General features: G+C 41.9%; 65 protein-coding genes (1 of these 65 running past the window's edge). 38 read left to right on the top strand and 27 right to left on the bottom strand.

Features of this window, described 5'->3' with window-relative positions; translation table 11 throughout:
- From F0342_RS19305 to F0342_RS19295, 3 genes are all read right to left on the bottom strand, one after another.
- Nucleotides 1-479, bottom strand: the 5' portion of a protein-coding gene (locus F0342_RS19305; RefSeq protein ID WP_149157481.1) for a FecCD family ABC transporter permease. The gene continues 526 nt to the left of window position 1, outside the view; only the first 479 of its 1005 coding nucleotides appear in the window; it begins with the start codon at nt 477-479; the stop codon falls past the left edge of the window.
- Nucleotides 480-548: 69 nt separating this feature from the next.
- On the bottom strand, nt 549-1478 hold the full coding sequence (locus tag F0342_RS19300; protein WP_149157480.1) for an iron-hydroxamate ABC transporter substrate-binding protein: 930 nt from the start codon (nt 1476-1478) through the stop codon (nt 549-551).
- Complete coding sequence (locus F0342_RS19295) at nt 1429-2274, bottom strand: ABC transporter ATP-binding protein (RefSeq protein WP_149157479.1); 846 nt, start codon at nt 2272-2274, stop codon at nt 1429-1431. The genes F0342_RS19300 and F0342_RS19295 overlap by 50 nt, the downstream gene beginning before the upstream one ends.
- Nucleotides 2275-2458: 184 nt before the next feature.
- Here F0342_RS19295 and F0342_RS19290 point away from each other — a divergent pair, with 184 nt between their 5' ends.
- Complete coding sequence (locus F0342_RS19290) at nt 2459-3508, top strand: NAD(P)/FAD-dependent oxidoreductase (RefSeq protein ID WP_149157478.1); 1050 nt, start codon at nt 2459-2461, stop codon at nt 3506-3508.
- 33 nt (nt 3509-3541) lie between these two features.
- Here the strand turns inward: F0342_RS19290 and F0342_RS19285 are convergent, their stop codons facing one another.
- Both F0342_RS19285 and F0342_RS19280 read right to left on the bottom strand, forming a co-directional pair.
- Complete coding sequence (locus F0342_RS19285) at nt 3542-4246, bottom strand: DUF421 domain-containing protein (protein WP_149157477.1); 705 nt, start codon at nt 4244-4246, stop codon at nt 3542-3544.
- 99 nt (nt 4247-4345) lie between these two features.
- Nucleotides 4346-5071, bottom strand: a complete 726-nt coding sequence (locus tag F0342_RS19280; RefSeq protein ID WP_149157476.1) for a TerC family protein — start codon at nt 5069-5071, stop codon at nt 4346-4348.
- Between the two features lie 368 nt (nt 5072-5439).
- Here F0342_RS19280 and F0342_RS19275 point away from each other — a divergent pair, with 368 nt between their 5' ends.
- Genes F0342_RS19275 through F0342_RS19265 form a run of 3 tightly spaced genes read left to right on the top strand, consistent with a single transcriptional unit; the run spans nt 5440 to nt 8489 of the window.
- Nucleotides 5440-6447, top strand: a complete 1008-nt coding sequence (locus tag F0342_RS19275; protein WP_149157553.1) for a tripartite tricarboxylate transporter substrate binding protein — start codon at nt 5440-5442, stop codon at nt 6445-6447.
- Nucleotides 6448-6503: 56 nt separating this feature from the next.
- Nucleotides 6504-6962 carry a tripartite tricarboxylate transporter TctB family protein gene (locus tag F0342_RS19270; protein ID WP_149157475.1) on the top strand — a complete coding sequence of 153 codons (459 nt, stop codon included), beginning with the start codon at nt 6504-6506 and terminating at the stop codon, nt 6960-6962.
- A gap of 12 nt (nt 6963-6974) precedes the next feature.
- Nucleotides 6975-8489, top strand: coding sequence for a tripartite tricarboxylate transporter permease (locus F0342_RS19265; protein ID WP_149157474.1), 1515 nt, complete (start codon nt 6975-6977; stop codon nt 8487-8489).
- Nucleotides 8490-8534: 45 nt separating this feature from the next.
- Here F0342_RS19265 and F0342_RS19260 read toward each other — a convergent pair whose 3' ends face one another.
- Nucleotides 8535-9227 carry a response regulator gene (locus F0342_RS19260; RefSeq protein ID WP_149157473.1) on the bottom strand — a complete coding sequence of 231 codons (693 nt, stop codon included), beginning with the start codon at nt 9225-9227 and terminating at the stop codon, nt 8535-8537.
- A gap of 12 nt (nt 9228-9239) precedes the next feature.
- Nucleotides 9240-10823 carry an ATP-binding protein gene (locus F0342_RS19255; RefSeq protein ID WP_149157472.1) on the bottom strand — a complete coding sequence of 528 codons (1584 nt, stop codon included), beginning with the start codon at nt 10821-10823 and terminating at the stop codon, nt 9240-9242.
- 156 nt (nt 10824-10979) lie between these two features.
- Here F0342_RS19255 and F0342_RS19250 point away from each other — a divergent pair, with 156 nt between their 5' ends.
- Together F0342_RS19250 and F0342_RS19245 are read left to right on the top strand one after the other, a co-directional pair.
- On the top strand, nt 10980-11384 hold the full coding sequence (locus tag F0342_RS19250) for a potassium channel family protein (protein WP_149157471.1): 405 nt from the start codon (nt 10980-10982) through the stop codon (nt 11382-11384).
- A gap of 128 nt (nt 11385-11512) precedes the next feature.
- Nucleotides 11513-11905, top strand: a complete 393-nt coding sequence (locus tag F0342_RS19245) for a YbaN family protein (protein WP_262481817.1) — start codon at nt 11513-11515, stop codon at nt 11903-11905.
- Nucleotides 11906-12008: 103 nt separating this feature from the next.
- Here F0342_RS19245 and F0342_RS19240 read toward each other — a convergent pair whose 3' ends face one another.
- Nucleotides 12009-12455 carry a hypothetical protein gene (locus tag F0342_RS19240; RefSeq protein ID WP_149157470.1) on the bottom strand — a complete coding sequence of 149 codons (447 nt, stop codon included), beginning with the start codon at nt 12453-12455 and terminating at the stop codon, nt 12009-12011.
- Between the two features lie 10 nt (nt 12456-12465).
- Entirely contained in the window at nt 12466-12804 is a 339-nt protein-coding gene (locus F0342_RS19235; protein ID WP_149157469.1) for an ASCH domain-containing protein, read from the bottom strand.
- A 161-nt stretch (nt 12805-12965) separates the two neighbouring features.
- Between F0342_RS19235 and F0342_RS19230 the strand changes: the two genes are divergently transcribed.
- From F0342_RS19230 to F0342_RS19220, 4 genes are all read left to right on the top strand, one after another.
- Entirely contained in the window at nt 12966-13904 is a 939-nt protein-coding gene (locus tag F0342_RS19230; RefSeq protein ID WP_188048623.1) for a DMT family transporter, read from the top strand.
- A 110-nt stretch (nt 13905-14014) separates the two neighbouring features.
- Nucleotides 14015-14551, top strand: a complete 537-nt coding sequence (locus F0342_RS19225; protein ID WP_149157468.1) for a DUF3189 family protein — start codon at nt 14015-14017, stop codon at nt 14549-14551.
- 114 nt (nt 14552-14665) lie between these two features.
- Nucleotides 14666-14809, top strand: a complete 144-nt coding sequence (locus F0342_RS25015; RefSeq protein WP_188048622.1) for a hypothetical protein — start codon at nt 14666-14668, stop codon at nt 14807-14809.
- Between the two features lie 142 nt (nt 14810-14951).
- A complete protein-coding gene (locus F0342_RS19220; RefSeq protein WP_149157467.1) occupies nt 14952-15587 on the top strand; it encodes an FMN-dependent NADH-azoreductase in 636 nt (211 codons plus the stop codon).
- A gap of 41 nt (nt 15588-15628) precedes the next feature.
- Here the strand turns inward: F0342_RS19220 and F0342_RS19215 are convergent, their stop codons facing one another.
- The 4 genes from F0342_RS19215 to F0342_RS19200 form a co-directional block, all read right to left on the bottom strand.
- Nucleotides 15629-16903 (bottom strand): MFS transporter, encoded by a 1275-nt coding sequence (locus F0342_RS19215; protein WP_149157466.1) that lies wholly within the window; start codon nt 16901-16903, stop codon nt 15629-15631.
- Nucleotides 16904-16936: 33 nt separating this feature from the next.
- A complete protein-coding gene (locus F0342_RS19210) occupies nt 16937-18232 on the bottom strand; it encodes an alkaline phosphatase family protein (RefSeq protein WP_188048621.1) in 1296 nt (431 codons plus the stop codon).
- 171 nt (nt 18233-18403) lie between these two features.
- Entirely contained in the window at nt 18404-19195 is a 792-nt protein-coding gene (locus F0342_RS19205) for a polymer-forming cytoskeletal protein (RefSeq protein WP_188048620.1), read from the bottom strand.
- A gap of 25 nt (nt 19196-19220) precedes the next feature.
- On the bottom strand, nt 19221-19856 hold the full coding sequence (locus F0342_RS19200; RefSeq protein ID WP_149157464.1) for a DUF4004 family protein: 636 nt from the start codon (nt 19854-19856) through the stop codon (nt 19221-19223).
- A gap of 219 nt (nt 19857-20075) precedes the next feature.
- Here F0342_RS19200 and F0342_RS19195 point away from each other — a divergent pair, with 219 nt between their 5' ends.
- Nucleotides 20076-22127, top strand: coding sequence for a catalase (locus F0342_RS19195; RefSeq protein WP_149157463.1), 2052 nt, complete (start codon nt 20076-20078; stop codon nt 22125-22127).
- Between the two features lie 664 nt (nt 22128-22791).
- Complete coding sequence (locus tag F0342_RS19190) at nt 22792-24930, top strand: ATP-dependent Clp protease ATP-binding subunit (protein WP_149157462.1); 2139 nt, start codon at nt 22792-22794, stop codon at nt 24928-24930.
- A 140-nt stretch (nt 24931-25070) separates the two neighbouring features.
- Here F0342_RS19190 and F0342_RS19185 read toward each other — a convergent pair whose 3' ends face one another.
- Nucleotides 25071-25583 (bottom strand): CBO0543 family protein, encoded by a 513-nt coding sequence (locus F0342_RS19185; protein ID WP_149157461.1) that lies wholly within the window; start codon nt 25581-25583, stop codon nt 25071-25073.
- A gap of 114 nt (nt 25584-25697) precedes the next feature.
- Entirely contained in the window at nt 25698-26441 is a 744-nt protein-coding gene (locus tag F0342_RS19180; protein ID WP_149157460.1) for a Cof-type HAD-IIB family hydrolase, read from the bottom strand.
- Between the two features lie 187 nt (nt 26442-26628).
- Between F0342_RS19180 and F0342_RS19175 the strand changes: the two genes are divergently transcribed.
- Nucleotides 26629-26946, top strand: a complete 318-nt coding sequence (locus tag F0342_RS19175; RefSeq protein WP_149157459.1) for an MGMT family protein — start codon at nt 26629-26631, stop codon at nt 26944-26946.
- A gap of 42 nt (nt 26947-26988) precedes the next feature.
- Here F0342_RS19175 and F0342_RS19170 read toward each other — a convergent pair whose 3' ends face one another.
- Nucleotides 26989-28611, bottom strand: coding sequence for an ABC1 kinase family protein (locus F0342_RS19170; protein ID WP_149157458.1), 1623 nt, complete (start codon nt 28609-28611; stop codon nt 26989-26991).
- Between the two features lie 594 nt (nt 28612-29205).
- Here F0342_RS19170 and F0342_RS19165 point away from each other — a divergent pair.
- The gene (locus F0342_RS19165; protein WP_149157457.1) at nt 29206-29706 is read left to right on the top strand and encodes a DoxX family protein; all 501 of its coding nucleotides are present in this window, start codon (nt 29206-29208) and stop codon (nt 29704-29706) included.
- An 85-nt stretch (nt 29707-29791) separates the two neighbouring features.
- On the opposite strand, the gene F0342_RS19160 is transcribed toward F0342_RS19165, so the two are convergent.
- The 3 genes from F0342_RS19160 to F0342_RS19150 all read right to left on the bottom strand — a co-directional run bounded on the left by F0342_RS19160 (nt 29792) and on the right by F0342_RS19150 (nt 31185).
- Nucleotides 29792-29986, bottom strand: coding sequence for a YfhD family protein (locus F0342_RS19160; RefSeq protein ID WP_426891941.1), 195 nt, complete (start codon nt 29984-29986; stop codon nt 29792-29794).
- Nucleotides 29987-30082: 96 nt separating this feature from the next.
- Entirely contained in the window at nt 30083-30208 is a 126-nt protein-coding gene (locus F0342_RS19155) for a YfhE family protein (protein ID WP_149157455.1), read from the bottom strand.
- 71 nt (nt 30209-30279) lie between these two features.
- A complete protein-coding gene (locus F0342_RS19150) occupies nt 30280-31185 on the bottom strand; it encodes a TIGR01777 family oxidoreductase (protein ID WP_149157454.1) in 906 nt (301 codons plus the stop codon).
- Nucleotides 31186-31273: 88 nt separating this feature from the next.
- Between F0342_RS19150 and recX the strand changes: the two genes are divergently transcribed.
- Nucleotides 31274-32080, top strand: a complete 807-nt coding sequence (recX, locus tag F0342_RS19145; RefSeq protein WP_149157453.1) for a recombination regulator RecX — start codon at nt 31274-31276, stop codon at nt 32078-32080.
- Between the two features lie 54 nt (nt 32081-32134).
- Entirely contained in the window at nt 32135-32548 is a 414-nt protein-coding gene (locus F0342_RS19140) for a hypothetical protein (protein WP_149157452.1), read from the top strand.
- Nucleotides 32549-32858: 310 nt separating this feature from the next.
- Here the strand turns inward: F0342_RS19140 and F0342_RS19130 are convergent, their stop codons facing one another.
- Nucleotides 32859-33533: an SDR family NAD(P)-dependent oxidoreductase gene (locus F0342_RS19130; protein WP_149157450.1), complete on the bottom strand. Its 675-nt coding sequence runs from the start codon at nt 33531-33533 to the stop codon at nt 32859-32861.
- A gap of 146 nt (nt 33534-33679) precedes the next feature.
- Between F0342_RS19130 and F0342_RS19125 the strand changes: the two genes are divergently transcribed.
- Nucleotides 33680-34006 carry a YfhH family protein gene (locus F0342_RS19125; RefSeq protein ID WP_149157449.1) on the top strand — a complete coding sequence of 109 codons (327 nt, stop codon included), beginning with the start codon at nt 33680-33682 and terminating at the stop codon, nt 34004-34006.
- Nucleotides 34007-34045: 39 nt separating this feature from the next.
- Here the strand turns inward: F0342_RS19125 and F0342_RS19120 are convergent, their stop codons facing one another.
- On the bottom strand, nt 34046-34204 hold the full coding sequence (locus tag F0342_RS19120; RefSeq protein ID WP_082051311.1) for a YpzG family protein: 159 nt from the start codon (nt 34202-34204) through the stop codon (nt 34046-34048).
- Between the two features lie 31 nt (nt 34205-34235).
- Nucleotides 34236-34400, bottom strand: coding sequence for a small, acid-soluble spore protein K (locus F0342_RS19115; protein ID WP_044339716.1), 165 nt, complete (start codon nt 34398-34400; stop codon nt 34236-34238).
- Between the two features lie 150 nt (nt 34401-34550).
- Between F0342_RS19115 and F0342_RS19110 the strand changes: the two genes are divergently transcribed.
- Nucleotides 34551-34823, top strand: coding sequence for a YfhJ family protein (locus F0342_RS19110; RefSeq protein WP_149157448.1), 273 nt, complete (start codon nt 34551-34553; stop codon nt 34821-34823).
- Between the two features lie 43 nt (nt 34824-34866).
- Here the strand turns inward: F0342_RS19110 and F0342_RS19105 are convergent, their stop codons facing one another.
- Nucleotides 34867-35853, bottom strand: a complete 987-nt coding sequence (locus F0342_RS19105; protein ID WP_149157447.1) for a metal-dependent hydrolase — start codon at nt 35851-35853, stop codon at nt 34867-34869.
- A gap of 90 nt (nt 35854-35943) precedes the next feature.
- Between F0342_RS19105 and F0342_RS19100 the strand changes: the two genes are divergently transcribed.
- Nucleotides 35944-36252 (top strand): hypothetical protein, encoded by a 309-nt coding sequence (locus tag F0342_RS19100; RefSeq protein WP_149157446.1) that lies wholly within the window; start codon nt 35944-35946, stop codon nt 36250-36252.
- Between the two features lie 49 nt (nt 36253-36301).
- Nucleotides 36302-37408, top strand: coding sequence for an A/G-specific adenine glycosylase (gene mutY / locus F0342_RS19095; RefSeq protein ID WP_149157445.1), 1107 nt, complete (start codon nt 36302-36304; stop codon nt 37406-37408).
- 43 nt (nt 37409-37451) lie between these two features.
- On the opposite strand, the gene F0342_RS19090 is transcribed toward mutY, so the two are convergent.
- On the bottom strand, nt 37452-37676 hold the full coding sequence (locus F0342_RS19090) for a hypothetical protein (RefSeq protein WP_149157444.1): 225 nt from the start codon (nt 37674-37676) through the stop codon (nt 37452-37454).
- Nucleotides 37677-37780: 104 nt separating this feature from the next.
- Between F0342_RS19090 and fabL the strand changes: the two genes are divergently transcribed.
- The 10 genes from fabL to nikC all read left to right on the top strand — a co-directional run bounded on the left by fabL (nt 37781) and on the right by nikC (nt 48089).
- Nucleotides 37781-38524, top strand: coding sequence for an enoyl-[acyl-carrier-protein] reductase FabL (gene fabL, locus F0342_RS19085; RefSeq protein WP_149157443.1), 744 nt, complete (start codon nt 37781-37783; stop codon nt 38522-38524).
- Nucleotides 38525-38600: 76 nt separating this feature from the next.
- On the top strand, nt 38601-38810 hold the full coding sequence (locus F0342_RS19080) for a gamma-type small acid-soluble spore protein (RefSeq protein WP_149157442.1): 210 nt from the start codon (nt 38601-38603) through the stop codon (nt 38808-38810).
- A gap of 259 nt (nt 38811-39069) precedes the next feature.
- Entirely contained in the window at nt 39070-39330 is a 261-nt protein-coding gene (locus F0342_RS19075; protein ID WP_149157549.1) for a YgaB family protein, read from the top strand.
- A gap of 166 nt (nt 39331-39496) precedes the next feature.
- Entirely contained in the window at nt 39497-40027 is a 531-nt protein-coding gene (gene ntdP / locus F0342_RS19070; protein ID WP_149157548.1) for a nucleoside tri-diphosphate phosphatase, read from the top strand.
- Nucleotides 40028-40190: 163 nt separating this feature from the next.
- On the top strand, nt 40191-41939 hold the full coding sequence (locus F0342_RS19065; RefSeq protein WP_149157441.1) for an ABC transporter ATP-binding protein: 1749 nt from the start codon (nt 40191-40193) through the stop codon (nt 41937-41939).
- A gap of 316 nt (nt 41940-42255) precedes the next feature.
- Nucleotides 42256-43272: an ABC transporter ATP-binding protein gene (locus F0342_RS19060; protein ID WP_149157440.1), complete on the top strand. Its 1017-nt coding sequence runs from the start codon at nt 42256-42258 to the stop codon at nt 43270-43272.
- Nucleotides 43247-44212, top strand: a complete 966-nt coding sequence (locus tag F0342_RS19055; protein ID WP_149157439.1) for an ABC transporter ATP-binding protein — start codon at nt 43247-43249, stop codon at nt 44210-44212. The genes F0342_RS19060 and F0342_RS19055 overlap by 26 nt, the downstream gene beginning before the upstream one ends.
- Nucleotides 44213-44286: 74 nt before the next feature.
- Complete coding sequence (locus tag F0342_RS19050; protein ID WP_149157547.1) at nt 44287-45876, top strand: ABC transporter substrate-binding protein; 1590 nt, start codon at nt 44287-44289, stop codon at nt 45874-45876.
- A 283-nt stretch (nt 45877-46159) separates the two neighbouring features.
- Nucleotides 46160-47164 carry an ABC transporter permease gene (locus F0342_RS19045; RefSeq protein ID WP_149157438.1) on the top strand — a complete coding sequence of 335 codons (1005 nt, stop codon included), beginning with the start codon at nt 46160-46162 and terminating at the stop codon, nt 47162-47164.
- Nucleotides 47165-47192: 28 nt separating this feature from the next.
- Nucleotides 47193-48089: a nickel transporter permease gene (gene nikC, locus F0342_RS19040; protein ID WP_044339707.1), complete on the top strand. Its 897-nt coding sequence runs from the start codon at nt 47193-47195 to the stop codon at nt 48087-48089.
- A gap of 56 nt (nt 48090-48145) precedes the next feature.
- Here nikC and F0342_RS19035 read toward each other — a convergent pair whose 3' ends face one another.
- Nucleotides 48146-49228, bottom strand: coding sequence for an FUSC family protein (locus tag F0342_RS19035; protein ID WP_149157437.1), 1083 nt, complete (start codon nt 49226-49228; stop codon nt 48146-48148).
- 252 nt (nt 49229-49480) lie between these two features.
- Nucleotides 49481-50767, bottom strand: coding sequence for a glutamate-1-semialdehyde 2,1-aminomutase (locus F0342_RS19030; protein WP_149157436.1), 1287 nt, complete (start codon nt 50765-50767; stop codon nt 49481-49483).
- A 200-nt stretch (nt 50768-50967) separates the two neighbouring features.
- Here F0342_RS19030 and F0342_RS19025 point away from each other — a divergent pair, with 200 nt between their 5' ends.
- The 8 genes from F0342_RS19025 to perR all read left to right on the top strand — a co-directional run bounded on the left by F0342_RS19025 (nt 50968) and on the right by perR (nt 56872).
- Nucleotides 50968-51978: an ABC transporter ATP-binding protein gene (locus tag F0342_RS19025; RefSeq protein WP_149157435.1), complete on the top strand. Its 1011-nt coding sequence runs from the start codon at nt 50968-50970 to the stop codon at nt 51976-51978.
- 51 nt (nt 51979-52029) lie between these two features.
- The gene (locus tag F0342_RS19020; RefSeq protein ID WP_149157434.1) at nt 52030-52821 is read left to right on the top strand and encodes an ABC transporter permease; all 792 of its coding nucleotides are present in this window, start codon (nt 52030-52032) and stop codon (nt 52819-52821) included.
- A 3-nt stretch (nt 52822-52824) separates the two neighbouring features.
- Nucleotides 52825-53610 carry an ABC transporter permease gene (locus tag F0342_RS19015; protein WP_149157433.1) on the top strand — a complete coding sequence of 262 codons (786 nt, stop codon included), beginning with the start codon at nt 52825-52827 and terminating at the stop codon, nt 53608-53610.
- A gap of 62 nt (nt 53611-53672) precedes the next feature.
- Entirely contained in the window at nt 53673-54077 is a 405-nt protein-coding gene (locus F0342_RS19010) for an ion channel (protein WP_148968122.1), read from the top strand.
- A gap of 71 nt (nt 54078-54148) precedes the next feature.
- A complete protein-coding gene (gene bcp / locus F0342_RS19005; protein WP_149157432.1) occupies nt 54149-54613 on the top strand; it encodes a thioredoxin-dependent thiol peroxidase in 465 nt (154 codons plus the stop codon).
- Nucleotides 54614-54837: 224 nt separating this feature from the next.
- Nucleotides 54838-55788, top strand: coding sequence for a D-2-hydroxyacid dehydrogenase (locus F0342_RS19000; protein ID WP_149157431.1), 951 nt, complete (start codon nt 54838-54840; stop codon nt 55786-55788).
- 1 nt (nt 55789) lies between these two features.
- Nucleotides 55790-56338 (top strand): cob(I)yrinic acid a,c-diamide adenosyltransferase, encoded by a 549-nt coding sequence (locus tag F0342_RS18995; protein WP_149157430.1) that lies wholly within the window; start codon nt 55790-55792, stop codon nt 56336-56338.
- A gap of 93 nt (nt 56339-56431) precedes the next feature.
- A complete protein-coding gene (gene perR / locus F0342_RS18990; protein ID WP_395940706.1) occupies nt 56432-56872 on the top strand; it encodes a peroxide-responsive transcriptional repressor PerR in 441 nt (146 codons plus the stop codon).
- A gap of 150 nt (nt 56873-57022) precedes the next feature.
- On the opposite strand, the gene F0342_RS18985 is transcribed toward perR, so the two are convergent.
- Nucleotides 57023-57221: transposase (locus F0342_RS18985; RefSeq protein ID WP_188048619.1), on the bottom strand; the 199-nt coding region annotated here is incomplete at its 5' end.

Below are 57221 nucleotides of genomic sequence, written 5' to 3'. Positions count from 1 at the left end.
GAAACGGCAGCACCGGCTAATACAATTCTAAAGGGAGAGAAACCGCCCCGTTTCATTGAACTGATACCGAATACCAACAATGCCCCTACAGCAGAGCCGATGAAGCAAGCAATCATAATGCCGTAGTAGCTGATGGAAGAATAAAAGGCGAGTGCAACGGCTAATGCAGCGTTTGCTCCTGCTGTCAATCCAAGTAACCCGGGGTCTGCAAGGGGATTTCGTGTCATGCCCTGCATGATGGCTCCTGAGACGGCTAAAGAAGCTCCAACAACAATGGCGGCAACTTCTCTAGGGAAGCGGATCTCCCGCAGGATGGTCACCTTATCTCCGTCACCGGCAGGCGTCATGGCGAGCCAAACGTCCTTCACCGTTGTCTCCGCAGCCCCATACAACACAGATACAAGAAAAGCAGCAGCAAATAGGAAGGTGGTTCCGATTAATTTATAAATAAATGGAATTCGCTGATTTTGAGTTTTCATAATCAATCATCTTTTCTTTATTGGAGTAGAAAGAAAGGGAATTCTTGTGATAAGAATCCCCTTTACGAATTAGTTGCCTAGAAATTTCTCTTTGAAGAAATCCAGCTGGTAATCAAGTGTTAATGGATCATTAAAGTAGAATTCCATCATGTTCACTTCATATACTTGGTTGTTCTTTACTGCAGGAATGTTTTTGTATGTTTCTGTTTCCATAAATGAGTTATCTGCTTTCGGATCTTTGCTTATAATCAGATAATCCCCGGCATACTCAGGCATAACCTCTGTTGAAAGAGCGAAATATCCAGGTTCCAACGCTTGTTCTTTTACTTTTTCAGGCATCTTCAGGTCCATTTCCTGATAAAGGATCTCGGTACCGCGACCCCAGTTGTTTCCATATACGTATAATTGCTTATTGAAGCTTTCAATAACGGAAACGGTTGTATCTTCTCCAATTTTCGCTTTGATGTCATTTCCGGCAGTTTGGGCACGCTTCTTGAAGTCATCTACCCATTCTGTCGCTTCTTTTTCTTTATTTAGTAGTTTACCAATTTCGATGTGCTGTGTTAAATAGTCTACTTTTCCATAAGTGTATGTAACAGTAGGGGCAATTTCATTTAACTTTTCGACATTTTTAATATTGGATAGACCGACGATTAAATCAGGATCAAGCTCAATGATTTTCTCCAAGCTTTCGTCGGTTACTTCTTCCACATCTTTCAATTCCTTATCCCAACGTGGATTCATTTTAGACCATGAGTCAACACCTACAACATCCACATCCAACGCCATGACGTTACCGGCAAATGAGGATAGGACGACTACACGTTGTGGATCTGCCGGTACTTCAACCGGTCCATTTTCTGATTGGTAGGTGATGGTATCAGAAGACTTCGTGTCCTTTTCTTTTGAATCCGAGCCTTCTTCTTTCGTAGAACTGTTGCCGCAGGCACTAACGAGCAGCACTAACAGCAGAGTAAACGGGATGAGCCATTTTTTCATGTTGATTTTCTCCTTTAAGTAAATTGTATGTGTAACACATTGGCTTGTTTGTTCGAGGGTCTCTACCTATCTCAGCATCGATTTGAAATACCTTTTTCAGGACATCATGGGTGATGACTTCCTCACAATTTCCGGCTTTCACGATTTCTCCTTCTTTTAGAGCAACGATATAGTCGGCAAATCGTGCAGCTTGATTTAGATCATGGAGGACCATCACAATGGTGCGTTCCTGTTCTCTATTCAGCTTTTGTAAAAGCTCTAAAACTTCCAGCTGGTGGGCCATATCTAAATATGTAGTTGGTTCATCGAGGAAGATGATATCTGTTTCCTGGGCGAGAGCCATGGCAATCCAGACGCGTTGTCGTTGACCTCCTGATAAGGCATCGACTTCCCTATACTTAAATTCCAGGGTTCCTGTCACTTCAAGAGCCCAGTTGATCACGTCATAATCTTTCTTCGATAGACGGCCCATACCCTTTTGATGAGGGAAACGACCATATGAAACCAATTCCCCAACCGTCAGTCCACTGGCACTCTCGGGGGTTTGCGGGAGAATCGCCATCTTCTTCGCTAATTCCTTTGTGTTCCCTTTAGAAATGTTTTCACCATCTAACAGGACGTTACCAGAGTGATGTGGGATGATACGGGTAATCGCTTTCAGTAAAGTCGATTTTCCACATCCATTCGAACCTATGATGGTTGTGATTTTTTTATCAGGGATGTCCACGCTTAAGTTTTTCACGATGAGGCGTTCACCGTAGCCAATGTTTAATTCGTTTGTATAGAGGCGAACCATATTAAGACCTCCGTTTATAGATTAATAAAATGATAATGATTCTCAATCTCGAACATCTTAAATACTATAATCCTTTTTTACTAATGTCAATAGAAATTTCTATTGTCAAAGCATAAAAAAAGATGTAGGATGTAATTGAGAATGATAATCAATTATATTTTGGTTACTCAAGGAGTGGACGGAAATGGATAATCACGAACTATTTGATGTGACAGTCATTGGGGGAGGTCCAGCGGGACTTTACTCAGCTTTCTATAGTGGACTTAGAGAAATGAAAACAAAAATCATCGAGTTTCAGCCATCATTAGGTGGAAAGATACATGTGTATCCTGAGAAAATGATTTGGGATGTAGGGGGACTCACTCCGATTCCCGGGGCGAAATTAATTGAGCAGCTTGTTCAACAAGGATTGACTTTCGATCCGTCTGTCGTCTTGAACGAAAAAGTTGAATCCATTACACGCAATGAAGAAGGTATCTTTATATTAGAAGGTTCATCAGGGGAAAAGCACTACTCAAAAACGGTCATCATCGCTGTGGGAAGCGGAATCATCAACCCTCAAAAGCTTGATATCGAAGGGGCAGAACGATTTGAAGTTTCTAATTTAAACTACACAGTCAAGTCATTAAAAAGGTTTAAAGATAAGACGGTCATTATATCAGGTGGAGGGAACTCAGCCATCGATTGGGCAAATGAATTAGAACCCGTAGCGAAGAAAGTGTATGTTGCCTATCGAAAAGAAGCATTGAACGGACACGAAGCTCAGTGTGCCCAGCTCATGAACAGCTCGGCCACCTGCTTACTCAACACATCGATTACCAAGCTGATTGCGGCCGCCGATCACGAAGCTATTGAAAAGGTGCAACTGACCAATCATCAGACAGGAGAGGTTTCCTATTTGCCTATTGATGAAGTAATCATAAATCATGGGTATGAAATAGATACTTCCCTGCTTAAAAATAGTTCATTGAATATCGACATGATCGATCAGTATTACATAGCTGGTACGACTACCAGTGAATCATCAATAGAAGGTCTATACGCAGCGGGTGACATCTTGAAACACGACGGAAAGGTGAACTTGATTGCAGGAGCATTCCAGGACGCTGCCAACGCAGTCAATAAAGCGAAGCAACTCATTCAACCTGAAGCAAATAAAGTCGCCATGGTCTCTTCCCATAACGAAGTATTCAAGAAGAGAAATAAAGAACTGGTTAGGCAGATGATGAAATAATGAATAAAGCTCCCTCCACATGTGGAGGGAGCTTTATTTATACAAATAGATCTTAATGTGCTCTTGTTTATCAATCGTGGCCAGTAATACATCATGCACGGTGACATTGTAAGAGATTTTGAGCTGATCATGCAGCCAGTGTTCATCCTTTTCCAGTTTCAGTAATAGTGACTGATTGATTTTCCGATCTTCAATAATAGGCATGGGAAGATCGAACCCCTTTGGAGACAGGGAAAGGTCCTTTTGAGTCACAGGCTGGTATTGTGGTTTGAGAAATACGGATATTTCTCCTCCAGTTTCCCACAGGGCCAACGCCACATTCTCAACTTCTTCCGTCTGCTGCTTTCTTAATTCAGACAAAAGGCTGTCTAAAGGTATTCGTGCTTTCTTGAGATTTTGATAAAGGATTTCCCCGTTATCGATCAATGGGATAGGGGAGGGGTCGAGTATTTTCCGTATGAAGGTTGAATGCATACTGAGGTATACCCCAATCAGATAAAGTGCCACTAATGTACCCATGGTGAGCATGGAACCTTTCAACCCCAGTCCTTCGTCAGATAATGGGTGAGCCATGATGTTCCCTATTAGGAGAGCCATAACAAAATCAAGGAATCTTAACTGTGAAATCGATCGTTGTCCCATTAATTTAGCTATGACAATTAGAAAGATGAATCCAAAAATAGCGCGTAATATCCATTCAAGGGAAGTCAATGATTCCTGACTCATAAAGAAATCCAAACGAACACGTCCTCACTTCTATCAACTGCCCTATAGTATCCCCAAAAGTTTCTTCCATAAAACAAAAAAGATGCCTACAAATGTAAGCATCTTTTGGAATTAAGCATTATATTGTTCAACGTTTTTATTGTGTGGTGAAACAGATTTCTTATTTACTAAGTATCCAATGAGTAAAACCCCAACCGTAAGACCGATTGTGATTAAATAAGTAACCGGACCATGATGGATATTAAGTATATTTAAGAACTTATCGTCTCTGACAATCATTTCACCTGCTGTAAATGCTAGAATTCCTGCACCTAGATAGGCAATCCATCGATATTTTTCAAGTATTCTAACAATCGCTTTTGATCCGAATATCATAATTGGAATCGAGATGAATACGCCCAGGGCAATCATACCGATATGTCCATGTGCTGCACCCGCAACGGCCACCACATTATCAAGGCTCATGACGGCATCTGCGATAATGATGGTCGTGATCGCTTGTCTAAGGCCTGTGTGAGATTTAATATTGGCTTCTTCTTCACCTTCAACCAGTACTTTATAGGCGATCCATAAAAGAAGGAGCCCGCCGATCAGATGAACATAAGGAATTTTTAATAAGTAAACAATAATGGCAGCAAAGAAAATGCGCAGGATGACAGCTCCTGCTGTTCCCCAGAAAATCGCTCTGTTTTGATGTTCTTTCGGTAACCCTCTCGTTGCCATAGCGATGACAATCGCGTTATCCCCGGATAGTATGATATCGATTGCAATGATTTTTAATAGTGCAATGATAGCTCCGGATGAGATGGCAAGTCCAAGTGGGAATAAGAAATCCATATTCAGTTCCTCCTTGATTCTACTAAACTATGAACGAAACACTAACTAATCTATACTACCACAATTGATAGAATATTGAACTGCTATTATTTCTAAGGTGAATATTTCCAATTAGTACTAAATAATCAATGAAGGATAAGTATACCTAAATGATAGAAAAGCTCCATCTCTCTTTTACTAGGAGATGGGGCTTTCTTTTTTGACATTTTTCTTTTAGATACGACATGAGTCAATTTCATGAACTTTATAAACAATATACCCACAAAGTTCCTTTTGCCGTTTATTTACGATTTATTTCATTAAGTTTCTGAATTTTCTATAATGAAAGCGTTATCAATAATATTCGAAGGGGGAAATAGTTGATGAAAATGAAAACAGGCATCATGGCTATTATTTTATCGAGTTTACTAGTTGTCACAACGGCGTGCGGAGGTGCGAATTCTGCAAGTAATTCTGAAAGTGATGGGGAATGGAGCCCGTCTAAACCAATTGAAGTCGTTGCTCCAGCAGGTGCCGGCGGAGGTTGGGATACGACGGCCAGGACCGTTTCAAAGGTAATGGAAGAACAGAAAATCATTGAAGAGCGCATGGCTGTAGTTAATAAACCAGGTGGCGGGGGCTCTGTCGGCTGGTCATATATTGATAGTAAAAAAGGAGATAACCACACGATGTTCGTTACGTCTCCACCGATGTTCTTTGTTCCACTTAATGGACAGTCGACATTGTCTCATAAAGACTTCACACCTATAGCCGGGGTGATCGCTGACTATGCAGCCTTTGTTGTAGACGCGGATTCACCTTTCGATACGATGAATGATCTTGTCGATGCATTAAAAAAGGATCCGACATCAGTATCCATTGTAGGGGTATCTTCACCGGGAAGCATGGATCATATGCAGTTCGTAAAAGCGGTTAAGGCAGCAGGTGTAGATGTTAAAAAGTTGAAATATGTTTCCGCTCAAGACGGATCTGGAATGAGCATGCTCCTCGGAGGAAAAGTGGATGTGTACTCGACGGGCCTTGCGGAAGCTTCTGAACAAGCCCGTGCAGGTAAAGTGAAGGTTCTGGCGATAACAGCTCCCGAACGTTTGGAAGGAGATACGGTTTCAGAGTTCCCGACGTTAAAAGAACAAGGGATTGATGATGAATTTGTTGTGTGGCGTGGATTCTTAGGTCCAAAGGATATGGATCCCGATGCCGTTTCTTATTATGAGAAAGCGTTTAAAGACATGATCGAAACGGATCAGTGGAAGGAAATGCGGGACAAGTTTGGCTGGACGGACAACTACATGTCTTCAGAAGAGTTCAGTACCTTCCTGGATGAAGAGTACAAAGAAATTGAAGCATTAATGGAGGAAATCGGCTTGAAAAAATAATGGGGTCTGGAGCAGAAACATCTGCTCCTTCCTTTTCATGATTAGGAGTGAATTACATGAGGACAAAGCCAGATCGGATCATCTCAATACTTTTACTAGTTTTTGCCGGGATCTATTTAGCTCTCAGCTTTCAGCTTCCTGCATTTCCATACGCCATTATCGATAGTGATGTCCTTCCAAAAGGGCTTGGATTTCTGCTCATTATTTTAGCGGTTGTCCTGTTTTTCCAGGCGAAGGATGATACAGAAGAAGATAAGAAAAGACGTTATGTGAAAAAAGAAGATGTCATCATTCTATTATCAGTATTAGGAGCATTGCTCGTATATATATTTTTACTGGAACCGATAGGGTTTTTATTATCTACTATTCTATTTTTGTTAGTTATCCCGTTTGTACTGGGATTCAAAAAGAAACTCACTACGGTATTAGTAGCCTTTCTATTTTCAGGTATCATGTATTATTCATTTAACTATTTACTCAACATTACTTTACCACAGGGGATTCTACCCTTTTAGGAGGTGACGGGCATGATTGAAAGTATTTTATATGGATTTCAAGTAGCTTTTACCCCGGAGAACTTATTTTTCGCATTTATCGGGGTATTGGCTGGGACGATTATCGGGATGCTGCCAGGATTGGGTCCGATCAGCGCCATTGCGATCATGATTCCCCTTAGTTATGGGATGTCTCCGGCTTCCGCATTGATCCTGATGGCAGGGGTTTATTATGGTGCCGTGTTTGGCGGCTCGACTTCTTCGATTCTATTAAATGCCCCTGGTATTTCAGGGACAGTGGCAACAGCATTTGACGGATATCCTATGGCAAAGCAGGGGAAGGCAGGCAAAGCACTCGCCATAGCCGCCATATCGTCTTTTGCGGGTGGAACGATAAGTGTGGTGGCACTTATGTTAGTCGCTCCTTATATGGCAAAGCTTGCCATTACGTTTGGCCCTACTGAGTATTTCGCTCTAATGCTTCTGGGACTGACAGCGATATCCAGTTTATCCGAAGGGTCCACCAATAAAGCACTGATCTCGGCGACGATTGGATTGATCATCGCAACTGTCGGGATAGACCAGCAAACAGGTACACAGCGTTTCACATTCGGAAACCCGGGTTTATTAGAGGGGATCGACTTTCTGATCATTGCATTAGGATTATTTGCACTATCCGAGGTTTGTCAATTAATTATCTCACGGAATGAAAATACGTTGAAAGGGAAGAAGGCTGTAGGCAGTTTAAAGCTTGAGAAGAAGGAATTAAAAGAGATGGCAGGCCCGATTGGCCGTCATTCCGTCCTTGGGTTTATTTTGGGGGTACTGCCTGGAGCAGGGGCAACGATCGCTTCATTCCTTTCCTATATTTCAGAGAAACGTTTATCCAAAGATCCATCTTCTTTTGGAAAAGGGAATATCAAGGGACTAGCCGCCCCAGAAACGTCCAATAATGCAGCGACAAGCGGGGCGTTCGTTCCCTTGTTAACATTAGGGATACCGGGTTCTGGAACCACTGCTGTACTACTGGGTGCCTTACTTGTTGTAGGAGTGCAACCGGGACCATTGATGCTTCAGGATCACCCGGACGTTTTCTGGGGAGTCATCGCAAGTATGTATATCGGGAATCTTTTTCTATTGATACTTAACTTACCGCTCATCCCGGTACTGGCAAAAATCTTATATATTCCGAAGCAGCTGTTGATCGCATTGATCATTGTGTTCTGTTTAATAGGGGTATACGCAGTCAGCTTCAACACGTTCCATCTGTACTTGCTTGTAGGATTTGGCGTGTTAGGCTATTTGTTGAAAATATTTAAATTCCCTGCGCCGCCATTTATTCTGGCGTTTATATTGGGGGGGATGATGGAACAATCATTCAGACAGGCGATGACGATCTCAAACGGATCTTACAGTGTGTTTTTTCAAAGTAATATCACCATCGGATTACTGATCGTTTCATTCCTTTCACTTGTTCTCCCTACCATTTTAGGCTTTACGAGAAGAAGGAAGGCCACGGAAAGTCAGGATCTGAAGAAAGAAGCATAATCAAGAGAAAAGCAGTGAAGCCCCCGATGCCTCACTGCTTTTCTCTTATTCTTGAAAGAAATATTTTCTCTGAGGTCTCCCAACACCTCCATAGGTAAGCTCCACTTTGATCTTTTTTTGTGAAACAAGATACTCCAGATAGCGCCTGGCTGTTGTACGGGTCACGCCGACTTCCCCAGCCATTTCCTCAGCAGTATAGCCCAGGCTATGATTGGTTTCTATCCGCTTGAGTATGGAATCCAATGTAATCGTATCAATCCCTTTGGGGGGGGGTTGGACGGTTTGAATGTTACTCGTGCTTTTCTTTCTATTAAATAAGTTGTCCACTTCATGTTGATTTTCGACTTGAGAATCATTCATCCTCTCTTTATACTGTTGATATTTTAGTAGAGTATCCTGAAATCGGTTAAAGATAATGGGCTTCAGGATATAATCGAATGCCCCGCCACGGATGGCATTGGAAATATGTTCGGTTTCCTTTGCTGCTGTGACGAGGATGACATCTGTACTGCGAAAATGCTTTCTGATCTCCCAGAGAAATTCACTGCCGGTTCCATCAGGAAAGTACACGTCAAGTAAGATTAAATCAGGATTAACAACAGGTAAGACTTTCTTGGCTTCTGCGATGGTAGTGGCGATACCGCCTACCTGAAATCTTTCCATTTGAGCGATGTACTGACTGTTGATCTCAGCTGTTTGAATATCATCTTCTATAATGAATACGTTCCACTTACGCAATACTTTCTCCCCCTAATGTTGCTTCGGAATACTTATTGTAAACAAAGCGCCCCCAAGTTCACTATTTTCCACTGTCATATACCCGTTCAGATGCTCCACACATCTTTGCACCAGGTAAAGACCGATGCCCCTGTCTTTGCCGGCTTTTGTAGAATAGCCCCTTTCAAATATTGAGTCTATATCCTGGATTCCTGCACCGCTGTCTTCTATTTCAAAAATAAAATCATCACCTAAATCAGTCATAAACAATTGAACCTGCCTGTTATGCAATGGCTGGGATAAGACTTCCTCAAAGGCATTATCAAGAATGTTCCCAATGATGGTTATCAACTTTTCCTGCTGCACATCTATAAGTGGCGTTGTAATTGAGCTATCAGGATGAATTGAGAAAGAGACCTTCAACTCTTGAGACCGATTATATTTTCCAATAATCAGGCCAGCCAGGACAGGGTCAGGAACCGCTTTCAATAGAAATTGAATTAGGTCTTCATATCCAGAGGATTCCTCCTGTATGAGGGCTAATGCCTCTTCGTAATGGTGAAGTTGAATGAGACCTGCAATCGTATTCAGTTTGTTTCTGTATTCATGTGTCTGTGAGCGTAATATGCCTGCATATTCTTGAACCTGAGAGAGTTCTTTAGTGAGCTGATCGATTTCATCTTTTCTCCTGAAGCTGGCTACCACTCCGACGATTTCTTCCTCTTCAAAAATAGGGAGCCTGTTGACGATGAGGTCATGATGGTTTAATGAAATCTCATCATCCAGCTGGCTTTCTCGCGTTTCCAGAACATCCATCATTTTCGTATCGGGAATGACTTCTAAAATATTTCTCCCCCTATTGGAGGATTGATGATCAATAGCCAGGATATTGTGGGCTTTAGCATTTATTTCCGTAATCGATCCATGTTGATCGATTGCAATGATCCCTTCCCGGACCGATTCGATGATGGCCCGCTTTTCCTTGAACTGCATGGCGATTTCAGCAGGTTCCAAACCGAAAATCGCTTTCTTGATTCCTTTCCCTATAAAAAAGGAGCCGATGATTCCGATCAATAGGATGATGGTGACGAGAATCAGTACCTTAGTACGATAGGGAATAACGATATCACGGATACTCTCTTCAAGAAATCCTACTGACACTACTCCAATGATTTCGTTTTGGGAGTTTCTTATGGGAACCTTACCTCTAACAGATGGTCCTAATGACCCCCTTGCATGGGAAACATAAGATTCCCCCCTTATTAAGGCTCTTTCATTGTCCCCACCGACCATCTTTTTCCCGAGCCGTTCAGGCATGGGATGAGAGTAGCGAACAGAGTCTCTATTGCCGACAACAATAAATGTGGCCCCTGTTTCTTTTCGAATATCTTCTACTAAGGGCTGGATGATGTCTTCGGGCTGATTTGCATTAAAGGCCTCGATGACAGCGGGCATCTTAGATACAGATTGTGCCACCGCCAGTGCTTGTTTCCCTTTCAAGTCCGTTAATGTATCGGACAACATCCTGAAATAGATGATTGATAGGGATAAAATCAATATTGAAAGAAGTGCTAATACAATAACGATAATCTTGGATTGAAGTGAGAACTTTTTCATTGCAGGTTCCTTCTTTTCGGAAAATTCTATTATTACTAGAATAAAAGAGTTGATTGGTTTGTACAAGGGGAGATGAGAATCTACTATAGTTTAGTTTTAAACATACAACACGTGGTATATGAAACATAGTACATGAAAGAGGAGGATTCAAACGTTTTGGCAAGCATCGTTACAATCGGAGCCATCATTTTCATCCTGGTAAACTTAATCTATTTCTTTAAGGATAAGCATTTCAAGTACAGTTATTTTAGTACAACACTTTTTTATAAGCTGTTTTTTGTACTTCTCAGTATCATGATCGCATTTGCTGTACTCTATTATGCCCTTTCATTAGAGAGTCCGATGCTGCGTATCAGTTCACCAAGTGGCAAGCCGGTGGAGCATACGTTTCTCAATTATCTCTATTATAGCGGGGTGACGATCCTGTCTGTCGGGTACGGAGATTACATCCCGACAGGACATATCCGATTCTTTGCACTGCTTGAGGCTGCCATCGGGTTGCTGCTTCCTACGGCCTATTTTATGAAGGTTTTGGAGTCGAAGGGAAAAGAGAATAGGTAGAATGCATAGAAGAGAGGATCTGATAATGGTGTGAGCGAATACTTCACCAATGTCAGGTTCTTTTTCTGTATCTTGCCAGCATTTATCATCATGAATAGAATAGAGAGGGAATGAAGGGTTAAAAAGGAGTGGCCGTAATAAAAAAAATTAAGAAAATGATATATATATTATTAGGTTTGTTATTTTTGGGATTGGGAATTGTCGGCATCGTTCTGCCCCTTATTCCAACGACTCCATTACTATTGTTAGCATCCTTTTTATTTGTGAGGGGATCTGAACGTTTTGAGGTCTGGTTTAAAGGTACCAGTGTATATAAGAAGCATTTAGAAGGCTTTATTCGTCATCGATCCATGACACTGCGCCAGAAGGTAACGCTGCTAATTTTTTCAGACATCATGATTCTCATACCGCTGATTTTATCGGATCGCATGATTGTGAAGGTGATCCTGAGTTTGATTATTGTATGTAAGTATTATTATTTTGTTTTTAAGATAAGGACTGTAGCAGTTCGGGAGTATTGATGATGATGGGGTCATGGCGACTAGTTAATTTATCTTCAAAAATAGCGTGTACCAGGTACAAATGACATCCATTGTACCTGGTACACGCTATGAGTCAACTCCATTACATCCACAAGCTAGGCTTCACGACCATAAACCACAGCATCGCGAGCAAGAGAATGAGATAAGTCCATACTGTTCTATTTAATTTCCTCACCAGCCATTCCCGGTCAGCGCCCTTCTCTCCAAATTTTCGAAGTGTCGGTGAGAATGCTCTGGCGAGAAAGAACAGGGAGCAAAACATAATGACAAGGGTCATGATGATCCAGGGTGTACCCCACGTCCAAGGTCCGACTATAACCAGGAGAATTCCTGTTCCGACGAGAACATGCCCTGCATGCTTGGAAAGTTGGACCGTGAAGCGGAACGTGTCCAAGTACGAGGGAAGCACGTACTCAGAAGCCGACCGTAATTTTTTCATCATCGGTAATAGAATGAAAAATGGGCCGATGGAAGCCACGACGCTGATCACATGAAGATAGATGAGCGTTCTGTATAATAAATAATCCATCCGTTGTACTCTATTCGTTCACTAATGTGAATTCGTGCACCCATACTTTCATGCTCGGGTGCCATGGCATGCCTGGGTGATAAGAGAGGATGGCTTCTTTATATTCCTCTACCGATTGAAACCCTTCTTGTTTGGCGTGGTCATCTGTCAACTCACCAAGTGATTGGGAGTAGACGCTTTCTACTATGTATTTCTTTCCTTGAAGCTCCATGATTTCTCCAATATCAGCGTATCGTCCGTTTCTGCGGGTCGCCGTTTTTTCACCCTTAATCACTTTCTCAACGTCCTCAGTTTTAGTAACTAGACGGTCGATTGTACACGTTTTTGGCGGTAGATGTTGATTTGTCATTTTACAAAACCCCTTTCGACCTTTAACTATAGCATAGTCCGGGTTTAGGAAGATGGTCTATTACTAAAATTGTTTCACGAATCGAAATTATTTTCTAGCAAGAAAAGTAACCTGGTGCTATGATGGGTGAATACTAAATATAGAAAGAAGGCCTCAGGGAAGTGAAAAAGTGGCAAACATATTCGATACTTGTGTTGATCATGTTGGTTTGGGGCTTTAACGTTCCTGCATTAAAGGTATTGGTGAGTGAATTTATGCCTGTAACTATTACTTCACTCCGCATCTTCACAGCAGGGATTACCGTATTTATCATTCTTGGTTTTATGAGGAAATTAAGAAAACCAACGGCTAAAGAGTTCTTGTTCATTATTTCAGGTGGCTTGTTGAATGTGGTCAGTCATCATTATTTTTTATCTGTTGGTTTAACAGGTACGTCGTCGACAAACGGTGGACTTATATTGGGAACCGGTCCGTTGTTGACTGCTTTAATGGCGACGATCCTCCTGCGGAACCGGCCTACAGTGATTAAAATCCTCGGGTTTCTGTCTGGTAGTGTCGGTGTCACAATCATTGTGTTGTCAGGCGGAGAGGGGTTAGCTGGACTTAAGACCGGGGATCTGTTTATCTTTATCTCTATCTTTTCACAGGCCTTAAGCTTCATTATCATCAGCCGGGCAGCCAAAACATTGGACCCTCGATTACTTACGGGGTATATGATGGTGTTTGGTTCCATTGTCTTGTTTGCGATTAGTTTGGTCACAGAGCCGGGAGCATTGAAAGAACTGAGAGGTGCCCCAAACTCCATATGGCTTCTATTCTTTGCTTCAGCCATATTAGCAACCGCAGTCGGGCATATGATCTACAATCACTCGATTGGAAAAATCGGTGCTGCCGAAACGTCGATTTTCCTTAATCTAAATACCTTCTTCTCTCTTGTTGGAGCAGCCCTATTCTTAAATGAAACCGTTACATATTATCATTTGATCGGGCTGATATTCATCGTACTTGGGGTAGTATGTGGATCCGGTACCCTTGAAGAGATCGTCATCAGAAGGAAACAAAAGCGATTCCTTGAAGGAAAACAGAGACATCAGATGTAGATGGCTCTGTTTTTTTTTATGAATTTTTTTCTTAATCGATGCTCACGTTCAGCATATATTTCGCCTGTTAAGCTCATACTGTAATAAACGATTTTCTCTAGGGTGGTCCAATGATATATATCTACAATGACTTTGGTGGAACTCATACAACATCCCTGGCAGCTGCCTATCATCTGCGTCTGTTAAAACCAACAGCCCTGACAAAGGAAGACATCCTTTCTGTTCCTTACTTCAATCAGCTAACGAAAAAAGAAGCGGGGCAAATACTCTATCGCGGAATGGATGAAGAGAATAATCCAGTGTATACGATTGGAAGGAGATCTTCTAAATATGTTGTTCCTGCACTGACGGACTTAAGTACCATCTTGATCAGGAGATATGGAAGCAATGAAAAAATCATCCTTTCCAATACCTCTCCCACGGTCCCGCCACTCATGACAGCAGGAGGTTTTTTGTCAAGAGAATTAGGGATCGATTGGATTGGCGTTCCTCTTCTCGTAAAGGGAGCACAGCAATGTCACCGGCTTATCGAGCAACTTGTCAAGGAAACGAAACAAGTGGCCAAATCCTCTCATGAACATGTGGTAGTTATAGAAAATAAAAAATATCAATATAAAATGGGAAAAAAGGATATATACTGGAAATAAATGTAGTATAATGAGTATATACTACTAGGAAAAAGGTTGGTCATGCCGGGTACGGGTCGAATCGAATAAATTCATACATAAAGGTAAAACTACAGTAAAACGGAGGTGTCGACATTGGAAGGTAAACCATTTCATTATGATGGCAGTCACCATTTCGCAACAGGGGAAGCACAAGAGAACACTTCATTTGAACTAACTGCTGAAATGAGAAAGAATATCGGGGGAAACCCTTTTGAAGCTTCCGTAGAGGAAGAGTAAGAAACGATTAAAACCTATGAACAATCGGATGTTGTCTATCGGACAGCATTCTTTTTTTTGCTAAGATGATAAACCTTGAATAATTCCATTTTTTTCTCACAAAATAATACAGCGGAAAATATGAGTAAAGGATGGATGAAGAATGGAACAAGTACTATATATTACGGCACATCCCCATGATGATACTCAATCGTACAGCATGGCGGTAGCGAAAGCATTTATGGATACCTACAAAGAAGTGAATCCTGACGATCAAGTAGTTCACATTGATTTGTACCGTGAACATATTCCCCATATTGACGCTGATGTGTTTAGTGGATGGGGGAAACTGCAAACTGGAAAAGGATTTGAGGAGCTTTCATCGGAAGAAAAGTCGAAAGTGAATCGTCTGAATGAGTTATCAGAACAATTTATTTCTGCAGATAAATATGTGTTTGTTACACCATTGTGGAATTTTTCCTTCCCGCCTGTGATGAAAGCGTATATTGACTCTGTAGCAGTTGCCGGTAAGTCCTTTAAGTATACAGAGCACGGACCAGTAGGATTACTGACAGACAAGAAAGCTATTCATATCCAGGCAAGAGGCGGGATTTACTCAGAAGGGCCTGCAGCCGGCATGGAAATGGGGCATCGTTATCTGGACATCATCATGCAATTTTTCGGTGTACCTTCCTTCGAGGGTGTATTTGTGGAGGGGCATGCGGCGATGCCTGATAAAGCCCAAGAGATCAAAGAAAATGCCATTGCAAGAGCGAAGGATGCTGCTCATACATTTTAAACAAAGGGAAGAGCCTGAACACATGTGTTCAGGCTCTCTTTTTATACAATTGTAGGCTTCTCAATCTCATTTCCTTTCGGCTCAGGGACGAAGGCAAGTATGACAAGTCCGATGATAAAGAGGACGACGAGACTGAAAACACCGCTATTGGACTCGCCTGTCACTTGGGCGGTGACCGCCACTAACAATGGTCCGAGGATCGAGGCAAATTTACCGAAGATATTATAGAATCCAAAGAATTCATTGGAATTTTTCTTCGGAATTAATTTTGCAAAGTATGCCCGGCTCAATGCCTGGATGCCGCCTTGGGAAGAAGCAACGAGCATAGCAAGGATCCAGAAATCCATTGTGGTCTCCAGGAAATAAGCATAAATGCAAACGATGATATAAACGAAAATTCCTACATACAACATCTTTTTCCCCGTGAATTTCTCTGCCAGCCTCCCGTAAAGGATAGCAAAAGGTCCAGCCACCACCTGAGTCACAAACAGGATGACCAAGAGATTAGTGGATGTGATTCCGAGATCCGTTCCGTATGCAGTGGACATCGTAATGATGGTGCCGACTCCGTCAATATAAAAGAAATAAGCAAGAAGAAACAAAAATAGTGCACGGTATTTCCTGATTTCTTTCATCGTTTTACCGAGACGCTTAAAGCTATTGGCGACGGGGTTCTTTTCACGCTCAATAAAGTAGCGCTGATGGACATTTTTTATTAAGGGGATGGCAAAGAGTCCCCACCATAAAGCGGTAATGATGAACGCGATTTTACTGGCGATGGTTACGGAGAAAGGAAGTACCCCATTTTGAGATAATATGATGATGGCGATGCTTATGATAAACGGAATCGTGCTCCCGATGTACCCGAATCCAAATCCACGGGATGACACCCTGTTCATTCGCTCTTCTGTCGTTACATCGGTTAAAAAGGCATCATAGAAAACATTGGAACCAGCTGAACCTACCGCTGCCACTGTATAAAAAATTAACAAAAGCAGCCACTGATCACTTGGAACGAAAGCAAGCAGTGCAGTAAATGTAACACCGAGGGCAAAGAAGAAGGTAAAGAATTTCTTCTTGTAGCCTTCATAATCGGCAATCGTTCCCAGGATCGGACCGATCATAGCGAGGATAAAGGTGGCAATCGCAATGGTGTAGCCTAAATAAGCAGTGGAATTAGCGGCACTGACCCCTGCATTAGTAGCGGCAGCCTTATAAAATAGCGGAAAGACCGCTGTCGAAATGATAATGGAATACGCTGAGTTTGCCCAATCATAAAAGATCCAGCTATTTTCTTCTTTTGAGAAACGCTTCATTGTTTTTCCCCCTAAGGAAACAAAGTCTCTTCTTTATATATCCAACAAATCTTCGATCACTTTTCCATCTGTTGCACCCAGGCTAAGGCCGAGCAGGCGTGCTAGTGTTGGGCCTTCATCTACTAAATGCATAAAAGGAATTTCAACATTTGACCGGATCCCTTTTCCGGAAGCCATGAAGATGGTGGAGTAGTCTTCTTTATCAGGAGAATACCCGTGAGATCCATACGTATAACGTTTTTCCTCTACATCCTCCGGGGTGATGGTATGAATGAAGGATCCTGCTAAAGAATCTTTAAAGTAAAAACCGTGTCGTGCTTCGAGCATAAACGAACAATGTTCATCGGCTCCTTTTCTCCCTGCTTCTTCACCAGTGAGAATGGCTTCAATTCCGTTAGAAGGGTCACCTTGGAGCTCGAAAACAAGGGATTGCACAACCTCCATCGATTTCTGATCCTTTGTGTACACGTAAGCCGATCCATCACAGCCTTTGCAATATGCTTTCCAATCGGTTACCTTTCCCCTGGCATTCATTGTGATTAACCCATTTTCCTTGAAAAGGACGTTCAATTGAATAGCCTTCGATTCATCCAATGCACTATGATCTCCAAGAGCAACAATGGTTGACTGATCATACATGCCGTTTTTCTTTAATGCCCGAATGATTTTCCCTAAACGGGCATCATGACGACGAATGGCAGCATGTGCTTCTTTTGAATAAACCCCATGATAATGACGCTGTGTATCAAGGTCGGTAAAGTGGACAAGCAATAGGTCTGGTTTCTTTTTGATCGTTGCAACCGTCGATTCAAGAACGAAATCATCAAGCTCCGGTTGATTCAGGCCATTACGGATGTGACCAAAGAGACGGTTCATGTGTAATTGATAGAGAGGGCTGCCATTGAACAGGGATACAAGAATTTGGTTATGCCACGAGCGATTGGCGAAAATCTCCGGCATGTTATAATCAATGTCCCCTTTGGCTGTAACAGGCCAGAGAAGAGAGGCAGTGGTCATTTGAGCTTTCTTTGCTTCGTCATATAAGGTAGTACCCTTAATAGCGCTTCGATGCCAATGCCAATCAGGAGAAATCCGACCTGGCTGAAGGAGAGTATTGTTTACAACACCATGCCGGTTAGGGAACTTACCAGTGACGATTGTTGCATGACAGGGATATGTCACAGAAGGGTAGATGGTCTCGACATTTTTGCAAAAGGATCCATGGGCAAGCAGCTCTTGAAAGTGGGGAAGATCCTTAATAATGGGGTAATCCAAAGCAGATAAACAATCGAAAGACATGACAATAAGGTAATCCGTAAGACGAGTCATAATGGCCTCCAGCTTTCGCATAGGATTGTACTATATACCTATTAATATAGCAGAACATTCAGAATAAAAATATGAAATTTCGATTATGCATGTTAATGAATCGTAAAGACGGAAGTTTACATAAAAAACAGAGATGGTAAAACCCATCCCTGTGCATAGTAATGCTATCATTTAAATCTTCACCTTTTCCCCGATTCGACTATCTTTCTTCACATCCAGGTTACCTGAATATTCAACCGTATCAATGTCACAATTCTCACCGATCACAACATTTTTACCACGAACGAGTTTCGCCTTCGTGTTCTCAAGATACACCTCGTCACCTTCGATCAGTTCTGAAAATAAGCAATCTTCCTTTTGGAGAAAGAAGTTGACCACTTGTTTGATCAGTCCGTTCGAGTTGTGGTGTTTTACTTCAATCGTCTCGCCACCGATTTCTTTAATGGAGGATTCATGATTGATTTCAATTCGAATCTGGTCAGCGTTCAACAGCCCCTCGATATGGACCGAGCCGGAAGATGAAAAGGCTTCGACTTCACAATCCTTTTCAACCCTTAAAGAACCGCTTGCTTTAATCGATCCCCCTTGAATTTTTCCTCCAACCCTACATGATCCGCTTACCTTGAATGTCTTAAAGATAAGGTCTTTCGACACAATGCTTGATCCACTTGTGTTCATTTCTGCCGCCATCACTGAGCCATCATATTTGGAGCTTCCACTTGTTGTAATCGTTTCTGCTTTCGTATCACCTTTAATGGTGGAAGAACCGCTCGTTTTAATGTATCCCGCTTTTACGTCACCTGAAATCGTACCTGAACCTGAAATTTTTAGCTCGTGGCAGTCGATATCGCCAACGATTTTTCCGCTTCCACTAATCTTTACTGAATCAAATTTTCCTCCGCCGGACGTTCCGGATCCACTAATCTTCAAGTCATGCAGTTCATTCTTTTCAATTGTATTCATTCTTTTCTCCTCCATTTCAGGGACGTTAAACCCCTTTTGAATTCGTTAACGTGATTTTCAATTCTTCCATCAACTGTTGTAAATCAAATTTCAATACGGTATGTGCTAAATGGTCAACAAGCAATTCGGAATGAAGAGGAAGGAGTACCCATATATATTCCTCCCCTTTACGAAGACCTACAAGTTCAAGGGAAGAATCTTTCAATGGAGTGAACTTCTCATGAAGAAAAAGGAATAAGGTTTGCAGTTCTTCTCTTGGGATTTGTATCCTTTTCGCCTTCTCAATGATCAACATATTTAATATATCAGGAAACTCAAATACCTTTCTTGCCGGTAGAAATGCTGTGCAGAAGGATAAGGTATGATCCGATAGAATGCTGTGCAAAGGTAATTCATCTGCACGGACTTCAATCTTAGTGGGATTTGGTGAAAAGAAATCGGATAGTTCATCCAGTGAATAATCATCCTTCATATCTTTGATTGTATCGATGCGTGACAGCATTTTTTCCCTGGGAAAGAATGTTTCTTGACCCGTGAAGGTTGATTTCTTAATAAACCAACTCTCTGGAATAATGTTCTTTCGTTTCCAACGGTAAAGCTGGCCATACGAAATCCCGGTCAGTTCTAATACTTCCTTCTTAGAAATAAGATCTGTTTCCAATGAGGGGATCACCTCTTTTCTGTAACAAAACATTGTTACGCAACTTAATGATTAGTCTAACAGAACATTGTTACGTTCGTAAAGTAGAATTCGTAATATTTACAAAAAAGGCCTCCTCGAAACTATCCAATAAATGTTTAATTACGAGGATCAAGGGTACTAGAGAAACAGAAATGTTTTACATAGTAAACATTAATAATCGTTGAGAGGGATGAAAGAATGGGAGACGATCGTCGTACGAAAGTAAATGAGAATGGTAAGGATGAACAGCTTGAACAGTATAGAGTGGAGGATGAAGGGAAGCATCTTACAACCAATCAAGGATTGAAGGTGTCAGAAGATGAGTTCTCGTTGAAAGCTGGAGAACGCGGACCTACCTTAATGGAGGATTTCCACTTCCGCGAGAAGATGACTCACTTTGATCACGAGCGCATACCAGAACGAATTGTCCATGCACGAGGTTTTGCTGCACATGGAGAGTTTGAACTCTATGACTCCTTGAAAGAATACACCAAGGCTAAATTTCTTCAGGATACTTCAACTAGAACCCCTGTTTTTGTGCGTTTTTCAACTGTAGCGGGCTCCAAGGGTTCTGCCGAAACAGTACGTGATGCACGTGGATTTGCTACCAAATTTTATACAGAAGAAGGCAATTATGATCTTGTAGGAAACAACATTCCTGTGTTCTTCATTCAAGATGCGATAAAATTCCCGGATCTTGTTCATGCACTTAAACCGGAACCTCATAATGAAATGCCTCAGGCAGCTTCTGCCCACGATACGTTCTGGGATTTTGTAGCGAATAACCAGGAGTCCGCTCATATGATCATGTGGGCGATGTCCGATCGAGCGATACCACGCAGTCTTCGTATGATGGAAGGATTCGGTGTTCATACATTCCGACTGGTAAACGCGGAGGGGAAGGCGCATTTTGTGAAATTCCACTGGAAGCCAGTATTGGGAACTCACTCTCTCGTTTGGGATGAGGCTCAGAAGATCAACGGGAAAGACCCGGACTTCCACCGCCGTGATTTGTATGAGTCCATCGAAAATGGCGATTATCCAGAGTACGAGCTGGGAGTTCAGCTCATTAAGGAAGAAGATGAGTTTAATTTTGACTTTGATGTTCTTGATCCTACCAAGCTATGGCCTGAAGAAGAAGTTCCTGTGAAAATCGTTGGGAAAATGACCCTTAATCGGAATGTGGACAATGTGTTTGCAGAAACGGAGCAAGCGGCTTTCCATCCTGGTTCCGTTGTTCCCGGGATTGATTTCTCAAATGATCCGTTATTACAAGGACGCTTATTCTCCTATACTGATACACAATTGATCCGCCTAGGTGGACCTAACTTCCATGAGCTTCCTATTAACCGACCGGTGTGCCCATTCCATAATAATCAGCGTGATGGATACGGCCGTCAAACGATTAACAAGGGTCAGGTGAGCTACCATAACAACTCACTTGCTAAAAATACACCTGCGCCTGCGAGTCAGGAAGAAGGAGGCTACACTCACTATCAGGAGAAAATGGAAGGGCGTAAAATCCGCACAAGAAGTGAAAGCTTCAAAGATCACTTCTCACAAGCTACTCTTTTCTGGAATAGCATGAGTGAGCCTGAGAAAGAGCATATCATTCAAGCCTTCAGTTTCGAGCTTGGAAAAGTGAAGAGCAAATCGGTTCAACAGCAGGTAGTCGACATGTTTGCCAATGTAAGCCTGTATTTGGCAAAAGGTTTTGCAGAAGCGATAAGCGCGAAAGTTCCTAATGGAGGAGGTTCAAAAGTAATCAAATCCTCTCCAGCCTTAAGCCAGGAAAATACGATCAAGAAACCTGCTACCCGTAAAGTAGGGGTCATCGTAGGAAACGGCTTTAAAGGGGAAGAGGTGAAAATGGTACTATCCGCTCTTAAAGAAGAAGGCACCCAGCCGGAAATCATCAGTGACAAGCTGGGGACGAGAAAAGGGGATGACGGTACGGAGCTTGAAGTGGAACATACCTTCTTAACAGGGGAATCTGTAATATTTGATAGCCTTTACGTAGTAGGCGGAGAGAAGTTAGATAAAAAGTTCTATCAAGATTCAACCTACTTTGTCAAAGAAGCGTATTCTCACTTCAAACCTATCGGTGCAACCCATGAAGGGATACACTGGTTGAAAGAAGAAGGTGTCAGCGGCTCAGGTGTGGTAACAGGGGAAGACATGAAGTCATTTGCAAAAGAATTCACAGTAGCCATTGCAGAACACCGTCATTGGGATCGCGAATTAGTATAAGATTTAATAGGAAGACAGGGGAGTAATTCTCTCTCTTTTATTTGAGAAATGAGGCTGGGGCAAAATTGTTTTAGTCTAAGTAAAACCCGAACTAACTTGCGATAAAGGAGGCAAGAAAGTTCGGGTTTTTAATTTGTTCTTGTACATTTAGATATTAAGCGCTTTCCAGCGGTTGATCGGAGTGCAAGACGAAGACTCCTGCGGGAAGAGTAGCTTATGTGAGACCCCGCAGGCTTGCCGAGGAGGCTCACGGGCTACCCGCGGAAAGCGAAGTCTTGCACGGAAATCATTAGCGGTATTAAGAACCTACACTGAAATTGTTCGTCTTTATGTCGTGGTTATTTAATTTTGTCTCAGCCTCTTTATATATATTTGGAGTCAAATCCATTTTTCCATCGTCCAAATCAATCACTTGATTCACTTCGTTATACCTACTAAACTCTTCACTCAACAGGCAAATCAGCGGTTGAAAATGAAAAAATTCCCATAAACAAAAATCTTGAAAGTCAAAAAAGGTCAAAGTATACTATGTTTATAAGGTCAAAGAAAGTCAAAGTCAAAGTCAAAGTCAAACTTAGTTTAATTGAATACTTACGACACTGACCTTATCCATCATAATCTGAAAAATATTTATATAAAATTCAACCATAGGAGGTCATGTTTAATGAAATGCCAAGTATGTCAACACAACCAAGCAACAGTTGAAGTCTATAAGCAAGTGAATGGTCACAAGTCCAGTATGAAGATGTGTTCAGCTTGCTTTCAAAAGCAGCAAACACCTTCTGGAATACATGGAGGATTTCCGTTTGATGAGTTGTTTAAAGGGATGAGCATGGGGGGAAACCCAAATCATGGTTTCCACAATCAGCAATCATCTCCTCAAACCAAAGGCGGAAATGGAGGAAATGGAGGAAATGGCGTTCTCGATCAGTTTGGACGCAATGTGACTGGAGCAGCTAAAGCTGGATTGATTGACCCTGTGATCGGGCGGGACAAAGAAGTGGACCGCGTCATTGAAATTTTGAATCGCCGTAATAAGAATAACCCGGTACTCATCGGTGAGCCCGGCGTGGGTAAAACGGCTATCGCTGAAGGGTTGGCCCTTAAAATCGTAGCAGGTGATGTTCCATCCAAGTTATTAAATAAAGAAGTGTATGTAATGGATGTTGCTTCACTAACTGCTGGTACAGGGGTTCGCGGTTCTTTTGAAGAACGTTTAAAAGCCATCATCAATGAACTTCAGAATAGACAAAACGTCATGTTATTTATTGATGAGATTCATCAATTAGTTGGAGCCGGTTCCGCTGAAGGCTCTATGGACGCAGGAAACATTCTAAAACCTGCTTTAGCCCGGGGGGAATTGCAAGTAATTGGGGCTACCACATTGAAGGAGTACCGCCAAATTGAAAAGGACGCAGCACTTGAGCGCCGCTTTCAGCAGGTCTTGGTCAATGAGCCGACACCTGAAGAAGCTATTGAAATCCTTAGAGGATTAAAAGATAAATATGAAGACTATCATGGAGTTGAGTTTACAGACGAGGCCATTGAGGCTTGTGTGAAACTATCCCATCGATATATTCAGGATCGATTCTTACCGGATAAGGCCATTGATTTAATGGATGAAGCAGGTTCTAAAGTAAATCTACAGTCAGAGGGTAAAGACAAGACTGCCCTTCTTAAAAAATTGAACGATGTAAGAGAGAAGAAGGATCTGGCAACAAAAGAAGAGAACTATGAACAAGCCGCTATCCTTCGCGATCAAGAAGCAGAATTAGAAAGACAAGTTGGTGAAGGTGGGTCAGACTCCAAAGCACTTGTAGAAAGAGAATTGATCCAGACGATCGTTGAATCGAAAACGGGTATTCCTGTTGGGAAGCTGCAAAGTGATGATCGGAAACGAATGAAAGCACTGGAAGAAAACCTGGCGGGTAAAGTAATCGGACAGGAAGAAGCAGTGAGAAAAGTAGCGAAAGCGATCCGCCGCAGCCGTGCAGGATTGAAAGCGAAGCATCGTCCAATTGGTACTTTCCTCTTTGTAGGACCAACAGGTGTAGGTAAAACAGAATTAACGAAAACACTGGCAGAAGAGTTATTCGGATCTAAGGATTCGATGCTTCGATTAGACATGAGTGAGTACATGGAAAAACACTCAGTATCTAAACTGATCGGTTCACCTCCAGGCTATGTAGGACATGAGGAATCCGGGCAATTGACTGAAAAGGTAAGAAGGAACCCTTATTCGATCATTCTCCTGGATGAAATCGAGAAAGCCCATCCGGATGTTCAGCACATGTTCTTGCAAATTCTTGAAGATGGACGACTTACAGACAGTCAGGGAAGAACGGTCAGCTTTAAAGAGACTGTGATTATCATGACAAGTAACGCAGGTGTGACGGACAAGAAGGAAGCAGTGGTCGGTTTTAATACAGGGGGTACAGATGCGATTAAAGAAACGAATATTCTTCAATCACTCGGTGCCTACTTTAAGCCGGAGTTCCTGAACCGTTTTGACAGCATCATTGAATTTGGATCTCTTGAAAGAGAAGAGCTTCTTCAAATTCTTGATCTAATGCTGGTCGAGTTGCAAGTTGAACTTAAAGAGCAGGGGATTACTGTAACCATTGACGAAGATGCGAAGAGTAAACTCGTTGAGCTGGGATATCATCCTGATTTCGGTGCACGCCCTTTACGTCGTGTGATCCAGGAAAGAGTGGAAGATAAAATCGCTGATTTACTTCTTGATGAAGATGGCATAACGGACGTAGTCATTTCACTCGAAAACGATGAGATCATCGTCAAATAAGAAAAGAAGCATCCTTTAATGGGTGCTTCTCTTTCTATTCTTTCCTCTTTAAAAAAGCGATAAATACTGCCATAGCGAAATAAACTCCCAAAACCAAGACAATAAAAACAGGTGTAGGAAAAGAAATCATAGAAACACCTTCATTTTAAATCATGGAACGATGGATGGAATATCAATAAAAGGATAGCGATAATTGGAACAGATAATATGATGGCAAGTAAAGGCCTTTTATGGTGTAATCCTAAGATTGAAAACATGATGAAATTAAAAATGGCAGACCATCCTAAATTCCAGCCATTTTCATAAAGAAACAGTCCTTTTTTATGAAATATGTATTCCAATAATGTGAAGTAAGAAATCCAGAAGGTAAGATATAGCCATTTCTTTTTTCTATATGGAAAATAACGAAGAAAGATCATGATGACTACAGGAATGATAAGAAAAGTGAAAACGAGATCAATAAATGTATGATTAAGCCAGTCTACAGTAACAGCTTTATATTCCCAAAGTGTGTGGTTATAAAAGATCACGTTGTATGTAAGATTACAAATAATATAATATTGGACCGTTGGATAAAAATCCTTCCAGCGTTTCCAATCAACAAAGAGCTTTGCGAATATCAAATAAACAACCACTACCAGTAATAGATACATTCGGGTACAATCCTTGTTTTTATTAGTCAGTATGGACGTAGCGTAAAAAGAATAGACATTCTGGACAGATAAAGTGCCTGATTCACATTGAATCAGGCACTTTAATTAGAGTATCTATTCCATTTCTGACAGCACTTTATCAATCGCTTGGGCAACCCCATGATCTGTATTGATGCCGGTGACCCAGTCAGCGGCTTTTTTCACAGTTTCCTGTGCGTTCCCCATAGCCACTCCGAAACCGGCTTCACGAATCATGGCTATATCATTCATACTGTCCCCGACCGCCATGACTTGTTCCATGGACAGGTCCAGCCATTTGCATACTTTCACCAATGCCGCTGCCTTATTGACCCCTGCAGGATTGATTTCAATATTCGTCGGCGAAGAATTTGTGATTTCCAGTGCTTCATTTTTCAACAGTTCGTCCATCATGACTTTCCGTACGTCATCGTCCTGAATATCGAAACCAAACTTCAACCAGTTATAGGTATCGATCTCTTGATCAAAAGGCTTGTTCGTATTGAAAAGTCCTTGGGAAGTAGAAGACCAGAAGTAGACACCATGCTCTTCTTTTAATTTCCAAAGTTGTTTCACAAGAGCAAGATCAAGTGGGATGCTGTCTACTAGATTGTATTCATGATCGTAAATTTCCCCGCCATTCACGGTCACCAGATAAGATGAACGTCCAAGCTCATCTGAAATATCCCGGCATGTGGGAAGGGAGCGGCCAGTACTTAACACCACATGAATACCTTTCTCCTTCGCACGCTGAATGGCTTGTGCGTTTTCAGGAGATACTTCTCCTTCGTGATTGACCAGTGTTCCATCCATATCCAAGGCAATTAATCTTATATCCATTATACCTATCACGTCCTTCTATTAATTCATATCCAGTGTAATATAATTCGAGCAAATCTTCTAGGAAGCCGACTTGATGAAGGTATTATTTCCTAAGTACTGTACTTCATATTACAATAGAAAAGAATTTATATTTGAGAGGAAGAGAACAATAGAGTCTACATATGAAAAGGGTGAGTGAATTAGCATGAAACATTTTACAGAACGAGTGGTGAAAATCATACAGAGCATTCCTTCTGGAAAAGTGATGACGTACGGTCAAATCGCTTTATTGGCAGGTAGTCCAAGAGCTGCCAGGCAGGTCGTACGGATTCTTCATTCCATGAGTGAAAAGTATAAACTTCCCTGGCACCGGGTTTTGAATAGCAAAGGGGAAATTGGCTTCCAGGATGAAGAGCATGCGATGACCCAAAGGCTATGTTTGGAAGCTGAGGGGATTCATTTTATAGGGAAGAATCGGATTAGGTTAGAGGAGTATCAGTATTTGTCTGAACACCTACATTGATTGTAAAAAAGGTAACCTATATTTCAAGGTTACCTTTTTTTGTTAATTCAGCTGTCCATTCCTAAGTCTCTTCAGCCAACGTTTTTGTCGGGAGCTGATAAACAAATAACCAACTAGACTTAATCCAGATACCACGGAACTACCTTGCCAAATGAGGTTCACATCCAACCCCAATCCTGTGAAGGCACCAACGCCACCGAAGAGCAGAAGGATGAAAGCCTGCTTCTTTTGGTTTTCAAATACCACAAACTGGAACTCATTTTGCTGATGATGGTCCTTTTGTTCAAGCGCTTTTTCTGGTACATCCAACAACTGCCGGACTTTCTGAACAGTCTGAAAGAGAGGTTGGGCACTGACCCATTTCATAAGGATCTCCCACTTGTTTGAGTTACTATCCTTTACCCAATCCATGAAGGCGGGTTTGACCACATCGAGGATTTCTTCATCGGGACTCAATGTATGAACAAGTCCTTCTATAGTTGCAAAAGAACGGCCTAAAAAGATGAAACGGGTAGGCACTTGTATAGGTAATGATTTCACCATATCATTTATTTCTTTCTTCACGGTTAGCAGATCCATCTGTTTGAACTGCTCCATATCGAGTGTGACAAATTCCTTCAGCACGGGTTCGATCGTTTTCGGACTTGCATCAGGAAGCAAGAAACCTAATTCAGCCAGCGCTTCTGCTGCTTTTCGGAAATTCTTTAGAAGGATTCCTTCCAGAAGATCTTGAAAGTGAGTGGAATCCCTCTTGGAAATTTCCCCGATCATTCCGTAATCCAGAAGAACGAAGGTACCATCCGGCTGAAGCAGTATATTCCCTGCATGTGGGTCGGCATGGAAAATTCCCGGCTTGAGCCATTGGGGAAGGAAGAGGCGAAACAATTCCTGAGCTAGCTTCTGCCCGTCCAATCCATACGACTCAAATGCTTTTTTGTCATTCAATCGAACGCCATCCACCCACTCCATCACCAATACTTTATCTGTACAAAGTTCAGGATACATAGCAGGAATCTTCACGTTAGAATGGTCCTTGAACCGTTGTTTGAACGAAATAGCGGTGCTCATTTCTTTTGAAAAGTCGAGCTCTTGTTCGATGACTTGCTTTAATTCCTGATAAAGCATCTTGAAATCAATGAACCCCTTGGGAACTGGAGCGAATCGTCGAGCGAACCAAATAATGATGGCAAGGGAACGGAAATCCGTCTTCACCAGGGAAGGAATCTCAGGGCGCTGCACCTTTATAGCCGCTTGGGTACCATCTAACAGCGTCGCTTTGTAAACTTCTCCTATTGAAGCTGAAGCAACAGCTTCCGATTCGATTGCCTGTACCTTAGTAGTCACAGAGCTGTTCCATTCACGTTCCAGAACCTTTTCAATCTCCTTCCATGGTGAAGGAGGAACATGATCGACCAAATCCTGTATTTGATTGATAAATCCTCTCGGAAGCAAATCCTCACGTATACTAAGTAGTTGGCCAACTTTGATCAAAACACCATTTAACTCAAATAAAGTCTCTTTAAACTCTTTTCCAATGCGCTCCCAAAGCTTATCTTTCTCCCATTGGGACTTACCGCGGATACGGTACCAATAGACTCTCACCACGATGGAAAGCGCCAGTGATAATACCTTCCACATTCTCCAAAGCTTCTTCTCTGATTTCATCGTTTCATCCCCCGTAATCGGACTGTCTAGTTCTATTATGTAATACGGATAAAAAAGAAGAAAGTTTCTCTCTACCTAATCATCAAAATATTTCATTTCTAATTGGGATTTAATGGTAAAATATACGCAATTTAATATTTTGAATAATCTCATTAAAAGAATTCTAACAATACCAAAGGATGTGAATCACAAAATGAGCGGGTTTTAATACAAAAAAGACGAGCCTGATCTAGCACCCGGTGGAATTTTTATCGTAGACAGCGTAGACGAATAATATGAACAACATCAAGAAAAACTTCATTTCATAAAAACTCCATGTGATATTCCCTGAAAGGTACCGGAAATTCATTTTCACCTAATAATTTCAAGAAACAAACCATACACTTACCGTTTTTGACACCTTTGTGAACTACTTAAAAGCCTATTGTAATAAGGATGGAGAAGAGGTATATTATAAGTGCAAAGAACATGTGAATCATTTCACAAGCAAAGCAGCTATCTTATTAAAAACCATCAAAAACTTTGATCAACTGTTTTTTTTAATCACCCTTGTGAAATATTTCACAATATACATTAAAAAGGAGATGATTCATCATGAGATGGTGGGAAAATCAAAAGGTGAGCATAGTTTGGGCAGTGATTAGAATTTGGTTGGGCATTCAGTGGCTGGAAGCGGGTTGGCATAAGGTGAACGACGGTTTTGATGCAAGCGGCTTCTTGCAAGGAGCATTGGCTAAGGCGACAGGAGATCATCCAGCCGTTCAAGGGTGGTACGCAGAATTCCTAAAAGGGTTCGCAATACCGAATGTCGATTTATTCAATATCTTGATTCCTTGGGGAGAAATGCTGGTAGGTGTTGGCTTGATTGTCGGATTCATGACAATACCGGCGCTACTCGCAGGTGCCTTCATGAACTTAAATTTCTTATTAGCGGGAACAGTGAGCACGAATCCAGTTCTCTACACAGTTGCCATCATCCTTCTTTTTGCCGGTAGAGGGGCTTTCTGTTGGGGAGCTGACCGCTGGGTGATCCCATACATGAAACATATGGTTCTTCCTAAAGGCAAACAGCATAAAAAGCCTATGCTGGTGTGATAGTACGTCTAATTAAAACCACCCATGCTGTTCGCTCATGGGTGGTTTCTTAATGACCTATCTTTTTTTACCTACCGGGATCGCTCTATTGGTTTTTCTTCACTCGTACTCGCTGGTTAGCAGCATTGGCGCGAGCTTGTGCTTCCATATCAGCCTGGTCGGCAAGTTCACGTGAGAACTCTTCGTCAACACCGTCAGATTTGAGCTGAGCGGGTGTTTGAGGCAAGCTGTTTTTGTTTCCTCGTTTACTATTTCCGCGTGATCTGCCCAATATGAACATCCCCTTTTCAGTTGGTTAAAAAATAAAGGTACAGACTAAGGAGTCTGTACCTTTATTCTTCTTCAAAGTAAGTGTTTTTAGTTAGGTAATAATTGTCTATCTATGGGCTTTGGAGCTGAAGCCGCCTGCGCGATCAGCTGCTTTGAATTCTCGTGAATACTTTACTTCCTGTGCACTGGATAGAACCGATTTGGTTTTGTCTTTCTTTTTCTTATTATCCATTCGTATGTACATCCCTTCTTTTCAAGATTAGTTCTATTTTTGCCTTGAAAGGAAGGGGGCATACCTGTGATTTAATGATAAATGTCAATCAGTGCACTTTTTAATTCAGGGTATTCAAATTGAAAACCGTTTTCTGAAAGGACACTCGGAAGTACTTTTTGGCCTTCTAGCACTAAGGCGCTCATTTCACCCATTGCTACTTTTAAAGCAAGGGAAGGGACAGGAATCCAGTGTGGCCTGCCAAGTACGGCGCCGAGGGTTTTTCCAAACTCTCTCATGGTAACGGGAGAAGGTGCTGTCACATTTACCGGTCCCGAGATGGATTCTGTTTCAGCAATGAAATGCACCGCTCTTGCGATGTCTTTTATATGGACCCACGACATCCATTGGTCCCCGGAACCAACCTTTCCTCCTACAAACATTTTATAAGGAAGAGCGATTCGGGGGAGGGCTCCTTCGTCTTTCCCGAGAATAATTCCAAAACGTGCATATGCAACCCGGATGCCCAGCTGATTCGCCTTGCTCGCTTCTTTTTCCCATATTTGAACGGTTTCTCCTAAAAAGTTGTCTGCCGTTTCCGTTGAGGCTTCCGTATACGTCTTCGTTCTTGAAGAAGGATAGTAGCCGATTGCACTTGCGTTAATAAGACACGCCGGTTTCTCTTTCAGTGCCTTAATAATGTTCATTACCTCTTGAGTTGAATTGATCCGGCTATTGATGATTCGTTTCTTACGCTCATCCGTCCAGCGGCCGCTGTTGATGGACTCCCCTGCAAGATTAATGAAGGCTTGGATTCCTTCGAGGTCCTCTTCGGGTTTCGCCCCGTCGGATAGCCAGTTTACGTAGGTAACACCTGAACGATTGTCGTATTTATCTGGATTTCGAGTAAGTATCATGACTTCGTGATGGTGTTCGAGAAGTTCCTCCGTCAGAGCCTGCCCGACAAAACCCGTACCACCTGTTATAGCGATCTTCATCATCATCCCTCCAATACTTATTATTTTACCTATCTACAGAATAAAAAACATATGCTGAATGTGTTAGGATTACTATGAGGTGGAAAAAATGGGCAAGATTACGAAAATAACGAAGCAAGTAAAGAACGATGAGCGTTACAATTTATTTATAGATGGAAAATATGCCTTCAGTGTCGATGAAGCAGTACTGGCGAAGTTCCAGCTTAGAAAAGGTTTGGAAGTGGATGAGCTTGAGATTTCGGAGCTTCAATACGAAGACGATGTGAAAAAAGCATTCAATAAAGCCATTCAGTATTTAGCCTATCGCATGCGTACGGAAAAAGAAATCAGGGACCATTTACAAGAAGGTGATCCTGAAGATGGCGTCATACAGGAAGTGATTCATAAATTAAATGATATTAAATACATCAATGATTTAGAATTCGCTCAAGCATTTGTCGGGACTCACATGAATACCTCTGATAAGGGGCCGACCTGGATTCGGGGGGAATTAAGGAGAAAAGGGGTGGATGACCCTTATATCGAAGAGGCTCTTTCTCCATTTACCGAAGAGAAGCAGGTGGATAAAGCGGTATGTCTCACCGAAAAACTCCTTCAAAAATACCGGAAAGATTCAAAGATGATCGCCAAGCAAAAAATTGAGCAGAATTTGATGCGAAAAGGATATCCGGGTTCTGTCATGAAAATTGTCTGGGAGACAGTAGAATCTGATCGGGATGACGATGAAAAATGGGATGCCGTCTATCACCAAGGATTAAAGGCTCATAGAAAGCTGAGTTCAAAGTATGAGGGATACGAGTATGTCCAGAAAATGAAACAGACCTTGTATCGAAAAGGTTTCTCTATGGAGGACATCGAAAGACTTTTGGAAGAACTAAAAGAAAACGAAGAATGATTTGATGTTTTCAAGATAGATTGAACTATAGGGGTATGACAAGGGGGAATTCCTGTGGAGATTTTCACGCTTCTGTTTGCTGGTTTAACACTTCTGCTTCTCATCGGTACGACTAAAAAATTCAAGTTTTACACAGGTGGAATTATCGTGGGGGCAGCCGCACTATTTATCAGTGGTGAAATCATCATTAAAGTCCAAACCGGATTCTATACTCTGGGGAAGCAAGAATGGTATAACCAAGGGTACGCCGAAACCATGGGAAAATGGGTGATGCCATTTTTTCTCTTAGGGGTGGCAATCTTCCTCATCCTCGTGAACATCCGGATGATCCAGCAGTTTCTCAAAAGAAAAGACGGTATCCGCTGGGTGTGGATGGCATTTGTCGTGGTGATTGATGTCTTCGCTGTATTTTTTGTGCCTGTTTTATTATTTGTTGTGGCCTTTATGTTCTTCCCGTTTGCTCCATAATTGACAAAAGTGTTTTAGCCTAACTAAAACCCGAACTAATTCATTTTAAGTGGCAAATTAGTTCGGGTTTTTAATTTGTTCAAATGGACATTTAGTTGTAGCTCTTTCTAGCGGTTGATTGGAGTGCAAGACGAAGACTCCTGCGGGAAGAGGAGCTTATGTGAGACCCCGCAGGCTTGCCGAGGAGGATCACGGGCTACCCGCGGAAAGCGAAGTCTTGCACGGAAATCATTAGCGCTATTAAGTGCCTACACTGAAATGTTCGTCTTTATTTGGTGGATTTTAGTTTTGTCCCAGCCTCTATTTAGGTTTATTTTTTAGATTCAATGACGATTTCGTCTTTTTCTTTGTATTCATTCATAATAAATTCCGCAACTTCTTTAGGAGAGCGCAGCCTTGAAGGATCACTGATATGGTCACTGTTCTCCCAGAATGGGGTATCCATCCCACCCATATATGCATTCACGATGCGAAGATTCGAATCTTCGTACTCCTTCTGTAAACTTTCACCAAATCCTCTGAGGGCAAACTTGCTCGCTACATACAATGATTCGTTCTTTTTACCTCTAAGACCAGCTGTTGAAATAATGTTAATGATTGTACTGCTCCCTGGATCAAGTCGATTCAGAAGTGCCTTGGTAAGTCGAATGGGACCCAGTGCATTTGTTTCAAACATGCTTACTAATTCCTCATCGTCTGAATCCTTGAAGGAGCCGAAATAGCCTACCCCTGCGTTATGTATGAGTAATTCAACATTATAATCATTAAGATAATGTTTGCCAAATTGTTGAATGTCATGAGTTGAACGAATATCCAACGTGGCAAATGAAACCTGTCCGCCCATGCTTTCAATTTCTGATGCAGCTTCTTTTAATCGGTCTTCCGTTCGGCCAAGAAGGAAGATATGATATCCATTCTGGCTAAGCAGTTTTCCTAATTCTTTTCCAAGGCCGGATCCTCCGCCTGTGATGATGGCTGTTTTCATGATGGTGTCATCCTTTCTGGTGAATTTGGTTAGATAATTATCTTGGAGTAAGGGCCCTTCATATGCTTGTCAGGGCTGACCAAGCCGCTTCCGCTTTTCTTATTGTATCATTTTCTCTATACTACTATTAGTAGAGGTGATGAAGAATGGAACAAGAGAGAAGATATAGTGAGATGACGGAGCACGAGCTGAAGCAGGAAATTGCTTCGTTGAAAGAGAAGGCGAGAAAAGCTGAACAGCTGGGTATTGTGAATGAGTTTGCCGTATTGGAGCGGAAGGCTCTTATGGCACAGTCTTATTTAATGGATCCTGATAGCTATAAGCCTGGTGGAATCTACGCGATAGAAGGGGATCCCGGTACATATTTCAAAGTGGACTACTTAAACGGAGTATTCGCCTGGGGATATCGCTTGGGTGGCGATGGAAAAGAAGAAGCTCTTCCTATCTCCCTTTTAGCTGGAGAAAAGAAATAATGAAGAGGTCCGTCAATAGGGACGGACCTCGGAATCAGTCTAGGAACGCTTGCGTGTCTGGTTCTCTAGGATGATTAAGTCTTGAGTTTGTGTGGTTTGTCCATTAGCTTGGGAATGGGCATGCTTTGGGTTGTAGAATGCCTTGTTAAATGGACTACTGTACTTATTTCGGTAAAAGTTGTTTTTCATGTTTGCCATCGTAACTACCCCCTAAACAAATTTCACTTCATTAAAGTGAGTCGTGATCTCTTTCTCCAGAAGCTTTCATACGTTCTTGAGGATGGGTATTGATGGTGCCGTTAGCCCTTTTAGATGCAAATTCCGCTTTAGCTCTCGGTTCACCTTCGAATTTATTGTTATTCATGTTAGGGAACCCTGTCGTTTTATTTCGCATAAAGTGCCTCCTAAAAGGTGAATTTTCTGACTCATACCGTGAAGAAGCAAAGGTTCACAACTAAGCTTAACCACGTACTAATAGTATGGGTGAATCGGTGTACATTATCATAAAAGCGGGGGTTAAATATATGGAAAAGGAGGAGACAAAATGGAGTCAACATTCCACGAATTAACACAATTGTTAATTGAAAAAAATAAAAAGCTCTCGTATGAAAAAGCGAGAACCTGGATCGAACTTGTTTGGGAAGATTTTGAAGCAACATACGCAAAAGCAGGTTATGATTATAAAGGGAAAGCAGTAACGGAAAAAGTCGTTCGCCAATGGGTCAATACATACGGAGAACAAATCCACGAATTTGCTGCACAAAACCCTAAATACAAACACCTGATCGACGACAAAGATGATGATTTAGTGCATTAAAGTGATGAGGGACGGACCTTGAAAAGGTCCGTCCCTCACTGCTTTAATCGATTAAAATGTCGATGTCGACTTTTGAGCGGAGTTTTTCTTCGCTGAAGACCCATCCTGTGTAGGAGCTGACGATGTTCAGGTCTTTGTCGAGCTGTACCAGGGCGACAAAGGGATAGTGTCCATTATTTCTGTAGCGAAGATCGATGAAGCGTACTTCAAAGTGATCATCGTATTCGTCCAATTCCCAGCGGAAAACCGGGGAAAATGAAAGAAAGGCTGCGAGATTTTTATCTTTCTTAGCAGCGTGGATTACTGGATTTTCAGGAATCGGTATACGTTCAAATTTATCAAAAATCGTAATCGACCGTCTGAATGCCCGTGCGACATAATAATGTTCCTTAGTCACAATCGCAAGGCGCCATTGGAAAAATCGAATCGTAGGTGAAACGATGATTTTTTCTGCTTTAGGGATTCTTCTCTTCACCGCATTTTTCACAGCTTTTTGAACTTGAAACCTCAATACATAATAAGCAAAAATCACAATGTACATGACCAAAAAGGTCTTTCCGGGTGGTAATCCTATGCCCCAAAGGATCAATCCCCCAATATGAATCCCGAAAATAATCGGGTCAAACGTGTTAATGACCCCTAAAGCGACCCATCTCGACGAAATCGGCCTTATTGCCTGGGTCCCATAGGCGTTGAAAATGTCGACAAATACATGGAGGAATACGGCCACAAATGTCCAAATCCATAAATGAAGCAAATCTGCCCCCGGGAAAAATGGATAAAGACAAGCGACAATTAAAAGCGGCCAAAAAGCAACGGCTGGAATGCTATGGGTGATGCCTCGGTGATGACGTATATAAACGGCATTATTGCGTAATTTCAAAACGGTATCAATGTCTGGTATTTGAGAGCCGATGACTGCTGCAATCAGCACACTTTGAGAAGTGGCTGCACTTTCAGCAACAACGGGATCCAGGGTGGCTAAGCCCCCTAGAGCGAAACCCATGACGATATGAGTGCCTGTATCCAAAAAAAGTCCTCCCTTGGCTCGCATTTCTTTGTTTTCTTTATGACTTGTATTCATTTTTGAACATGATATGGTTAAAAGGAGTTTATTTCAATGAAAAACACTTTACACATTTACTTAGAATATGAAATAAGACCAAACTTCCAACCTCAATATAAGCAGATTATGAACAATATAGTAGAGACATTACCGCAATACGACGCCTGTAATATCAAATGGGAAAAGTCTGAAGCCGACTCTAATCGTTACATCGAACGGTTTATTGTGCCAACGGAATCCCATTTCCATGTTTTGAAACGTTTACGGACTTCCCGTCGTCATTTATTATTTGGATTATTAGACGAATGTATTTGTGGAGGGTTAAAAGAAATAAACCTTGTTGGCTTAAAAACCCAGCCTTAATTATTTATTCCCTATTAAACGTAACATTTAACATCCTGGAGGTACAAAATTGACTGAAGAACCATTAAAACATTTACAAACCATCAACCGTGAGGAGTTCCAGAATAATTTACTATCATGGTTTTCAAGAGAACAGCGCGATCTTCCATGGAGGAGAGATCAAGATCCATATAAAGTGTGGGTATCTGAAATCATGCTTCAGCAAACAAGAGTGGATACGGTCATACCTTATTTTAACCGATTCATCGAGAAATTTCCTACCATAGATGCTCTGGCTACAGCAGACGAAGAAGATGTGCTGAAAGCATGGGAAGGACTCGGATATTATTCGAGAGTCAGAAATCTTCAATCTGCTGTAAAAGAAGTGAGTGAAAAGTATGAAGGAATCGTCCCGGATACACCGAAAGAAATATCGTCATTAAAAGGTGTGGGACCATACACTGCTGGGGCGATTTTGAGTATTGCCTACAGCAAACCGGAGCCTGCTGTCGACGGAAATGTCATGAGGGTATTTTCAAGGATCCTCTCCATCTGGCTCGATATTGCCAAACCTGCTTCACGCAAGGTATTTGAACAAGCCGTCAAAAATTTAATTTCTGAAGAGAACCCCTCCTACTTCAATCAAGCACTGATGGAGCTTGGAGCACTGATTTGCACACCGACATCCCCATCCTGCTTATTATGTCCTGTCCGGGAGCACTGTCAAGCATTTGAAGAAGGAGTGCAAACAGAACTGCCAATTAAATCGAAAAAGAAATCTGCACGTAAAATGAATATGGCGGCAGCCGTTCTGTTTACGGAAGATGATCGAGTAGTTATCCACAAACGCCCGAGTAAAGGGCTGCTCGCTAATTTATGGGAATTCCCTAATTTTGAAGTTGGAAATTCAAGCAGTGGCCGAAAGCAATTGCTTGATTTAATGGAGGAAGAATACAAGGTAGATTGCTCATTAAAAGCAGGGGTTGTCACGAAAATCCAGCATATATTCTCTCACATAGTTTGGGATATTGAAGTATATGTTGGTTCTATCGACAGCATTACTCTCGATGCCACCGACCTGATTGCCGTTACGACCGATGAATTAGAGAAATATGCCTTTCCCGTTTCCCATCAGAAAATTTGGAAGGAAGCCCGAGTAGGAATACTACAGAAATAAAAAAGAGCAGCCGGGTTGGTTGCTCTTTGTATATATTATCATCTTAATCGTAACTAACCTTTGTGCCGTGAGTATAATCGGCTTCGCCACGATTCAATCCGCCGCGGTTTTCAATTTCTTCGACAATTTCTCGATGAATCGATTGTCCTTCTGCGTTCAAATAGGGTACTATTTGTTGTAGTGAATGATGAAAGAAAGCGAGCTCGCTTTTCTCCCATTCATTTTTAGGAATCATTGAAAGCTCTGTCATATCTCTACCTACATACATAACTCATTCCTCCATTTAACTGACATGCTCTTATTAGTGTGCATGTTCAAGGCCTGATTATGCTTTACACCAAATGGAAAAATGAAATTGAAAGGATGATCAAAATGAGTCAAAAAGTAGCATTAGTCACAGGAAGCAGCCGCGGACTTGGGCGGGAAATAGCGATTCAACTAGCAGAAAAAGGTTACGATATCGTCGTCAATTATGCACGGAGTAAAAAAGGTGCACTTGAAACGGCTGAACAGGTTGAAAAGTTGGGACGAAAAGCATTTGTCGTACGGGCAAATGTAGGAGACGTCGATAAAATCAAATCTATGTTCGAACAAATCAAAGATGAGTTCGGCCGTTTGGATGTATTGGTAAGTAACGCAGCATCCGGGGTTCTTCGTCCAGTCATGGAACTTGAAGAATCTCATTGGGATTGGACGATGAACATTAACAGTAAGGCACTACTATTCTGTGCCCAGGAAGCCGCAAAGTTAATGGATAAGGGCGGACGCATCGTAAGCATAAGCTCATTGGGATCCATCCGCTATTTAGACAATTATACAACTGTGGGAGTTTCAAAAGCTGCAGTTGAAGCATTAACGCGTTATCTTGCAGTTGAGCTTGCACCGCGTGACATAATCGTAAATGCAGTTTCCGGTGGAGCGATCGATACAGATGCACTCAAGCATTTCCCTAATCGTGAAGAGCTTCTCGAAGATGCCCGCAGTAAAACACCTGCGGGACGAATGGTGGAAATTGATGATCTTGTGAAGTCAGTGATGTTCCTCGTTTCAGACGATTCTTCCATGATCAGAGGTCAAACCATCATCGTCGATGGCGGCCGCTCACTACTCGTTTAGTGGAATGTTTTTCCTGAAAAATTCGGAATAGTGAAATCCACGCTTGGTTATCTTAATAAGCGTGGAGGTGATTATAATGGCAAAACAACCAAACAAAACTCAAGCTGGAACTAACGTTCAACACGTAAAACAACAAAACGCACAAGCTGGTGAAACTCAGCAACAACAATTCGGTACTGAGTTCGCTTCAGAAACAACTGCAGCACAACACGTGAAGCAACAAAACCAACAAGCAGAAGCTAACAAAGCGAAAGCTTCTGGTAAATATGGTCAACAACAACAATAATTGAATTATCTTGATGGAAAAAGCACCCACTAGGTTGGGTGCTTTTTCGGTTTGGGCATCATTTTGAGGGACGGACCTTTCAATTCTTCAATCAATAAGGGACTGATCTTCCATCAATCTAATCAACATAACTATTTCCTATCGAGATCCGCCCCTCCACCTCGACAAAACTGGTGGGATTGTGACAGAAGTTGTCAAAGGGTTTGGGGGTAGAAGGGAGAATGTTTAGGAGAGCTTGTTTAGAGGAGTGGTGGAAGTGATGCAGCAACGGTTTAATGAGTTGGTAACAGAGCAGTTGGAGACGATGGATAAGTTGTTATATCTTCAGTCTGAGATCGAACGTTGTCAAGAGCTTGAAGAGGAACTTCTCCAGCTTCAAGAGATGACGAAGGTTGAATCTATTAAGAGAGAGATTGCTTCAAAAAAGAAGGATCTTAAAGAGATTCAAAAAATGTTTCAAAAACAAACCGATGAAGTGATTCGCTCTTATCAAAAGGAACAAAACAGCGTTACAACATAAAAAGATATTAATGATAAATCCCATTATTGAACATGAACCGGGCGATTCTTAAAGGATTTTTTCTTTAAGGATAGCCCTTTTGTTTTAAATTTTCTGAGGAAACGTTATAATGATAGAATAGATAAGTATATATAAGGGTAATTTTGAAATGAAAGAAGGGGATACGATGGCGGTTCCCACTGAAGGAAAATCAGTACAAATACATAGCTTTAAGCATGATGGAAAAATTCACCGGATATGGAATGAGACGACGGTTCTGAAAGGAACAAGCAATCAGATAATCGGTGGAAATGATCGAACGATGGTGACGGAATCAGACGGTAGAACGTGGATGACCCGTGAACCGGCAATATGCTATTTTCATTCAGAGCTATGGTTTAATATTATTTGTATGATTCGTGAGGACGGTATTTATTATTATTGTAATTTGAGCTCACCATTTGTATATGATCATGAAGCGATCAAGTATATCGATTACGACTTGGATATTAAAGTGTTTCCTGATATGACATATACATTGCTGGATGAGGATGAGTATGAAGCTCATCGCAAGTTGTACGGTTACCCGGATGTAATCGATCACATCCTGAAGCGAAATGTCGACAAGCTTGTTCGCTGGATCCGACAAAGAAAAGGGCCTTTTGCTCCTGACTTTATTGACATTTGGTACGAGCGTTATCTGACTCACAGGGGGTAACACAGCTGGAAAACTTTATAGGCATTAAAGGGCTGACCCAGTAAGGAGCAACCCTTTTCATTTCCTGAAAGGACTTGAAGAGGAACATTGCTGCGTTCCATACAGGGTCATCCCTTTTTATTGGGGCAAAATAAATACTCACATCTTAGAAAGGAGTAATCACTTGGATAGTATCAAACGCTACCTTCAATTTGTAAAGCCTTATCGGTGGCAAATTATTGGTACATTAATTATAGGTATTATTAAATTTACCATCCCCTTATTAATCCCGATTTTAATCAAATATGTCATTGATGATATAGTAGGGGCTTCGGGCTTATCCTCGAAAGAAAAGACAAATCAATTACTGATGATCATGGGGATCATGCTTGGCCTTTTCTTACTGGTAAGACCGCCTGTAGAGTATTATCGACAATACTTTGCTCAATGGACGGGAAACAAGATCTTGTATGACTTAAGGGATCATTTGTTTTCACATATTCAGCGACTCAGCTTTAAGTATTATTCAAATACAAGAGCAGGGGAAGTCATTTCCAGGGTCATCAATGACGTTGAGCAAACGAAGAATTTCGTGATCACCGGTCTGATGAATCTATGGCTGGATGCTGCTACCATTGTCATTGCTCTGTCCATCATGTTTACGATGGATGTCTCGTTAACACTTGTTTCTCTTATTGCATTTCCTTTCTATGCTTTCTCTGTCCGTTATTTCTTTGGAAGACTTAGAGGATTGACGAGAGACCGTTCTCAGGCATTGGCAGAAGTTCAAAGCCATTTGCACGAAAGAGTTCAAGGAATGGCTGTCATCAAGAGTTTTGCAGTCGAAGATTATGAACAAAAACAGTTTCAGGATCAAAATAGCAATTTCTTAACGAAGGCCTTAAAGCAAACAAGCTGGAATGCGAAAGCGTTCGCGGTTGTGAATACCATTACGGATATTTCTCCGTTAATCATCATTGGATATGCGGGCCTGCAAGTTATTAATGGTGATCTGACCATTGGGACAATGGCTGCCTTTATTGCATATATCGATCGTCTCTATGGTCCGCTTAGACGACTGGTGAATTCTTCTACAACCTTGACTCAATCGATTGCTTCCATGGATCGTGTATTTGAGTTCATGGATGAAAAGTATGATATTGATGATGAACCAGGTGCGATTCCTTGTAAAAATGTACGCGGAGATATTCATTTTAAAAATGTTTCCTTTCGCTATGAATCTGAAGAGGAAGAGGTACTGCGTAATCTCAACCTTGATATTAAAACGGGGGAAACCGTCGCTCTGGTCGGCATGAGCGGTGGAGGAAAATCATCCTTCGTCAGTCTTATTCCCCGTTTTTATGATGTCACAGATGGTGAAATTCTTTTAGATGGAACAGACATCAGAAGATTTCAGGTGAGGTCATTGCGAGACAATATCGGAATGGTGCTTCAGGACAATATTCTCTTTAGTGAATCGGTCAAGATGAATGTTAAATTCGGTAATCCTGATGCGACGGATGAAGAAGTAATAGAAGCTGCCAAGGCGGCAAATGCACATGATTTCATCATGAAATTACCTCAAGGCTATGACACGAAAGTAGGAGAACGAGGTGTGAAACTATCTGGAGGACAGAAGCAACGTGTCGCGATTGCCAGGGTGTTCCTTAAAAATCCACCGATCCTCATCCTGGATGAAGCTACGTCAGCCCTTGATCTGGAAAGCGAACACCTTATCCAGGAATCTCTTGAAATCCTGGCAAAAGATCGAACGACCTTCATAGTCGCTCATCGATTATCAACGATCACCCATGCTGACAGAATCATTCATATGGAGCACGGAGAAGTTGTCGAAATGGGTACACATGAAGAGCTGATGTCAAAACAGGGTCATTACTATAAACTCTTTCAAGTACAGCAGCTCGATCAATAAACCAAGAAAGTCATGACTTATCACGATATATGTGATAAAAGTCATGATTTTTTTTGTTTTTCTAAAAAAAATATCAAACTTATTTCAGGTGTTAGGTGAAAGAAGTAGGACTAAATAACTTTATCTGGAAGGAATGAAAAGGATAATTGGACATATATTGAATTGAATTAGGAATGAAAGAGCATAAACAAATTATGTAGAAAAATTCTGAAAATAGATTGCAACATTTGTAACATCTTGTATAATAAGAAACATATAAAATTTAGAAAATAAGCACTATTAAGAAAAGAGAGATAGTTTCAAGAGGAGGATTTGAATGAGCGAAGCGCGTCCTTTACTAAAAGTGGAAGATTTGAGGACCTCCTTTTTTACTGATGACGGAGAAGTTCCTGCAGTCGATGGAGTTAGCTTTCATGTGAATGAAGGAGAGGTGCTCGGGATCGTTGGGGAAAGTGGATGTGGTAAAAGTGTTACATCCCTATCCATTATGGGCCTGGTACCGAAACCACCGGGGAAAATAGTAGGTGGAAAGATTCTGTATAAAGATGAAGATCTGACAAAAGCATCTGAAAAGCGAATGAGAGATATCCGGGGCAATGATATAGCGATGATCTTCCAAGAGCCAATGACATCTTTAAACCCTGTTTTTACTATAGGTGACCAATTAACCGAAGCAATACGAATACATACTAAGGTTGGAAAGAAACAAGCAAGAGATAAAGCGGTTGAAATTATGAAGATGGTCGGTTTACCGAGATCTGAAGAGCTTATCAAGGAATACCCCCATCAGCTTTCAGGCGGTATGAGACAAAGGGTCATGATCGCCATGGCAATGGTTTGTGATCCACGTGTGTTGATAGCAGACGAGCCGACCACCGCTCTTGACGTGACGATTCAGGCCCAAATTTTAAAATTGATGAAACGATTAAATAAAGAATTGAATACAGCGGTCCTCTTGATTACTCATGATTTAGGAGTTGTAGCTGAAACATGTGAACGAGTGGTCGTTATGTACTCAGGTAAAGTGGTGGAAGAGGGGAAAGTAGAAGAAATCTTTAAAAACCCTCAGCATCCTTACACGAAAGGCCTTATTCAATCCGTACCGGATATGAGAATCAAGCAGCAGCGACTACACTCGATTCAGGGGAATGTTCCGAAACCGGGGTCCATTAAGACAGGATGCCGATTTGCAGCCCGCTGTGAATATGCCTTCGATCGCTGTTTAGTTGAAACACCGGAATTATATGAAACATCACAAGGACATTGCACACGATGCTTCCTGTTCGATGAAGTGGGGGAGGGAGTTTATGATGGAACCGTTGCTAAAGGTTGAGAATCTTAAGAAACACTTTCCGATTACAGGAGGAATTCTCGGAAGACCTGTCAGTTCGGTAAAAGCAGTAGACGGGGTATCTTTTACCGTGAATAAAGGAGAAACACTGGGAATCGTAGGAGAAAGCGGTTGTGGCAAGTCGACGACTGGCAGGATGCTTATGAGACTCATCGATCCATCCGAAGGGAAAGTGACATTCGAAGAACGAGAACTTACAAGTCTATCAAACTCAGAAATGAGGAAGATTCGCAGGGAGATGCAAATGGTCTTTCAGGATCCTTTTGCTTCCTTGAATCCAAGGCATACTGTTGAACAAATTCTAGAAGAACCATTAAAGGTTCATGGAATGGGTTCAGCAAAGGAAAGAAAGAAGAGGGTTCATGAACTACTCAATATTGTCGGGTTAAGCAGCTATCATGCGAAACGTTATCCACATCAATTCAGTGGTGGACAAAGGCAGCGGATCGGTATCGCGAGGGCCTTGATGACGAAACCAAAGCTCATAATAGCTGATGAGCCTGTTTCAGCTCTTGACGTATCCATTCAGTCACAGGTGCTGAACCTGATGCAGGATTTGCAAAAAGAGTTCGGACTCACCTATATCTTCATTGCGCATGATTTAGGTGTAGTTAGACATATAAGTGACCGGGTAGGCGTGATGTACCTCGGAAAAATGGTAGAACTGAGTAATAGTGAAACACTTTATGAAAAACCGCTTCATCCATACACCCAGGCACTTCTATCAGCGGTACCAGTACCGGATCCTGATTTCAAAAGGGAAACGATTCTCTTGCAGGGGGACATTCCGAGTCCGTCCAACCCGCCAAGTGGGTGTACATTTCACACCAGATGTCCACATGCAACGGAGATCTGTAAACAGAAAGTGCCGGAATTCAAGGAACACCAACCAGGGCATTATGTAGCTTGTCATCTTTACTAGAAGACAAGTCTCATAAGTATATAAACATTATTCAGGAGGGGATTTAGTTGAGAAAAAAAAGCTGGTCAATTTTAATGCTGCTCATCCTACTCGTATCATCTGTTCTTTACGGATGTGGAGGAAATGAAAGCTCTTCAGGCGAAGGCAGCGACAGTAAAGATAGCAGCGATCCAAAAGTATTGATCTTTGGTCGCGGGGGGGACTCAGTAGCACTTGATCCTGCTGCGGTTACAGATGGAGAATCATTTAAAGTAACAAAGAATATCTTCGAAACTTTAGTTGAATTTGGTGAGCAGGATACAGAACCAAATCCAGGATTAGCTGAAGAGTGGAAGGTATCTGAAGACGGGTTAACGTATACGTTCACACTTCGTGAAGGTGTTAAATTCCAAGATGGTACAGATTTCAATGCTGACGCAGTAGTGAAGAACTTCGAGCGTTGGATGAATGGTAATGAAGAAGCATTCTACTACTATAAATCTATGTTTGGTGGATTTAAAGGTGATGAAGGTCACGTTATCAATGAAGTAAAAGCGGTTGATGAGAATACAGTTGAGTTTGTTCTTAAGCGCCCTCAGGCTCCGTTCTTAAAGAACATTGCGATGAGTCCGTTTGCGATTGTAAGTCCTACAGCACTTGATGAGCTTGGAGACAAATTGGGTGAAGCACCGACTGATGCTGGTACTGGCCCATTCAAATTCCAGGAGTGGAAGCGTAATGACAAAATCGTCCTAGTGAAAAATGAGAACTATTGGAAAGAAGGACTGCCTAAGCTGGACCAGGTTGTCTTTAAGTCAATTCCGGAAAACTCTGCCCGTCTAAATGCGCTTGTTTCTGGAGAAATTGATCTAGCTGATGGTGTTAATCCAAGTGATGCAGCTCAAGTTGAAGGTAACGACCAATTACAATTGTTCGAACGTCCTTCTATGAACGTTGGATACTTAGGGTTAACATCGACTCGTAAACCTTTTGATAATCCAAAAGTACGTCAAGCAATTAACTATGCAATCAACAAGCAGGAAATCATTGACGCATTCTTCGAAGGAAGAGCAGAAGTAGCGAAAAACCCAATGCCTCCAGTTATTGGTGGTTACAATGAGGCGCTTGAAGGATACGAATACAATCCTGAAAAAGCAAAAGAACTCCTTGCTGAAGCAGGACTCGAAGATGGATTTGAAATGGAATTATGGGCAATGCCTGTTCCACGTCCATACATGCCGGATGGACAAAAAGTAGCTGAAGCGATTCAGGCAGATCTTCAAGAAGTAGGAGTAAAAGCGAAAATCGTATCTTACGAGTGGGCGACATACTTAGAAAAAGCCCGTAACGGTGAAGCGGATGCGTTCTTACTTGGATGGACTGGTGACAACGGTGATGCAGATAACTTCCTATATGTATTACTTGATAAAGACAATATCGGAAGCAATAACTACACTTACTACAGCAATGATGAGCTTCATGAATTATTAATTGCAGCTCAATCTGAAACAGATCAAGCAAAACGTGAAGAGATGTACAAGCAGGCTCAGGAAATCATCCATGAGGATGCTCCTTGGGTACCTCTGGCTCACTCTACACCATTATTAGCTGGTAGTGCGGCTGTAAAGAATTTTAAACCGCATCCAACCGGATCTGACTTCTTAGGTGCAGTAGACATGGAATAGTTTTAATAAGATTCAACCTAGGGGAGATGACTTTGAGTCTCCCCTTTGTACATAGAAAAGCGGAGGCGGCTTGGCCAGCCCCGACAAGCATAAGGCGAGCTTGCACGAAAGGCGCTTTTTGCCTTTGGGGCAAGATTGACTTATGACCTCGAGGGGCTAGCCGCCGTAGCTGGACAAAAGAAAAGCGGAGGCGGCTTGGCCAGCCCCGACAAGCATGTAATATGAAAACGATTTATGCAAGCTTCCAAGAATACTAGAATCTCCTTTCAGAGAGGTGAACAAAATGTTTCAATACACCATACGAAGATTACTTCAATTAGTACCCGTATTATTAGGGATGACCTTTATTGTCTTCTTTATTATTCGGGCGATACCTGGAGACCCTGCCCAAGTGATCCTGGGTCAACAGGCTTCAAAAGAAGCCATTGAACAGCTAAGAACACAGTTAGGTCTTGATAATGCCTGGTATGTTCAATATTTTGAGTATCTAAAAGGCCTTTTAACAGGTGATTTAGGCAGCTCTATTCGTACAAAAACAGAAGTTTCAAGTGAAATATGGCCATACTTGGCTGCGACAGCGGAATTGGCGATTGTAGCGATCATCATTGCCGTGGTCATTGGGGTGAATGCGGGTATCATCAGTGCATGGTTCCAGAACTCATGGTTTGATTATACGGCCATGATACTGGCTTTGGTCGGGGTGTCTATGCCGATCTTCTGGCTTGGTTTGATGGAACAGTGGATCTTTGGTATTCAACTTGACTGGCTTCCAACCACAGGAAGGGAAAACATTCGTAATCCGATCGATGCTATTACGAATCTCTATATTATAGACACCATCATACAAGGACGTTTCGATCAATTAGGTGAAGTGCTGAGGCATCTGATCCTTCCGGGGATTGCGCTTGCCACGATTCCTATGGCGATCATTGCCCGAATGACCCGTTCAAGTATGCTTGAGGTCATGCGTTCGGATTACATTCGAACTGCTCGTGCAAAAGGTCTGAAAATGTTCTGGGTTGTGTACAAGCATTCTCTTAAAAATGCCATTATTCCAGTATTGACGGTAATCGGTCTGCAGATGGGGCTCCTATTAGGTGGAGCGATATTGACAGAGACGATCTTTGGATGGCCTGGTATTGGTCGTTATATTTATGAAGCGATCGGCTTCCGTGATTATCCTGTCGTACAGTCAGGCATTCTCGTAGTGGCAACGATCTTTGTCACAATCAACTTAATCGTTGATTTACTATATGCTGCTGTCGATCCGCGCATTAAATACAACTAACATCAATAGAAGAAAGAGGTGAACTCTCATGGCAGAATTAGCAGAACCGCAAAAGGAGCTTCATCCTTCCCTGCAGGAGGAAACGGTTTCTCCCTGGAAGGAAGCGTGGAAAAGCTTTCGAAAAAACAAAATCGCTTTAGTCGGATTTTTTATCGTGCTTTTCTTTGTCGTCTTAGCCATTGCTGCACCAGTCATTGCACCACAAGGCATCAATGAACAAGATTTATCGAAAAGACTGCAGGCTCCATCTTCTGAACATTGGCTCGGGACAGATGACTTTGGACGGGATATATTGTCCAGAATTATTTATGGGGCACGAATTTCATTATGGGTAGGCTTCTTTGCAGTAATCGGTTCCGCAGTAGTAGGAAGTCTGCTGGGAATCGTGGCAGGTTATTATGGAAGATGGGTGGATACGATTATCTCACGAATCTTTGATATCATGCTTGCATTTCCAAGTATCCTGTTAGCGATAGCTGTTGTAGCTGCTCTTGGGCCATCCCTGAGAAATGCTTTAATTGCCATTGCGATTATCAATATACCTAACTTTGGGCGACTCATTCGGTCACGGGTGTTGAGTGTAAAGCAGGAAGAGTATGTGATGGCTGCGAAAGCCATTGGGATGAAAGATAGCCGTATTCTATTGAGTCATATCCTTCCTAACAGTATGGCGCCGATCATTGTACAAGGAACTCTTGCCATTGCGACTGCTATAATCGAAGCCGCGGCACTTGGCTTCCTTGGTTTAGGAGCACAAGCCCCGCAACCCGAATGGGGAAAAATGCTGGCTGATGCACGTACGTTCATGCTGCAAGCTCCGTGGACAATGATCTTCCCGGGACTTGCCATCATGCTGACGGTACTGGGATTCAACTTGATGGGGGACGGACTTCGGGATGCCCTTGATCCTAAAATGAAAAACTAAATAGAACAAAAAACGGAGCAAAGGTTATCACATCCTTTGCTCCGTTTTTTATCAATTTATTCTTCTTCTTCCCCGATCATCACTTCATTTTCTTCTTTATGATACGATTGAAAGCTTGTAATAAGTTTTTCTAAGTGCTCTAAATGCTCATCGTATTCAAATATAGCCGAGAAAATATGAAGCAGATGGAAATTATGAATATTATCATCTTTACTATGCTGTTTTACTTCCTGGATCATAATATTCATCAGTTCTTTTCGATGCATGCACACATCCTGTTGAGCTTCTGACTCAGTATGCGGATGCATCTTACCCAGGAACTTCAATAGAAGCTGTTCGTGGTAAGTAAGGAGACAATCAAGCTGTCCCTTGATCACTCCACGTAATTCATCCGGCAACTGAAAAATTTCATTTTCATACCGGTTCAACCGCTTCAAGATGTCAAAGCTTCGATTCGTTGATGAAATCATCTGACGGAAAATCACAAGCTTACGACTTTTGACAATCGAATTTTTCTTGAAATAATCCCGTTCTTCTTTATAGAGAAGATACAATTGATCGACCTTTATTAGCTTTTCTTTAATGCGCTCCAAATCTTTTTTCAAGAGATGGAACTCTGTTGCGTGTCTTGAACTTAATCGAATCCACTTTAAGATTTCTTCTGTAGAATCAGATATTTTATGGTAAAGCTTCGTTTCGTATTTTGGCGGCAGGAAGATCAAGTTAATAATGAAAGATGAAAATACACCTATCATAATGGTTGAGAAACGGATAAATGCAAATTGAATAAAATCCTCATCCGTCACTTCCATAATCGCGATCAGCGTTACAAGGGCCAGGCCGATCGTGTTTTGCAGCTTTAATTTAAGAATGATGGCAATGGCTATGACAGCAGCGAGACCTACAATAAGAGGATTACTGCCGAATAAGAGAACAAAAATAACGGCAATCCCAGCACCTATCAGGTTCGCTTGAATCTGTTCGATAATCGATAGATAAGAGCGATAAATGGTGGGCTGAACGGCAAACACTGCCGCGATTCCAGCAAACACTGGAGACGGTATATTCAATAGCTGAGATACAAGTAAAGCTAATACAATCGCAATTCCCGTTTTAAGGATGCGAGCACCAAGTTTCATGGAATTAGGATCCTTTCTTGTGTAACGTATTTATAAACAATACTGTACTATACATGTACTTACAAGCAATATCAATAGGGAAATTTAAATATGTTTCTACAAAATATGTACCTTTTTGAGGAAGGGAATAAACAAAGCAGGGCAACGGAATTCTTCAACCAAATGAATAGATATGCCAGGAAGGGAAGAGTTATTCTACAAAAAAACCTAAAGACTGCCCCACGCAGGTGGGGCAGTCTTTAGGTTCTGTTATTATAATTGTGCAAATGCACGATCGACAGCTTCGATCGTCTCCTGTATATCCTGTTCAGTATGAGCAGTTGTAAGGAACCATGCCTCATATTTAGAAGGAGCAAGATTGATTCCCTGATTCAGCATCAGCTTAAAGAACCTGGCAAACATTTCCCCATCTGTTGCTTCCGCTTGCTCATAGTTCTCCACTTTTTCTGTAGTAAAGTAAAGTGTGAGAGCTCCTTTCAATCTGTTTATGGAGATCGGTGTGTTATGTTTTTCAGCTGCAGTGAGGATCCCTTTTTCAAGCACTTCACCGAGTTTATCAAGTTTCTCATACACGCCTTCTTCTTTTAATACTTCAAGGCAGGCAATTCCTGAAAGGATGGAAGCGGGATTTCCTGCCATTGTACCTGCTTGATAGGCAGGACCTAACGGGGCGACCTGTTCCATGATTTCTTTCTTTCCGCCGTAAGCTCCGATTGGAAGACCGCCGCCGATGATTTTCCCTAGTGCCGTTAAGTCAGGCTTTACCTTTAACATATCCTGAGCTCCTCCGTACATGAATCGGAATGCCGTGATGACTTCATCATAAATGACAAGGGAACTGGCATTATGAGCAATGTCATTCACTTGCTCAAGAAAGCCTTCTTTAGGTTCTACAATTCCGAAGTTCCCTACGATGGGTTCCACGAGGACTGCTGCAATTTGATCTCCCCATTTTTCCATTGCTGCTTTAAATGGTTCGATGTCGTTGAATGGAACCGTGATGACTTCCTGTGCGATACTCTTGGGAACACCGGCTGAATCAGGGGTTCCTAAAGTGGATGGTCCAGATCCAGCTGCAACAAGTACCAGATCTGAGTGACCGTGATAGCAGCCTGCGAATTTAATGACTTTGTCTTTCCCAGTGTATGCTCTTGCAACACGGATCGTTGTCATAACCGCTTCAGTCCCGGAGTTTACAAATCGAACCTTGTCCATATAAGGCATCGCTTCTTTGATCATTTTGGCAAACTTCACTTCATGACGGGTAGGGGTTCCGTAAAGGACTCCGTTTTCCGCCGCTGTTTTGATTGCTTCTGTAATATGTGGGTGAGCATGACCGGTGATGATAGGTCCGTATGCTGCCAGATAATCGATGTATTTATTTCCGTCTACATCCCAGAAATATGCCCCTTGACCCCTTTCCATTGCAACCGGGGAACCTCCACCCACTGCTTTATATGAGCGTGACGGGCTGTTCACTCCTCCTACGATATGTTCCAAAGCTTCTGTATGTAAAGTTTCTGATTCAGTATATTTCATGTTTTCCTCCTATACATGTGTATTTAGCTATCTATTACTCTTCTATTGTAGTACGGTCAATTCCACTTTAGCAAATAGGGAATCATTGGGCACACAAATTTTCAAGCAGACTGTTCTAAGGGAAACAGGTCTCTGTGGTACACTATTCTTTGTTTGTAAAAGAGGGACAGATACTTTTTTTGAAATTAGGAGGATGCAATATGAATGCAATCGAAGTACATCACCTGCGTAAGGAATTCAAGGCTTTTTCCAGTCGTTCCGGGTTAAAAGGAGCATTCAGGGATTTGTTTACGCGTAATTATAAAATCGTTCCTGCGGTGAACGATATCTCATTCAATGTGAAGCAGGGTGAGATGGTCGGATACATCGGTGAAAATGGAGCCGGAAAATCTACTACCATCAAGATGCTGACGGGGATCTTGACACCGACCGGGGGAGAGTTGAACGTCAATGGAATGAGTCCTCATCGTGATCGGGAAAAATTCGTTCAGACGATCGGGGTCGTGTTTGGACAGCGTTCCCAGCTCTGGTGGGATATTGCGGTCCAGGAATCCTTCCAGCTCTTAAAGAAAGTGTACAAAGTCCCTGATCAACAATATAAAGTACATATGGATCATGTGATTGAAACGCTGGATATCGCGCCTCTACTGGACAAGCCGGTCCGTAAATTATCACTGGGGCAGAGAATGAGATGTGAATTGGCCGCGGCTCTTGTCCATAATCCGCCTTTACTTTTCTTGGATGAACCTACAATTGGATTGGATGTTCTGGTGAAACTGAAAATCCGCCAATTTTTAAAAGAAATAAACGAGAAGTACAATACTACGATTCTTCTAACCACCCATGATTTAACCGACATCGAAGCTCTTTGTGAACGGGTCGTGATGTTGGATGAAGGGAAAATTATTTATGACGGGGCTCTGAGTCAACTCAAGGAAAATTGGGGAGATCAAAAGGAAGTCGTGTTTCAATTTCTGGACGATACGTCTCTGTCGGCTTTATCCGATCTTACAAATAATCAAAACATCTCCTGGTCTTTTGACGAGAAAAAGCAGAGCTATTCAGCATTAATTGAAGCGGATGATGAAGTCATCTCACAACTGATAACGAAAATCGTTGCGAGTTTCAAAGTGAAAGACATGAAGATTGAAGAAACGACTACTGAGGAAATCATACGGAACATCTATGAAAAGGGGGCTGTGACGAGATGAGTTTGGGTTTAGAAGCTATCGGTTCAGCTCCAGGGTCTGTGGGAGGGTACTATGGCTAAGTATATAGAAATGATTCGCATCCGCTTTCTCATGATGCTGGCGTACCGAACTAATTATTATAGTGGAATATTAATATACAGTATCAATATTGGAGCTTACTATTTCTTATGGCAGGCCATCTACGGAGGGAAAAGTGATATTGAAGGAATATCGATCATTCAAATGACGACCTATGTGGCCGTTTCATGGATGGCGAGGGCCTTTTACTTTAATAATATCGACCGTGAAATCGCTCAGGAAATCAAGGAGGGGAAAGTGGCGGTTGAATTTATCAGACCCTATAACTATCTGGGGATGAAGACGATGCAGGGACTCGGAGAGGGAGTCTTCAGACTGTTGTTTTTCTCGTTCCCGGGAATGATTATTGTCAGCCTCATCTTCCCGCTGCAATTCGGTACAGGGTTTGATACATTGGGCTTATTTGCGATTTCAATCCTGTTTAGCTTCATTATCAATACACAAATCAATTTACTGACGGGTATCACGACCTTTTTCTTATTTAATAATGATGGTCTCATCCGGGCGAAACGGGTGGTCATTGATTTGTTTTCCGGCTTATTGCTGCCGATTCATTTCTTCCCACTTTGGGCGCAAAAGGTGATGGGATACTTACCGTTCCAGAGTATAAGTTATGTTCCCAGCATGATTTTCACCAATGGCTTTACGACTTCTGAATCATTCAACGCGATTCTTATGCAGGGCGTATGGTCATTGATTCTTCTCATACCAATCAAGATACTCTGGGTTATGGCAAAAAAACAAATGATTATTCAAGGAGGGTGACCGATGTTTTATGTGAAGATGTTTTTTCAATATGTCGCCCAATATATGAAGATCAGGCTGCAATACAGGGCCGACCTGGTTGTCGAGATTCTTTCTGATTTACTGTTTCAGGCAGTTAACCTCGTATTTATCCTGGTCGTGTTTGGTCATACTCAGTTTCTGAGCGGATGGACAAGAGACGAAATTATTTTCATATATGGTTTCTTCCTGGTCCCGTTTGCACTATTCAGTTCGTTCTTCAACATTTGGGACTTTAACGACCGATATGTGGTGAAGGGTGAGTTCGACCGGATCCTGACCCGTCCCATACACAGTTTGTTTCAAATCATCTTAGAGCGAATGGAACTGGAGTCGCTTTTCGGAGTGATAACGGGTCTCTCGGTTATGTTCTACGCTGGGGGAAGACTGGACATTACCTTTGACTGGTACGAACCCGTTTTCTTTATCCTCTTTGTAATTGGGGGAGCTCTTGTGTATGCAGGAATCTTCATCGCCATTGCAAGTATCGGATTCTGGTCGGATGCGAAAACGTCGATCATGCCGATGATGTACAACATCGGTAACTATGGAAGATACCCAGTGGATATCTATAATAATGTGATCCGTTTCGTGTTAACGTGGATTCTTCCATTCGCGTTTGTTGGAGTCTATCCATCTGCCTTTTTCCTGGAAAAGACGGAATGGTATCCATATTCGTTTCTGACTCCATTTGTGGGCATCGGATTTTTCATCTTCTCGATCGTGTTATGGAATGAAGGAGTGAAACGATACAGGGGTGCTGGTAACTAGAATGAATTCGAAGTATTAAGCGTACATATAGGAAGACAAGCAGAAAAAAAGAGGGTATGTACATGCTTTATATCATTGGATTTTTCATTCTGTTCTGCATGGTGATGAGTCTACGGGCCTTATTTTATCCTTCAAGGTGGAAAGAGCATCATGTTTCACTTCATCATTTTCTCTTTCTAGGAATGAGCTATATCACGATCATGATTGGATTCGGTCTTCTGTTTACACTCTTTGAGCTTGAAGGGATTCCGATTCTCGTTGAAGGAGGGGAACCCTTAACTGGGAACTTTCTAGATCATTTTTTCACTACGATGTATTTCAGTGGTATCACCCTTTTCTCGGTAGGATACGGGGATGTAACACCTGTTGGTATCGGGAGAGGGATTGCCCTCATTGAGTCATGGCTCGGTTACACCATACCTGCCGCCTTTGTCGTGAAATCATTTTTAAACTACGAAAACAAGTAGCATATGGTTTGAGTTTTTCCCTCCTATTGGGTACGCTAAAGTTAGAAAATATTCAATGGAGGGGAACATACATGACAGTGGGTCAAAAAGCACCGGAATTTGAATTACTTGCAAGTAATGGAGAAAAGGTGAAGCTTTCAGATTACCAGGGGAAAAACGTGGTCCTTTATTTCTATCCAAAGGACATGACCCCAGGTTGTACGACAGAAGCATGTGATTTCAGGGATCAGCATGAAAACTTTGAGAATCTCGATGCCGTTATCTTAGGGGTGAGTCCAGATCCCGTTGGAAAGCATGAAAAGTTTGTAGACAAGCATGGACTTCCGTTCCTTCTCCTTGTGGATGAAGATCATAAGGTGGCAGAGGAATACGGCGTGTGGAAGCTGAAGAAGAACTTCGGGAAAGAATATATGGGCATTGAACGTTCTACCTTTATTATCGATAAAGAAGGAAATATGTCCAAGGAATGGAGAAAGGTGAAAGTGAAGGGACATGTGGAGGAAGCTCTTCAATACATTCAAGAGAACCTTTCCTAAACCTATTTTTTAGCCTATTTTAAGAAGCTTGAGGCTTTTGTCCATTCACAAGAGAGGTAAAGACATATAGTAAGAGTAGGGCAACCTCCTCAAATAAGTCAGTCTCATCCGTGTAAGGATCGACCAGGTCGATCCTCTTTTTTATGTTTTTAAGGATACTGAAAATAGGGTGATACGGTACAAATATGGTAAAATTATAGGCAATAGGGATGGGAGGCAGATATATGAAAATTATCTTCACATTTCAACCAAAGGAAGAGTTTGTCTCAGATTTAAAAAATAGCTTCCATGAGGGTGAGTTTCTTTTTTATAAAAATATCAATGAAGCGGAGAATGAACTTCCAGAAGCAGAAGTGATTGTCACCATGGGGGAAGATTTGACCGACTTTCACATTGAAAAGAGTGAGAAATGCAAATGGATCATGGTCACCTCGGCTGGCCTTGAGAAGATGCCATTTAAAGCTATTAAAAAAAGAGGCATCTTGGTGACCAATGCAAGGGGAATTCATAGAATTCCTATGGCTGAGTTTACAATCGGATTGATACTTCAGCATGCAAAACAGCTTCAAGCAGTATGGAAGCAGGAAGAGGATAGCGTGTGGAACAGAAGACTTCCAACTTCAGAACTTCATGAAGCCTCACTCCTTATTCTGGGGGCAGGAGCCATTGGAGGAGAAATCGCACGGTTGGCTAGAGCGTTTCGCATGAAAGTGACGGGTGTGAACTCTTCCGGGTCTCCAGTAGAACATTTTGACAGTATGTTCACCTTGAAGACATTTCAGAAGGAGCTGGCAAATGCCGATTACATTCTATCCGTTCTGCCTAGTACTGAGAAAACGAAGCATCTACTGCAGGTTGAGCACTTTGAACAAATGAAGGACACGGCTGTTTTCATCAATATAGGTCGTGGGGATCTCGTGGAGGAATCCGTTCTCCTTGAAGTAAGTGAAAAGAAGTTAATACAACACATGTACCTTGATGTATTTGACAAGGAACCATTGCCCAAGGATCACCCGTTCTGGCAGAATGAGGGCATAACGGTGACGCCTCACCTTTCCAGCATCACAAAAAAATACATGCCACGAGCACTTGAAATATTTAAAAAGAATTTAACTACATATCGTAATAATAGTGAAAACTATATTAACGTGATCGATGCAGAGAGGGGATATTAGGATGAAAATTTATACGAAAACTGGAGATAAGGGAACGACTTCATTGGTATATGGAACCAGAGTGTCAAAAAAAGATCAGCGGGTTGAGGCATACGGGACATGCGATGAAGCGAATTCCATGATCGGTTTAGGTCTAAGCTACCTTAAAGCTGAATACTTTGATGGGAAAGAAAAGTTTGAGGAGTTCTTTCATAAGGTACAAACCATTCTCTTTCATGTTGGGGCGGAACTGGCTACTCCCGCAGGGAAAGAAGTGAAATGGAAGCTTGAACAATCACATATTAAAGAACTGGAAGAGCAAATCGACTTTCTGGATGGTGCCCTGACGCCCCTTAGCAATTTCATCCTTCCAGGAGGTCAGCCTGCTGGAGCTGCACTTCATACAGCCAGAACAATCGTGAGAAGAGCCGAAAGAGAAGCGGTTGGAATTGATGAAGATATTAATCCGTTGGTCCTTTCTTATCTGAACAGACTTTCTGACTATCTATTCGTTGCAGGCCGCTATATAAACCAGCAGCTCGGGGAACAAGAGAAAAACCTACATGAGTAACTAGGGAGAAAGATTGACAAAAGGGACCGATGATTAGTACACTATTTATAAAGATTATAAAATAATAATTCTTATGAAAAGAGGTGCATGACGATGTCTGAAGAAGGACAATTAAAAGAAGCGATTTCGACATTGAAGGAAACGGGAGTCCGTATCACTCCTCAACGTCATGCGATATTAGAGTATCTCATTGATTCAATGGCTCATCCAACTGCTGATGACATATATAAAGCACTCGAAGGAAAGTTTCCGAACATGAGTGTCGCTACTGTTTACAATAACTTACGCGTTTTCCGTGAAGTAGGCTTAGTGAAAGAGTTGACCTACGGTGATGCTTCCAGTCGCTTCGATTATGTGACAACCGATCATTATCACGTCATCTGTGATGGTTGTGGGAAAATCGTTGACTTCCATTATCCTGGACTGGATGAAGTTGAGCAATTGGCTTCCCATGTGACGGGTTTCAAGGTGAACAACCACCGAATGGAAATCTACGGAACATGTTCTGACTGTTCTACAAAGGAAACCCACTAAGTAAGGATGGTCCCTAAGATCAGGGCCATTCTTTTTTTGATGCTAAAAAAAGACCTTCAGTAGAAGGTCTTTTCAGACCGTAGACAAACCCCACCTTTGCATTTAAGCGAAGATGGGGTTTTCTGTTATTTTAAAAGATTTTTCTTTTTTTTAGGCTGGACATGGTCCTCGCCATGTCCAGTTTGCCAATTTCTTAAGATTCATGGCAGCAAACGTAAGCATCGCCTGCATTGAAACTTTTTTAAGACCCCTTAAGGTCGTCCAACGCATGCCATGCTTTTCTTTTGCGTCCGCAAAGACTCGTTCGATCGTTTCTTTGCGTTTCGCATATAGAGTTTTATTAAGTTCT

This window comes from Bacillus sp. CH30_1T (genome assembly GCF_008364765.1).
In the GTDB taxonomy this organism is placed as follows: domain Bacteria; phylum Bacillota; class Bacilli; order Bacillales; family Bacillaceae_B; genus Rossellomorea.
The sequence above is the reverse complement of the archived record's forward strand: the minus strand, read 5'-3'. Positions and strand labels throughout refer to the sequence as shown.

Excerpts from the sequence above, each read along its gene's own strand:
- F0342_RS19300 (WP_149157480.1), bottom strand. The coding sequence starts at position 1,478 with ATGAAAAAATGGCTCATCCCGTTTACTCTGCTGTTAGTGCTGCTCGTT.
- F0342_RS19295 (WP_149157479.1), bottom strand. The coding sequence starts at position 2,274 with ATGGTTCGCCTCTATACAAACGAATTAAACATTGGCTACGGTGAACGC.
- F0342_RS19290 (WP_149157478.1), top strand. The coding sequence starts at position 2,459 with ATGGATAATCACGAACTATTTGATGTGACAGTCATTGGGGGAGGTCCA.
- F0342_RS19280 (WP_149157476.1), bottom strand. The coding sequence starts at position 5,071 with ATGGATTTCTTATTCCCACTTGGACTTGCCATCTCATCCGGAGCTATC.
- F0342_RS19275 (WP_149157553.1), top strand. The coding sequence starts at position 5,440 with ATGAAAACAGGCATCATGGCTATTATTTTATCGAGTTTACTAGTTGTC.
- F0342_RS19270 (WP_149157475.1), top strand. The coding sequence starts at position 6,504 with ATGAGGACAAAGCCAGATCGGATCATCTCAATACTTTTACTAGTTTTT.
- F0342_RS19265 (WP_149157474.1), top strand. The coding sequence starts at position 6,975 with ATGATTGAAAGTATTTTATATGGATTTCAAGTAGCTTTTACCCCGGAG.
- F0342_RS19255 (WP_149157472.1), bottom strand. The coding sequence starts at position 10,823 with ATGAAAAAGTTCTCACTTCAATCCAAGATTATCGTTATTGTATTAGCA.
- F0342_RS19240 (WP_149157470.1), bottom strand. The coding sequence starts at position 12,455 with ATGGATTATTTATTATACAGAACGCTCATCTATCTTCATGTGATCAGC.
- F0342_RS19235 (WP_149157469.1), bottom strand. The coding sequence starts at position 12,804 with ATGACAAATCAACATCTACCGCCAAAAACGTGTACAATCGACCGTCTA.
- F0342_RS19225 (WP_149157468.1), top strand. The coding sequence starts at position 14,015 with ATGATATATATCTACAATGACTTTGGTGGAACTCATACAACATCCCTG.
- F0342_RS19220 (WP_149157467.1), top strand. The coding sequence starts at position 14,952 with ATGGAACAAGTACTATATATTACGGCACATCCCCATGATGATACTCAA.
- F0342_RS19215 (WP_149157466.1), bottom strand. The coding sequence starts at position 16,903 with ATGAAGCGTTTCTCAAAAGAAGAAAATAGCTGGATCTTTTATGATTGG.
- F0342_RS19210 (WP_188048621.1), bottom strand. The coding sequence starts at position 18,232 with ATGACTCGTCTTACGGATTACCTTATTGTCATGTCTTTCGATTGTTTA.
- F0342_RS19205 (WP_188048620.1), bottom strand. The coding sequence starts at position 19,195 with ATGAATACAATTGAAAAGAATGAACTGCATGACTTGAAGATTAGTGGA.
- F0342_RS19195 (WP_149157463.1), top strand. The coding sequence starts at position 20,076 with ATGGGAGACGATCGTCGTACGAAAGTAAATGAGAATGGTAAGGATGAA.
- F0342_RS19190 (WP_149157462.1), top strand. The coding sequence starts at position 22,792 with ATGAAATGCCAAGTATGTCAACACAACCAAGCAACAGTTGAAGTCTAT.
- F0342_RS19185 (WP_149157461.1), bottom strand. The coding sequence starts at position 25,583 with ATGTATCTATTACTGGTAGTGGTTGTTTATTTGATATTCGCAAAGCTC.
- F0342_RS19180 (WP_149157460.1), bottom strand. The coding sequence starts at position 26,441 with ATGGATATAAGATTAATTGCCTTGGATATGGATGGAACACTGGTCAAT.
- F0342_RS19175 (WP_149157459.1), top strand. The coding sequence starts at position 26,629 with ATGAAACATTTTACAGAACGAGTGGTGAAAATCATACAGAGCATTCCT.
- F0342_RS19170 (WP_149157458.1), bottom strand. The coding sequence starts at position 28,611 with ATGAAATCAGAGAAGAAGCTTTGGAGAATGTGGAAGGTATTATCACTG.
- F0342_RS19165 (WP_149157457.1), top strand. The coding sequence starts at position 29,206 with ATGAGATGGTGGGAAAATCAAAAGGTGAGCATAGTTTGGGCAGTGATT.
- F0342_RS19160 (WP_426891941.1), bottom strand. The coding sequence starts at position 29,986 with ATGTTCATATTGGGCAGATCACGCGGAAATAGTAAACGAGGAAACAAA.
- F0342_RS19155 (WP_149157455.1), bottom strand. The coding sequence starts at position 30,208 with ATGGATAATAAGAAAAAGAAAGACAAAACCAAATCGGTTCTATCCAGT.
- F0342_RS19150 (WP_149157454.1), bottom strand. The coding sequence starts at position 31,185 with ATGAAGATCGCTATAACAGGTGGTACGGGTTTTGTCGGGCAGGCTCTG.
- recX (WP_149157453.1), top strand. The coding sequence starts at position 31,274 with ATGGGCAAGATTACGAAAATAACGAAGCAAGTAAAGAACGATGAGCGT.
- F0342_RS19130 (WP_149157450.1), bottom strand. The coding sequence starts at position 33,533 with ATGAAAACAGCCATCATCACAGGCGGAGGATCCGGCCTTGGAAAAGAA.
- F0342_RS19125 (WP_149157449.1), top strand. The coding sequence starts at position 33,680 with ATGGAACAAGAGAGAAGATATAGTGAGATGACGGAGCACGAGCTGAAG.
- F0342_RS19120 (WP_082051311.1), bottom strand. The coding sequence starts at position 34,204 with ATGGCAAACATGAAAAACAACTTTTACCGAAATAAGTACAGTAGTCCA.
- F0342_RS19115 (WP_044339716.1), bottom strand. The coding sequence starts at position 34,400 with ATGCGAAATAAAACGACAGGGTTCCCTAACATGAATAACAATAAATTC.
- F0342_RS19110 (WP_149157448.1), top strand. The coding sequence starts at position 34,551 with ATGGAGTCAACATTCCACGAATTAACACAATTGTTAATTGAAAAAAAT.
- F0342_RS19100 (WP_149157446.1), top strand. The coding sequence starts at position 35,944 with ATGAAAAACACTTTACACATTTACTTAGAATATGAAATAAGACCAAAC.
- F0342_RS19090 (WP_149157444.1), bottom strand. The coding sequence starts at position 37,676 with ATGTATGTAGGTAGAGATATGACAGAGCTTTCAATGATTCCTAAAAAT.
- fabL (WP_149157443.1), top strand. The coding sequence starts at position 37,781 with ATGAGTCAAAAAGTAGCATTAGTCACAGGAAGCAGCCGCGGACTTGGG.
- F0342_RS19080 (WP_149157442.1), top strand. The coding sequence starts at position 38,601 with ATGGCAAAACAACCAAACAAAACTCAAGCTGGAACTAACGTTCAACAC.
- F0342_RS19075 (WP_149157549.1), top strand. The coding sequence starts at position 39,070 with ATGCAGCAACGGTTTAATGAGTTGGTAACAGAGCAGTTGGAGACGATG.
- ntdP (WP_149157548.1), top strand. The coding sequence starts at position 39,497 with ATGGCGGTTCCCACTGAAGGAAAATCAGTACAAATACATAGCTTTAAG.
- F0342_RS19060 (WP_149157440.1), top strand. The coding sequence starts at position 42,256 with ATGAGCGAAGCGCGTCCTTTACTAAAAGTGGAAGATTTGAGGACCTCC.
- F0342_RS19055 (WP_149157439.1), top strand. The coding sequence starts at position 43,247 with ATGATGGAACCGTTGCTAAAGGTTGAGAATCTTAAGAAACACTTTCCG.
- F0342_RS19050 (WP_149157547.1), top strand. The coding sequence starts at position 44,287 with ATGCTGCTCATCCTACTCGTATCATCTGTTCTTTACGGATGTGGAGGA.
- F0342_RS19045 (WP_149157438.1), top strand. The coding sequence starts at position 46,160 with ATGTTTCAATACACCATACGAAGATTACTTCAATTAGTACCCGTATTA.
- nikC (WP_044339707.1), top strand. The coding sequence starts at position 47,193 with ATGGCAGAATTAGCAGAACCGCAAAAGGAGCTTCATCCTTCCCTGCAG.
- F0342_RS19035 (WP_149157437.1), bottom strand. The coding sequence starts at position 49,228 with ATGAAACTTGGTGCTCGCATCCTTAAAACGGGAATTGCGATTGTATTA.
- F0342_RS19030 (WP_149157436.1), bottom strand. The coding sequence starts at position 50,767 with ATGAAATATACTGAATCAGAAACTTTACATACAGAAGCTTTGGAACAT.
- F0342_RS19025 (WP_149157435.1), top strand. The coding sequence starts at position 50,968 with ATGAATGCAATCGAAGTACATCACCTGCGTAAGGAATTCAAGGCTTTT.
- F0342_RS19020 (WP_149157434.1), top strand. The coding sequence starts at position 52,030 with ATGGCTAAGTATATAGAAATGATTCGCATCCGCTTTCTCATGATGCTG.
- F0342_RS19015 (WP_149157433.1), top strand. The coding sequence starts at position 52,825 with ATGTTTTATGTGAAGATGTTTTTTCAATATGTCGCCCAATATATGAAG.
- F0342_RS19010 (WP_148968122.1), top strand. The coding sequence starts at position 53,673 with ATGCTTTATATCATTGGATTTTTCATTCTGTTCTGCATGGTGATGAGT.
- bcp (WP_149157432.1), top strand. The coding sequence starts at position 54,149 with ATGACAGTGGGTCAAAAAGCACCGGAATTTGAATTACTTGCAAGTAAT.
- F0342_RS19000 (WP_149157431.1), top strand. The coding sequence starts at position 54,838 with ATGAAAATTATCTTCACATTTCAACCAAAGGAAGAGTTTGTCTCAGAT.
- F0342_RS18995 (WP_149157430.1), top strand. The coding sequence starts at position 55,790 with ATGAAAATTTATACGAAAACTGGAGATAAGGGAACGACTTCATTGGTA.
- perR (WP_395940706.1), top strand. The coding sequence starts at position 56,432 with ATGTCTGAAGAAGGACAATTAAAAGAAGCGATTTCGACATTGAAGGAA.